Genomic DNA, 42298 nt, shown 5'->3' with positions numbered 1-42298 from the left:
AAACCCGCGCCGAGCCGCTGGGCATCGACGTGCAAGTCGCCGATCCCGATACGCTGGATGCAGGTTCCGTCTTTGGCGCGATCTTCCAGTACCCGGGCACCCACGGCCATGTGCGCGACTTCACGAACGAGATCGCGGCCCTGCATGAACATAAAGCCATCGCTATCGTGGCGGCCGACATCCTGTCGCTGGCGCTGCTGAAGTCACCGGGCGAGATGGGCGCGGATATCGCCATCGGCTCGACCCAGCGCTTTGGCGTTCCGATGGGCTATGGCGGCCCGCACGCCGCTTACATGGCGACCACCGACAAGCTGAAGCGATCCATGCCGGGCCGGATCATCGGCGTGTCCATCGACAGCCGTGGCAACAAGGCCTACCGCCTGTCGCTGCAGACGCGTGAGCAGCACATCCGCCGTGAGAAAGCCAACTCGAACGTCTGCACCGCGCAGGCGCTGCTGGCGGTGATTGCCTCGATGTATGCGGTCTATCACGGCCCCGACGGCATCAAGGCCATCGCGCAATCGGTGCACCGCAAGACCTCGCGCCTGGCCGCCGGTCTGGAAGAGGCGGGCTTTGCGGTTGAACCCGAAGTGTTCTTCGACACCATCACGGTCGAGGTCGGACACCTGCAGAACGTGGTGATGGAGGCCGCCGTGGCCCGCGGTGTGAACCTGCGCAAGGTCGGCGATACGAAAGTGGGCATCAGCCTGGACGAACAGACCCGGCCCGAGACCATCGAGGCGGTCTGGGGTGCCTTCGGCATCGACAAGAAGGATGACAGCAAGAAGAACCGCGCATATCGTCTGCCGGACTACGCGCTGCGCGAAAGCGCCTATCTGACCCACCCGATCTTCCACCAGAACCGGGCCGAGGCCGAGATCACGCGCTATATGCGCCGTCTGGCCGACCGCGACCTGGCGCTGGACCGGGCGATGATCCCGCTGGGCTCCTGCACCATGAAGCTGAACGCCACGATCGAGATGATCCCGGTCACCTGGCCCGAGTTCGGCAACCTGCACCCGTTTGTTCCGCAGGATCAGGCGCAGGGCTATCACGAGATGATCGCCGATCTGAACGACAAGCTGTGCCAGATCACCGGCTATGACGCGATCAGCCAGCAGCCCAACTCGGGCGCGCAGGGCGAATATGCGGGGCTTCTGACCATCCGCAATTATCACTTTGCGCGCGGCGAAGGGCACCGCAATGTCTGCCTGATCCCAACCTCGGCCCATGGCACCAACCCGGCCTCGGCCCAGATGGTGGGCTGGCAGGTTGTGCCAGTGCAGGCGGATGAGAAGGGCAACATTGATCTGAACGACTTCCGCGCCAAGGCGGAAAAGCACTCCGATCATCTGGCCGCCTGCATGATCACCTACCCGTCCACCCATGGCGTGTTCGAGACCACCGTGCAGGAGGTCTGCCAGATCACCCATGATCACGGCGGTCAGGTCTATATCGACGGCGCCAATATGAACGCCATGGTCGGTCTGTCGCGTCCGGGAGACATTGGCGGCGATGTCAGCCACCTGAACCTGCACAAGACCTTCTGCATCCCGCATGGCGGCGGCGGCCCCGGCATGGGTCCGATCGGCGTCAAGGCGCATCTGGCCGAGCACCTGCCGGGCCACCCGGAATACGGCACCGCCGTGGGGCCGGTCTCGGCGGCGCCGTTCGGGTCTCCGTCGATCCTTCCCGTCTCATGGGCCTATGTGCTGCTGATGGGCGGCGCGGGTCTGACGCAGGCGACCAAGGTGGCGATCCTGAACGCCAACTACATCGCAGCGCGGCTGAAGGATGCCTACCCGATCCTCTACACATCGGAAACGGGCCGGGTGGCGCATGAATGCATCCTCGACACAAGACCGCTGGACGCCGAGGCGCATGTCACCGTCGACGACATCGCCAAGCGCCTGGTCGATTCAGGCTTCCACGCCCCAACGATGAGCTGGCCGGTGGCCGGCACCCTGATGGTGGAACCCACGGAATCGGAACCCATGGCCGAGCTGGACCGCTTCTGCGACGCCATGCTCTCGATCCGGTCCGAGGCGCAGGACATCATCGACGGCAAGATCGATGCGGAGAACAACCCGCTGAAAAACGCCCCCCACACGGTGCGCGATCTGGTCGGCGACTGGGACCGCCCCTACACCCGCGAACAGGCCTGCTTCCCGCCGGGTTCCATGGGCGTCGACAAATACTGGTCCCCCGTCAACCGCGTCGACAACGCATATGGCGACAGAAACCTCGTCTGCACATGCCCCCCAATGGAGGCGTATGAGGAAGCCGCGGAATAGGTAACCGGGCGTAGCAATCCGCGTTTTGCCCTGGCGGATTGAAATCCGAAAAAGAGGGCAGCGTCCTGCGAGGCGCTGCCTCTCGTCAATTCGATGGAGGAACAATGAAACACTATGTCCTCGCAAATGATCGCGCCCACCTGGCAAAGACAGGGCCAGAGGTGCCCGAAAGATTAAAATACATCGATGTTATCCTCAGCGACACACGGGCGCTGGCATCGGCTGAAATCGTCGTCGAGTTCTATCACGCTCTGAACAGCCTGGTCGAAAACTGCTCTTACGTCGTCAATCTCCGGGTGTCCGGAAATGACTCGGTCGGCGGGCCTCTTTATTGGGCAGGTCGGACGGCAATTTTCTGGGGCGACCTGGAGAACAACTGGGACGTTTCCGGTCCGCGCAGAAGCTGGATTTCGCAAGTTCTCAACCTGTCTTCAAGGACCGTTCTGGTCGGCGGAGCTGTCCTGTTGCTGGTGCAACTGGGCAGAGCGGGCCGAAACATTGTTGCGGTTCATCCGAACTTTGCCGCAGCCGCGCTGGAAAGCGGATTGGAAAGCTGCGGCGCGGCAACCCATCTGGCCCCCGACGGGCACCCCCACAGCGCGAACAGCAGGCTGAGCGCGTTGCGGTTGTTGTCCGAGTTTGTGTCCATGGATCACGGAGAGCATATAGCGGACGCATTGCGCAGCTATATCGGTCTGACCGAACCCACGCAAAAACACGAAAGCAGGTTGGCCGCCCGGTTGGTGCACAGGGCAAAAGGCGATCTTCTGGTGGTGCGTACTTTGGATGCGATGCAGGAGAACATCGAAGATCCTCTGACGATCTCCGATCTTTCCCGTTTGCTCAAAACCTCGACGCGGCAGCTGCAACGGCGGTTCCTGAGCAAAACCGGTGCAAAGCTTCTTTCCACGTACAAAGAGCTTCGTCTGGAACGGGCGCAGAACCTGTTGCAGTTCACGAACATGTCGCAGATCGAAATCTCGGCGGCCACTGGTTTTTCATCGACCGTCGCTTTGAAACGTGCGTTTCAACGCTGCTACAAAACCAGCCCGGATGATGTGCGAGACCGTCGCTTCATGGGGTCGATGGCGCCGGAAAGATCCTAGCAATTTTTCGGCTTGCGCAACGGGCAATGACATCGCGTGGGCAATTTGCCCACGCAACTCTGGTTTGGTTCACGCCGCAGCAATCTGGCTTGCCTTTTCCACCAGCACTTCGGCCTGACGGATCGAGGCGTAATCAATCAGTCGACCGTCCAGCGAAACAGCGCCTTTTCCGTCTGCCTCGGCCTCTGCCATGGCAACAAGAATGCGCTGCGCCTTGTTGACCTCGGCGTCGGACGGCGACATCACCTCGTTGGCAAGTGCGATCTGGCTTGGATGAATGGCCCATTTGCCCTCGCAGCCCAGAACGGCGGCACGTTTTGCGGCAGCCTTGTAACCGTCCGGGTCCTGAAAATCGCCAAAAGGCCCATCAATCGGACGCAGCCCGTTGGCGCGCGCCGCAACCACCATGCGGGCCAGTGCATAATGCCACATGTCACCCCAATGGGTCTGGCGACCGCCCTCGAGGTCTGCATCGGTCAAAACGGAATAGTCCGGGTTCACACCACCGATGATCGTGGTGCGCGCACGGGTCGAGGCCGCATAGTCAGCCACACCGAAGTGCAAGCTTTCATTGCGCTTAGATGCTGCCGCAATCTCACTGACATTCTGCATGCCAAGCGCGGTTTCGATGATGTGTTCGAACCCGATCCGTTTTTTGTAACCCTTGGCGTCTTCGATCTGGGTCACCAGCATATCGATGGCATAGACATCCGCAGCAGTTCCGACCTTGGGGATCATGATCAGGTCCAGCCGCTGGCCCGCTTGTTCGACAACATCCACGACGTCCCGATACATGTAATGGGTGTCCAGACCATTGATCCGGACCGACATGGTCTTGTTGCCCCAGTCGATATCGTTCAGCGCCTGAATGATGTTCCTGCGGGCCTGTTCCTTTTCATCCGGTGCAACCGCGTCTTCCAGATCAAGGAAAATGACGTCCACATCGGATTTGGCTGCCTTTTCAAACATTCCGGGTTGGCTGCCGGGCACGGCCAATTCACTTCGGTTCAGGCGGGCTGGGGCTTGGTCAATGGAATGAAAGCTCATGGATTCGGGTCCTTCGTCTTACAGGTTCGGATAGATCGGGAATTTGGCGCAGAGGTCTGCGACTTCGGCCTTGACCTTGGCTTCCACCGCGCCGTTGCCGTCTTCGCCATTGGCGGCCAGGCCGTCGACGACCTCGATGATCCAGTCGGCGATCTGGCGGAATTCGACCTCGCCGAAGCCGCGGGTGGTGCCGGCGGGTGAGCCCAGACGGATGCCCGACGTGATGGTCGGCTTTTCGGGATCAAACGGCACGCCGTTCTTGTTGCAGGTGATATGCGCCCGGCCCAGGGCCTTCTCGGTGGCGTTGCCCTTGACACCCTTGGGGCGCAGGTCGACCAGCACCACATGCGTGTCGGTGCCGTGGGTCACCGTGTCCAGACCGCCCTTGATCAGCTGATCCGACAGCGCCTGCGCGTTGGTGATCACCTGCTTGACATAGTCCTTGAAGGCCGGTTGCAGCGCCTCGCCAAAGGCCACGGCCTTGGCGGCAATCACATGCATCAGCGGGCCGCCCTGAATGCCGGGGAAAATCGCCGAATTCACTTTCTTGGCGATATCTTCATCATTGGTCAGGATCATGCCGCCACGCGGACCGCGCAGGGTCTTGTGTGTGGTGGTGGTCGCCACATGCGCATGCGGGAACGGGCTGGGATGTTCGCCTGCTGCCACCAGACCGGCGAAATGCGCCATGTCCACATGCAGATAGGCACCGACCATGTCGGCGATCTGACGCATGCGGGCAAAGTCGATCTGACGCGGGATGGCCGAGCCACCGGCGATGATCAGCTTGGGCTGGTGCTCTTTCGCCAGCGCTTCGACCTGATCATAGTCCAGCATGTTGTCCTGCTGGCGCACGCCGTATTGCACCGCGTTGAACCACTTGCCCGACTGGTTCGGGCGGGCGCCGTGGGTCAGGTGGCCACCGGCATCCAGGCTCATGCCCAGAATGGTGTCGCCGGGTTTGATCAGCGCCTGAAACACGCCCTGGTTGGCCTGAGAGCCGGAATTGGGCTGCACATTGGCGAATTCACAGCCAAACAGCTGTTTGGCGCGGTCGATGGCCAGGTTTTCGGCGATGTCGACGAACTGGCAGCCGCCATAATAGCGACGGCCGGGATAGCCTTCGGCGTATTTGTTGGTCATCACCGAGCCCTGCGCCTCCATCACGGCGGCAGAGACGATGTTCTCGGACGCGATCAGCTCGATCTCGTCGCGCTGGCGGCCCAGTTCCGACGTGATCGAGCCAAAAAGCTCGGGATCACGATCAGAAAGGGACTGGGTGAAAAATCCGTCTGAACGGTGCGGGGCATTCACTGGTTATATCTCCTTATAGAGGAACGCAACGCAGCCACGGCTGCGTTGGTCGCCATTGCGTGATGTTTGAAGGTGGCCTCAGATCACGCGGTCCCGAGGTTCGCGGCCTTCGAAGAAATCGCTCAGATTGTCGAGAACCCGGAACCCCATCGCCTCGCGCGCTTCGCGGGTCGCGCTGCCCAGATGCGGCAACATGACGAGGTTGTCGCATTGCAACAGGTCCGGGCTGACACGCGGTTCACCATCGAATACATCCAATGCAGCGCCGCCGATCATGTCGAACATCAACGCCTGGATCAGCGCCCATTCGTCGATCACTTCGCCCCGTGCGGTGTTGATCAGGAAAGCGTCAGGCTTCATCAGGCCAAGCCTGCGCGAATTGATCAGATGGCGGTTGGCTGCGCCCCCCGGACAGTGCAGTGAAACGAAGTCACATTGCGGCAGCAGGTCATCGATGGTGTCCACCTGTCTTGCGTTGCATTCGGCGAGAACATAGGGCGATACCGCGCTACGGTTGCAAACCAGCACGTCCATGCCGAACCCGTGATGCGCACGGCGGGCCATCTCCTGTCCGATGCGGCCATATCCGATGATGCCCAGTGTCTTGCCGCTGACCTTGGTTCCGACCAGATGCGTGGGCCGCCATCCTGTCCACTGACCTGCACGCAGCTCGCGTTCGCCCTCACCTGCCCGACGCGCCACCATCAACAGCAACGTCATGGCGATATCGGCGGTGCACTCGGACAGAACGTCGGGCGTGTTGGTCACGGTCATACCCAATTCTCGAGCCGACGGCTCGCAGATATGGCTGTAGCCGACGCCATAATTGGCAAGGATTTTCGTCTGCACACCCGGCACATCCAGCGCCTCGGCGCTCAGCGTATCCGTTACCGTGGGCAGCACGGCGTCATAGGATTTCAACGCCTGCCGGATTTCAGCCGGGGACATGGGTTTGTCGCCGGTGTTCAATACGGTGTTGTAGTGCTCGGCCAGCTGCGCCTCGACGGCAGCGGGCCAGCGACGGGTAACCAGAACCGAAGGTTTGACCATCACGCAGCCTCCATCACGCGGGCGATCGTCTCACCGATCACGGCAGGGTTTTCGGCCACGGTGACACCTGCGGCGGACAGGATCTCGACCTTTTCGCTGGCACTTTCGCCGAAGGCCGAGATGATCGCGCCCGCGTGCCCCATGGTGCGGCCCTTCGGAGCGGTCAGACCCGCGACATAGGCAATCACCGGCTTGGTGATGTGGTCGCGGATGTATTCGGCAGCTTCAGCTTCCTGTGGGCCGCCGATCTCGCCGATCATGGCGATGACATGGGTGTCCTCGTCCCCTTCGAACCGCTGCAGGATGTCCTTGAAGGATGACCCGTTGATCGGGTCGCCACCAATCCCGACACTGGTCGAGACACCGATGCCGCGTTCTTTCAGCTGCGCCGCAGCCTCATAGCCCAGCGTGCCCGAGCGGCCGATGATGCCGACATGGCCGGGCAGATAGATGTGACCCGGCATGATGCCCAGCAACGCCTTTCCGGGCGAGATCGTACCGGCACAGTTCGGCCCGGTCAGCACCATGCGTTTCTCTTTCGGATAGCGGTACATGTACCGTTTCACCCGGATCATGTCCTGCGCCGGAATCCCGTCGGTGATGCAGACGCAGTAGCGGATACCGGCATCTGCTGCTTCCATGATTGAATCAGCCGCAAATGGCGGGGGCACAAAAACAAGGCTGGCATCCGCGCCGGTCGCCTCGACAGCCTGTTTGACGGTGTCAAAGACCGGAACACCTTCGACGGTTTCCCCGCCTTTGCCGGGTACGACGCCGCCCACGACATTGGTGCCATAGTTCAACATGTCCTTGGTATGGAACCGGGCCATGCGGCCGGTGATGCCCTGCACGATGACGCGCGAGTCACGGTCGAGAAGAATGCTCATTTCACAGCCCTCATCTTGGTGCCTTGAGTTAGGTCGTTTTTCCATGCGCCAACAGCGCGTTCTGCCGCCTCCATCAGCGTTGTGGCGCGAATGATCGGCAGGCCGGACTTGGCCAGAATCTTCTGACCCTCTTCGACGTTTGTTCCAGCCAGCCGCACGACGACGGGCAGATCGAGGTCAAGTTCCCGCAGCGCCTGAACGACGCCTTCGGCCACCCAGTCGCAGCGGTTGATACCGGCGAAGATGTTGACCAGAATGGCCTGAACATTGTCGTCCGACAGGACCAGACGAAACGCCTTGGCCACACGTTCGGGCGAGGCCCCACCGCCGATGTCGAGGAAGTTTGCAGGCTCGCCACCGGCCAGCTTGATCGTGTCCATCGTGGCCATCGCCAGACCGGCACCATTGACGATGCAGCCGATATTTCCGTCCAACCCGACATAAGACAGGCCGCGGTCGGCTGCGCGGCTTTCGCGCGGGTCTTCCTGGCTTTTGTCACGCAGTTCAGAGATTTGCGGATGGCGGAACAGGGCGTTGTCGTCAAAGCTCATCTTGGCGTCAAGCGCCAGAACCCGGTCGTCACCCGTGATGACCAGCGGATTGATTTCGACCATCGTTGCGTCAAGATTGCTGAAGGCGGCATAACAGCCCTGCAACGTCCGCACCATTTGCTGGATCAGTTTGGCTTCAACCCCAAGATTGAAGGCGATTTCACGGGCCTGAAACTCCTGAAGCCCGACGGCCGGTTCCACGATGGACCTGACAATGCTGTCGGGGCGGTCGGCCGAGATATCTTCGATCTCCATCCCGCCTTCGGACGAGGCGACGATCATCACCCGCTGGCTGGAGCGATCCAAAACAAAGCCAAGGTAGATTTCCCGGTCAATCGGCACTGCGGCTTCGACGTAGACACGATAGATGCCTTTGCCTTCAGGACCCGTCTGATGCGTCACCAGTTTGCGACCGAACAGATCATCGCAAGCCTTGTAGATTTCGTTTTCGCTGTTGCAGAGCTTGACCCCTCCGGCCTTGCCGCGCCCGCCTGCATGGACCTGCGCCTTGACAATCCATTTGTCGCCACCCAGTTCGCGCGCCCGGTAGGCCGCCTGTTCGGGGCTGTAGGCAAGCGCGCCCGCGGGCACCTCGACGCCGAATTTCGAAAGAACTTCTTTCGCCTGGTATTCGTGGATATCCATCTGATGCGCTCCTGTTTACGCAGCTATTGAAGTGCCGTAACGGCTTTCCAGCAGGTCTTCGATTGCGTCCTGATCGACCTCTCCACCCAGCTCACGAATGGCTTCGGCGAACAGGCGCACGATCCGGCTGACGGCCTCGCGATTCAATTGATTTAGGATGCCGATGCGCACCTGCACCGGTTCGCTTAAGGTGGGCCAGATGCCAAAACCGCGGGCGCGGCAGTTCTGCACCAGTTCCATCTCGCGGCCAGAAAGCTCGGAAGGCAGGTTGAGAACGATCAGGCTGGGCATGTCCGAGGTGACCTTGCACCCCATCTCGGTCACCGCGTCGCGAAGAACCTTTTCATGCGTCCGGTAAGACATCGACCGCTTGGCCAGACCTTCCTGCAAGGTCAGGCGCAATGACTCGTGGAACGCCGCAACCGCATATCCGGAATGGGTCCGGTGATAGGTGCCCTTTTCCACGTCCTGCCCATCGACGATGCCCCAGTGGCGGGCCTCGAAGATCGGATTGTGCACATAGGTATAGGCACCCGTGGATTTCAGCGCCTCGATATAGGCATCGGTAAAGCTGACAGGGGCATAGGTCAGCGGCAGGCAGCACAGGCCTTTCTGCGGACAGGATGCCCAACCCGCGACACCCGGAAAGTCATCGATCGAAAAGTCTTCGACACCCAGTGACGAGACCGCATCGATCAGCCCCATGGCACCATGACGTTCACATGCGTCCGAGAAACCGCGCAGATCGTTCACCCTGCCCGATCCGGTTTCCCAATGCGCCATAAAGGCCCATTTCGGCTTGTGTTCGGCCAGAGTGGCTTCCACCAGTTCAGTCGTCACCGGCTGGCCATGCGGAACCTCGACCACCGTGACACTCGCCGCCTGTGGGTCAAGCGGGCTGGCCGCGTGCTCGGCGGGCGTTGCCGCCTTGATCCGCAGCGTCAGCGCGTCGATCCCCGAGAATGTGCCGTTGGTGAAGGCAACAACCTTGTCACCGGGCATGACGGCCGAAAACATGGTGTCCAGAGCGCTCCAGCCGGTACCGGCGACAGCGAACGTATAAGCGTTCCGGGTGCCCCAGATTTCACGCAGCATGTGCTTGCATTCGATCATGCCCCTTAGGACATCGCCCTGCATGTGATCGGCGACACCTGCGCCGGCGAAGGCTTTCAGGACACGCACATCCGTATTGCCCGGCCCCGGCCCTGCGGCAAGGGTCTCGGGAATTTCGAGCGGAGGGAAAATCTGAAAGGTCATGGTCTGACATCCTCGGCTGTTGGCCGGGCATTGCGGCCTGATGGTTCAAGATACCGATCAGAAAACGCGAGCTTGCCGGATGGCGCAACGTAACTTACTACTGCTTTTGGATGGCTAATAGTGTGGGTAATTTCCTACCCGTTTTGGCAAAAATACGACGGTATACCAAAATCTTCCCCACCCTTTTGGGTAGTATTTTGTAAAATATGGGCAAAATCATATGGTTGAGACATCGGGCAAACCCATCGACATCATGCTTGCGGACAGCAACCCGCTGGTTCTGTCGGCCATGTCGGAAATTTTCGAACGTGATCCCCGATTCTCTCTGGTCGCCACGTCAGCCACGGCAGAAGGGTTTCTGGGAACGGTGATGCGGATACCCGTTCAGGTCGGTGTCGTGGACTGGACGCTTCCGGCCCTGGGCGCCGCCAAACTGATCGAGGTGCTGCGCGATCAGGCCGATGCGCCGCGCTTTGTCATCTATGGCGATGCCTCTGGGGATGTCCCGCGATTGGCGATGCAGGCGGGCGCCGCTGGATTTGCTGCCCGCTCGGGCGAGGTCGAAGGCCTTCTTGAGACCTGTGCCGAAGTGGCAGCAGGCAAGATGGTGTTTCCGTTCATCGACGTCAGGAAGATGAAACAGGATCCGATTCAAAGCCTGTCGCGCAAGGAACGCGCCATTTTGGAGGCTTTGGCGCAAGGCATGTCGAACCGGGAACTGTCCAAGGAACTTCAGATATCCACCAACACGGTCAAGTTCCACCTGTCAAATATCTATGAGAAGCTGAACGTCAAAAACAGAACTCAAGCCATTGCGTTTTTCTATTCGTCCCACCGTGGGGCGGACTAGATGACAAGAACAGAGAGCCCAGATGACTGAAATCACAATCAACGTTGTCGGTGCCGGGCGGGTCGGCAAAACGCTGATCCGCCTACTGGATGGCACTGATGGCTGCCGTATCCAGGATATTCTGAGCACATCCTTTCAGTCTGCAAGTGAAGCCGCCCAATTGTCCAAAACCGGGCGCGTTGCAGCAAGCTATGCAGATTTGCGGCCAGCTGATCTGTGGATCATATCAGTACCTGACACGCAAATTTCTGCGGTGGCCCACGAATTGAAACAGGCGCTCGAGAACCAAGAAGAAACCGGGAAGCCTTCAGTGGCGTTCCATTGCAGCGGCTATTTTCCTGCCGAGCAACTGGCGCCATTGCGAAGCCTCTCATGGTCTCTGGCCAGCGTTCATCCCGTCCTGTCCTTCGCCGATCCACAGGCCGCTGCCGCGCAATTCAAAGAAGCGCTGTGCGGGTTGGAAGGCGACGAAGACGCCACAGCATTCATTCAGCCGCTTCTGGAAGGGTTGGGAGCTACCTGTTTCCCCATCCGGTCTGAAAGCAAAAGCCTGTATCATGCAGCCGCTGTGATATCGAACAACTTCGCCGTTGTCTTGCAGGCCATCGCCCGCGAGGCGTGGGCCGAGGCGGGTGTGCCGGACGAAACTGCCCGCAAGCTCAACGCTGGATTGTTGAGCAGCACAGTCGAAAACGTCGACCTTCTCGGCCCGCAGGCTGCCCTGACCGGTCCGGCGGCAAGAGGGGACGCAGAGGTCGTTGCCCAGCAGGGCGCGGATGTAGCGGCGTGGCACCGCGATGCAGGTGAAATTTACAAGCAAATGAGCCTGCTGGCGCAGAAGCTGAAGGCAACCGGTTTCACGAAGTAATCACCAAATCCTTTGCTGCATGGCATTTTGGAACCTGCGTTCGAAACGCATCGCGCAAAAGCCGGGCCCGGGCGTTTCTTTTGCGAATCCCTGAAACATGTTACGTTGGGTCAACTTTCGAGATTTGATTTTTCCCGGCACTCAGTTTCTTGCAGCGCTTTCCTACGAGGTGACTTCATGTCCGACTCCAGCAGTGAGCCCCCGCGCATTACGCTGTCCCTTCCGACCTCTCGACCCAATCCCACGATCTCGGCGGAACTCTCAGGATCGGCCGGTTTTACGGCTGACAGCATTGACGATCTCAGGCGCGTCGAAGCCGAGAAGCTCAAGGCGCTGCGCCGTGGTGTCGGCATTGACCTGTCTGCCGAGGTGATCAACGATCTGGTCGATCAGCGCGTGCAGGCCACTGGTGCAGTCTTTCGTCAGCTCGAAACCATTCGCAAGGATCTGGCCGACGGGTTTCTGGGCGCTGTCGTCCCAACCCTTGCCCCGAAACTGCGCGGAGAACTGATCAATCCCGACGGCACCCCTGCCGAGCGGGTAATCGTTGAAGCGCTGCGCCCAACCTTTACCGCCAGTGAAGGCATCGACAACGCGGATTTTTCCTGGGCTGTAAAAGCCGCCGTTACCGATGCCCGGGGCCTGTTTTCGCTTGATCTGCCCAATCTGCGCTTGCCGCAAAATGGCCTCAGATTGCGGATCCGCGGACAGAACACCACTCTGACAGAGGCAGTGCCGCGCATTGATGCATTGGATGGCGAATTGGGCCTCGTGGTGCTGGATCGCACTGTCCTCCCTTTACAGCGCTCGATCCTGGGTGAGCTTGCCGATATTCTGCCGGTAGATCCCGAGGATGCGGAAGAAAACATATCCGACTTCGCCGGCACGCAGGCACCTATCGTGCTGGGCGAAGGTGATTGCGCTTCGGAATACCGAACCGAAGGAGGCACGGTTTCGCGGCGGCGTTATTCGGTTCTTTATCGGCTGATTGACCCGCTTGTCGGGCCGAAGAACATCGTTCGCACCCGTCCTGTTGGCGGCAATCGCTTTGTCACGACAATTCCGGGCGGCACCTTTGCACAGGCCAATCTTTCTGCCGAAACATTGTTGAGCGCATTCAACAATGACGGCGGAGACTGGGATTTCCGCGATCGGATACCGATTGACGAACCCATTGATATCGAGGATTTTTTCGAAGACTTGGAACAGCGCCCGCAGGATGTGCCAAAAGCTTCCAGCCTGGCGCTTGGCTATATCGCCAAGATGCGTTCAACCGCCGTTCACGCCGGGATGTCATTGGGGCGTCTGGTCTATTCCCTGCCGCTTGCCCCGGGCGAGGAACAACGGATCGTTGTGTCGGAACAGCGCGAAACCCTGACCGTGCGCGAACGCGAAAGCCTGACCTTCGAGGAACAACAGGAATTCGAAGAGGCGCGCGATACCTCTTTCGACAGCACATTCGAAACCGCATTGGACGAAGTGATCCGTGGAACATCCTCTTTCTCGACCAAGGCGTCCACAAAAAGCTTCGGGGGCGCCGGCGGCATTGGTGGCGGCCTGTTCGGCGGCATCGGGGCCATAGTGGGTGGGGTCGGTTTCAGCGGCGCCCGTTCCAGCTCCAACTCGTCAGGCAGTTCGTCCAACACGCAGAACACGTCACGCGATTTTCTGTCGGACACGCACGAGACATTCTCGGCCGCGTTGGAACGGGCCGCTTCGGTCAAGCGCAGTTCCGCTCGGACCAGTGTACGCACGGCGACGGCAAGTGACCGGCGTACGGCGACGACCAAGTTTGTGGCCAACCGTAACCATTGCCACGCGATGACCATGCAATGGTTCGAGGTGCTGCGCGATTTTTCCTTGGAAACGCGCATCGAAGGCGTTCAGTTAGTGGTCTTCGTACCGATGCAGCTCATCCGTTTCCGCCGCTTGGGTCAAGGCGACCAGTTGCCGGGCAATGTCACGCGGTCCGGATTGTTGAGCCGATACAAAGTGATCCTGCGCCACGCAGACGTTTTCCGCCGCGTGTTCCGAAACCGCCGCAGATTCCGCACGGCGCTGAAACTGCTCGAGGAGTTTTATGCGGACAAGGACGCGACACCTCAGAATGCTCCGGGTGTCGCGCAGGACATCGTCAGCTTCGAGGCTCAGGGCACTTTCATGCCCAATGATGACATATCCGCGGTGATCTTCACGCAGGATGGAGACCGTGTTGGGCCAGTGCCCCTGACCGGATCGCCGATCGACATCGACAACCTGCATGACTTGCCTGCCGAGACACGCGAAAACCTGCTGGTTCGGCTGGCTGACGCACGCCGTGATCCAACCAACCGGCGGACTTATACCGGATCCGTGGCTTTGCCCCGCTCGGTCGAACGTTCTGACATCGCCCGCGTCGAGTTGCGCAGGCGGACGGGCTCTTTTGCCTATTCATTCTATACCGGCCCGGACCCGATCAACATCTTCAACATTTGGGAGCATATCTCGAATCTGGAAGATGCGGATGATCTGGATCGCGCCACGCGCAACATCAACCGGAGCCTTCACACGACGATTTCAGGTTCGGATTTCGACGATCTGGTCGGCGCGCCGATGATCAGCGAGTTCGAAGCGCGCATGAATGAGGACGCACAGACCATCGTTGACGACAACACATTCCAGGCTTTGCCTGCGACCCTGCCCTATTCCGTACAGGAAGTGCCGGACGTTCTGTCACGCCGGGATCTGCGCCGCATCGAAGAAATGTACCAGCATGTTGTAGCCAACACCGTTCGCTATTCCCGCGTGATCTGGGCCAGCATGACGGACGAAGAACGTGCGATCCTGCTGGAGCGTTTCACCATCGGGGTACCGGAAGGCGGGCTGGACGATGCCTCAAGCGAGATATCGCTGCTCAGCACCGTTCAGAATAAGGTGCTTGGGTTCTATGGCAATGCCATGATCATGCCCTTCTCGATCCCGCCCGATCTGGCCGACCGGATGGAGATGCGGACCGGTGATATTCAGGACAGTCTTCTGGCCTTCCACCGCGAGGATTTCCGGCCACCGCGCCGCACGATCTCGCTGCCGACCAGGGGCCTGTTGGGCGAGGCTGTACTGGGTCGCTGCAATTCCTGCGAGATGATCGACCACCGCCGCTTCTGGAACTGGCAGGACAGCCCGACACCGCCGCCGGTTGGCGACGCGCCGGTCCTGCCTGCTGACAGTGACGCCATCTTTGGTACCCGTGCGCCGTCAGACCTGCCGAACAACCAGCCTTCGAACACGCTGACCATTGCAGGAGGCGACATTGGCACCGGCCAGGCTGTGCCCACGTCGCAACTGGCCGAAATCCTCAAGGCTGCGCCCGATCTTGCGCGGGCGGGAACTGATCTGACAGGCCTGAAGGAGTTGCAGGCGCAACTGGCGCTTGAAACGCAATCGGTCGCCGCCGGTCGGGACAAGGCCATCGACACGGCGACGGATCTGACCAAGGAGCTGGTTGGAAAGGCCACGGAACTTGCGGGTAAAGGTCAGGAAATCGCTGCCGCCCGCAAAGAGGAAGAAGCCAAGAAGGCCGCCGCTGACAAGAAGGCATTTGACGCCAGCAATGCCGCCAAGATCAAGGGGTTTGAGGATATTGCCAAGAACGCCTCGGGTGTTTCCACGCTGATCGGCGGGCAACCGGATGGCAACCAGGCCGGTTTCGTTCAAAACCTGTTCAAGGATTTCCCCGGCGGGGCTGCGGCTTTGGCCAACCCGTCCAACACGCTGCTTCTGGCCAAGCTTTTCGGGGCCTTCACCAAGGCAAATGCGGATGCTGATGACGGCAGCGCGACCAAGGCCGGCAGCCAGTCGGTGCTGGATTTCCTCAATGGCCTGAACGCTCCTGCGGAGGATGACAATGAGTGACACGAGCACAAATGTGACGGACAAACCGGGAATTGATGAAAGCCTTGCCGAGGCGATCATCAACATTCTTGAAACGACCAACTCTCCGGCGATCCAGCGCGCCCGTGAGGTGATTGCCCATAGGCTGGCCATTGCGGGCGATATTGCCCCTTCGCGCATCCCTGCGCCGCGCAACATCACCGAGATCGGCGGCTATATCAATCTGCTGAGCGAGTATGGTGAGGCCGAACAGCGCGCACGCATGATCGCGGCTGCTTTGGGTATTGCAGGACCGCAGATTTCGCTGCCGCAGCCGGGTGCCGTTCCGCCGATGTCTTTCATCACTCGCGACGGTGCAAGGCCCGTTGGTCCGCAGCAGGCCAGTTTCCCGCTGAGCTTCACGATCCGCAGTGATTTCGTTCCGGCCTTCGACAATGCGTTGCAGGAGATCGCGATACGTGGCGGCGCGGTGCCGATCCTGACACCTGTCAGGGTCCTGCCGACCGCCGGATCAGGCCTCGTGACCGACGGCATCTCGCAGCTGGCTTTGATCGGCCGGACACTCAGCCTGGCACCAACCGCGGTGCTGCATGCCGTGGCCACCGACCCCCTGTCGCTCAGCCGTCCGACGGCTGGTGGCGGGTTCGAGGTTATGGTTCGGGTCATCGACGCCGCCGCTCCGATCGCCGGAACCATCGCGGCGGCGGACTGGACAAGTTGGGAATGCGATGCCACTGCCTGTACCGAGGTCGACAGCAATGATGCGCGCTTTGCGCTCACGCCGCTGCTGAACGCCGCCGGGTGGCACCAGCCCGCTGATCCTGGCAATCCGACCAGTCTGTCGAACCCCGGAACCTGGGCAGAATGGCGCAATATCACCGGGCTTGTGCCGGGCGTCACACGGTTTGCGGATGAGCTGCATCTGCTTTATTCCGCCGAAATGCTCGTTACCTCGCCGGTCTTCAATCAACTGGACAATGTCTGGACAGGAAGCGAGTTCGCCACGCCATAGCACGGCTGTACGAAGCGCATGAAAGTGATTTGGCAATGCGCCCTTCATGGGGTTCAATGCATTCAGGAGGTCGGCCATGCGCAACCCCGAGCGTTTCGAAAAATTCTATTTCGCCAAAGTCGGCATGGGCGAAGCCTGTGGCTGTGCCGAGCGGATAATCGACGTGTTCGAATTCAACCGCAAAGGCGGTGCGCAATCCAAGCAACCTGTGAAACAGGTCAGACGCAGACGCGGATCCTTTCGGGCATGGGCGGTCAAATATGGGCTGATGAGCCGCAGGCGCACATAGCCAAGGCCTGACGACGCACTGGGCTTGCTGTCGGATTCATGGCCAGGCTCAGGCGGTGTGATTGCATTTCTGAAACCACCATGTCCGGTTGCCACGAGAACAGGTCAGACCGGCACCAGCTTCCCGTCGCGAAGATCCAGTTCATCGGGCGCCAGTTCCAAGCGGAACGCCGGCGAATGGCTGACAAGCAGAATCGCCTGTGGCAACGCGCGCAGGATTTCCAGCAGGCGCGCTTCGTTTTTCGTATCCAGCGCATTCGTCGGTTCGTCCAGCAACAGCACTTCGGGATCCATCGCCAGAACCGTCGCCAGTGTCACCAGCCGTTTTTCACCGCCTGACAACTTGTGTGTGATGCGGTTCTTCAGGTGTATCAGGTCCAGATCGCCCAGAACTTTGTCGACAATGCCAAGTGCTTCGTCACGGGTCCTGCCCAGATTGAGCGGCCCAAAGGCGATGTCTTCGGCGACGGTCGGGCAGAACAGCTGATCGTCCGCATCCTGAAATACAAGCCCCACCCGGCGGCGCACTTCGTGGAAATCGGCCTCTTCCACGCGTTTCTGACCAAAAACGGTGACGGTGCCAGAACTCGGGCGCTGCAACCCAAGCGTGATGCGCAGGAGCGTCGATTTTCCCGCACCGTTCGGACCCGTCAGAGACAGGCGCTGCCCGGCATTCAGGCTCAGGCTGGCCCCGTCCAGAACGGGTGGCTGGCCGGGGTAGGAAAAACAGATGTCTTCTAGCGCGATCAGTGTCATGCGAATTCCAGAATGATCAGACCCAGGCAGAGACCGCTGAAACCAGCCGCAAACACAATGTCCGCGCGGGTCAGGGCAAATTCCTGAAGCAACGGCATACGCCCGGAAAACCCCCGGCACTTCATCGCGGCCAGGATGCGTTCCGATCTTTCGATCGCGCGCACAAGCATCATGCCCACAAGGTAGCCAAAGCTGCGATATGTGTGCCAGTTTGTTGCTGGCCGAAAACCGCGCACCTTCATGGCCGCGCGCAAGCGCAGGTATTCTTCCCGCAACACCTCGATATACCGGATCGTGAACATCAGCAGGTAAACCAACTTTTCCGGGCACCGCAGACGATGCAAGGCGTGACCCAGAGTGACTGGCTCCATCGTGCCGACCAAAACCATCAGGGACAGGATCACGGCATTGGCGGTCAAAGCAATCTCGACCGCTTTCCAGAAACCCTGCCAGCTTGCGGGGAATCCCCAAAGCGTGAACATCGGGGCTCCGGGCATGGAAAAGGGCAGCAGGACCAGCATGAACAGGATGAACCCATCCATCATGGCCATTCGCTTCAACGTCTTTCGCCACGGCAGACGGGAAACTATCAGAAGCGAAAGCGACACTGTCAGCGCCACGCAAAGCGCGCCGAGGGATGACAGCGCCACGGTCACGACAGCAAAAGCAACCGCCATGACGATACGCATCCGGGGATCCAGCTGGCTGATCAGACCGTCCGGCCCGTCACCGGCTTCGGCCAGTGTTTTTTCTTGGTGCCCCAGAACGTGTGCCATCAGGACGCCAGCTTGCGGCGGGCCGCCATGTAAAAGCCCAGACCGAACAGACCAACGATGTAGCCGAGCCCGCCAAGGATGGTTTGCAGGTCATTCTGTTCGCGATAGGCCGCAATCTCGCGCCTGAGCGGGCGCAATTCATCACGCACGGCTTTAGCGATAACCTGCTGTTCTTCGACGCTGAGAGAAGCCGCCGAACCGCTGGCCGGTGTCAAAGCAGCCGAAGACGAGTTTCCGGTTTCTGCCACGGCAACACCCAGAACCCGCGCGACATCTTCGGCAGACATCGTGACTTCGGCCACATGCCCGGCGCCAAGGTCGGCAAAGAAGGTGTGCGCCACGGCCGAGGTCGGCGTGTAGACAAAGAAACCGTCCGCATCCGTGACCGATCGACCCAGCTCGGCCCCGTCCGGGCCGGTGACAATGACCTCGGTCCCGCTTGCCATATCACCGTTGGAAAAGCCGATCTCGCCCTCGATCACGTCTCCCGACTCGAAAACGCCGGCTATGACCTTGTGCGCCAGGGCAGGCACGGGCGCACAGCACACAGCCAGTATGACAACCAGATGCTTCATGTGGTTGCTCCTCTGAAAAACAACTCGGGCTTGACCTTGCGCGCCAACAAGACGGCGAACCCGGTCAAAATCGCCTCGATGGCCATGACTGGAATATGGGCGAAGAAAACAAGCTTGGCAGCGGGCAGGAACTCATCCCCCGACAGCGCCAGGGAAATCGCGACCATGCCGGTTGTCGCCGCAATTGCAAATGCGCCGCCGACACCACCCCAAATCGCACCATGCAAAGGTGTCCCGCGCGCGATCAGACGACCGAACAGCATTCCGGCCACCACCGCGGGCAGGGCGATATTGACGGTGTTGATCCCCAGCACCGTCAACCCGCCAAAGCCGAAAAAGACCGCCTGTAACAAAAGCCCGACGAACAAAGCCGGGAATGCGGCCCAACCAAGCAGCAGCCCGGCCATGCCGTTGAGGATCAAATGGACCGACGACGGACCAATGGGTACGTGGATCAACGATGCTACGAAGAAACTGGCTGACAGCACACCGGCAGTGGGGATGCGATCAAGATCCAGAGACCTGAGACCCATGGCGATCCCACCCGCGGCCGCTATGGCGCCGCCAACAACAACCGGGTTGGAAAGGGCTCCGTCGACGATGTGCATTCGGGGTTACTCCAGATCCCAGGCGCGAATCCAGATCACCGCATCCTGGCTGAGTTCTTTGCCCTCATGTTCGGTTGCGGGGCCGGAACCAAGTGCTGCGAAACCCCAGTAGCCGGCTTTTGGAACGCCGAACGAAAAATACCCGTTGTCGTCAGATATGGCGACCACCGCACCACCCGGCATAGGGGACACTTTCGGTGCAGAAGCGGCCGCGCTGTCCATGTCGGGTTCGGCGGCCATGTATTCGATCTCGATCTCGGCCCCCGCAACCGGCTGACCATCAGCCAGCACACGGCCCGTGAAGGTTGAACCCGCGATGATGTTGGTCGGCTTGTTCAGCGGGACAATCTCGGTCGGCAGACCCACGGGATTCATCCAGTCGGTCGGTAATTCGTTGCGGTTCAGGAAGGCTTTGGTGAGCTGTTGGATATAGATGTCTTCGGATTCTTCATAGTAAGGCTGAGGAACCGTCACCAGCACATAGTCACCCGACCGTTTGACCGGGACACTGCCTTTGAACGCCGCGCCCTCGTTTTGCCCGCCGGTGAACCGGATAGGTTCCAGCGTATCCAGCAAATCGGTCTTTTCACCGTTGTGGATCACATAGAATTCCTGCGGCTTTTCCAGATCCATGACATGGCCGTTTTCGAACGGATGCCAGAAAATCAGCTTGACCGGCACGTCACCCGGTTTCTCGATCATGGTGTCGGTGGTGTATTCCAAAAGGAAATGCGCATTTGCCATGGCAGGAAGTGCCATCACGGCAGCGGCTGCACTGAGCAGCGTTTTCATGAACAGTCGTCCTTGTCCCGTCGCGCCAATCCCGGCGCGAAATTCGTTTTGACCACAGGACATTCGACGCCAAATTACCCTTTCAGGCATCCTGGTCCGACGCACATCCCGTCGCCGATTAGGAGTGCCCGTTAGAGGGCACATGTCCGGCAGGTATCCTGACTTGCGGGTCAAAGCGTTGGACTGGCCTTCCCGGGCAAACCCCAGTGGCGTTTCAGCCCTGCTCGCCGCTTACAGTTGCGGGTGCAGTTGCGGAATTGGGCCTGAGCCCGCACCGCATTCCCTATTGATTCCAGAGCAAGCCCCGGAACCGGACATGCCGAGCGGCTTGCCAGACAACTCAGCCTTCGGTCAACGAAAATGTGCCGTGGCCGTCGAAAAAAAGCTGAATTCGGCAGTTCGGGCGGGTAAATCGACTTCGTGAAAAATCCAAGGCAGCAGGATGATTTCATGCCTAAGCTTCTGAAAGATACCTTTCCGACAACGGCAGGCTTGCCGCACCCAGTGAGCGTGCTTCCGGGCCCACGGTCCCTTCCAGCACCACGGGGCGCTCAAGACCGGTCAGGTTCAGCTTGGACAGTTTGTCTTCGACCATTTCAACCAAACTCGCCTTGATTTCCTGCGGCATCCAGCCGTCAATCTTCACGCATTCGAAATCTATCAGGCTACAGGATGAGACAATCGCATGGGCAATCCCGCTTGCCGTCCGTTTCAACCAGTTTTCCAGTTGAACTTTTGGCACATCCCAACGCCGGGTCGATTCCCAGATGGAATGCGACGTTACTCCTGCTGTGGTGATTGCACGCTCGAGAACATACAAGCTGGCCACGTCGATAAGCGGTCTGACACCGCCCGCACCATCCGGCACAGGCAGGGGGCCGATTGCCCCCGAGTTTCCACGCCCCGAAAAGATCGCACCATTGAGAACCACACCGCCGCCAATGAAAAACCCGATATAGAAGTACAAGAAATCCCTTGGCCCATCGGCCGGACCGAACACCAATTCCGCCCCACAAGCCGCCGTGGCGTCATTTTGCAGAAAAACCGGCATATCGAGGCGACGAGCCAGGTCGGCCTTCAGGTCTGATACGCGCCACGGGTCCATTTCTTCCTGAGGAACCTGAAGGGTCTGGGCCCAGTCCCACAGGTAGAACGGCATGGCAATTCCAAGACCCGCAATCCTGCCTTTGGCCTCGGACGACATGGATGACATCATTTTCCCCAGACTCTGTATGGAAAACTCCAGAGTGGCTTTCGGCGTTGGATAGTCATAGGTTCGCCGCTCGCGTTGCCGCACATTTCCGACAAAGTCAGTCAAAACCAGCTCGGTACTGCGGCGCCCAACCTTGAGCCCAAAGAAAAACGCACCACCCGGGTTGAGGCGCATGGGAACGGAAGGTTGCCCGACTTTCCCGCGGACCGGCTCGCCGCGCAAAAGCAATCCGTCCTTCTCAAGCAGCCGCATGATGACGGAAACGGTTTGTGCCGACAGTCCGGTCATGCGCGCAATCTCGGACTTAGCAAGGGCCTGATGACGCCGGACAAGCGACAACACCAGCCGTTCGTTCCGGGCCCGCATCCCGCTTTGATTGGTTCCGCGCACCTCTGACCCGTGCAGGCCAATCGAATTTTTCCGAGATGAATTTTCCGGCACGACCACCCCTTTCCAGCTGAAGAATGAGAAAGGCCGCCCGCCCTGTCAATAATAAATAAGAGTGAATTATTTATTGACTCAAATTTCGAATCTTGTGATTGTTTCTTATGGGATCAGGGTTTTTGCCTGATCGCCCTCGTGCCCTGTACGGCACAGGAAAAACTGGGAGGATAATCGATGAAACTTGCAAGACTTGCGGGTGCTGCTGCGCTCGGGGTTACTGCCATGGCTGGCAGTGCAATGGCGGAAGGCGAAACCGTTTGTCTGATCACCAAGACAGACACCAACCCGTTCTTTGTCAAAATGAAGGAAGGTGCGACAGCGAAGGCGGAAGAGCTGGGAATGACGCTCAAAGCCTTTGCGGGCAAAGTTGACGGTGACCATGAAACGCAGGTGCAAGCCATCGAGACCTGCATTCTGGACGGCGCCAAAGGCATTCTGCTGACGGCATCGGACACTTCATCCATCGTTCCGGCCGTAAAGCAGGCGCGGGATGCAGGTGTTCTGGTTATCGCCCTGGACACGCCGCTGGAACCCATTGACTCGGCCGACGCGACGTTTGCCACGGACAATTTCCTGGCCGGGCTGCTGATTGGACAATGGGCTAAAGCCACACTGGGCGACGCGGCCAACGACGCCAAAATCGCGACACTGGATCTTGCCGTCAGCCAGCCGACAGTGGATGTGCTGCGCAATCAGGGGTTCCTGCAAGGCTTTGGTGTCGATCTGGCGGACCCGAACGTGATCGGCGATGAAGATGACCCACGTCTTGTCGGAAGTGATGTAACCGCCGGCAACGAAGAAGGTGGTCGCCGCGCGATGGAAAACCTTCTGGCCAAGGATTCTACGATCAACGTTGTTCACACCATCAACGAACCTGCGGCAGCAGGCGCCTACGAGGCGCTGAAAGCCATCGGGCGCGAAAATGACGTGCTCATCGTTTCCGTGGACGGAGGCTGCCCGGGTGTCCAAAACGTTGCCGACGGTGTTATCGGCGCGACGTCGCAGCAATACCCGCTGTTGATGGCATCGCTGGGAGTTGAGGCCGTCAAGAAATGGGCGGACGAAGGCGTGAAGCCTGAAAACACGCCTGGCAAGGATTTCTTCGACACCGGCGTGGCGCTTGTAACGGACAAGCCTGCCGAAGGCGTCGAATCGATCTCGGTCAAGGAAGGCATGGACCTCTGCTGGGGTTAACCTGACCGCCCGGAGGGCCGCAGAGGGCGGCCTTCCGCTTTTCAAACCACCCATTCGCCCGAAAACTTGCTAAAGTCGTCAGTAACCTGACGCTTTGGGGGAACCTTTATGTCCGATACTTCACGACGATCAGACGACTTCGAAGCCGCTGCAAAAGGCAGCCCAGAACAGATTGCCGAATTTGACGATCACCACCGCGGGATTGTCGGAACGGTTCAGCACTTTCTGCATGTGAACCCCTCTTTGGTGCCGCTGATCGTTCTTGTGGCCGCCATCGTCATTTTCGGGGCTTTGCTGGGCTCCAAGTTCTTCTCGCCATTTGCGCTGACTCTGATCCTGCAACAGGTTCAGATCGTCGGGATCGTGGCGGCAGCGCAAAGCCTTGTCATCCTGACCGCCGGTATCGATCTAAGCGTCGGGGCAATCATGGTGATGTCGTCGGTTGTCATGGGTCAGTTCACCTTCCGGTATGGTCTGCCGCCAACGGTCGCGATTGTTTGCGGCCTTTTCGTCGGCACAGCAATCGGTGCGGTGAACGGGTATCTGGTCAGCCGCGTCAAACTGCCGCCGTTCATCGTGACGCTTGGCATGTGGCAAATCGTTCTTGCGGCGAACTTCCTCTATTCCCAAAACGAAACCATCCGGTCGCAGGAGATCGAAGAAAACGCCGCGATTCTGCAACTTTTCGGGGCCAAGTTCAACGTGGGCGGGGCGGTATTCACCGTCGGCGTGATCTTCATGCTGGTGCTGATCCTCGGGCTTTCCTACGCCCTTCGTCACACCGCCTGGGGAAGGCATGTTTATGCCGTCGGGGATGACCCCGAAGCGGCAGAGCTGTCCGGTGTCAATGTGCATCGCACGCTGATGTCGGTTTACATGCTGTCCGGGCTGATCTGCGCTTTCGCGGGCTGGGCTCTGATTGGTCGGATCGGGTCCGTGTCTCCGACCTCTGGTCAGTTGGCAAATATTGAAAGCATAACGGCGGTCGTGATCGGGGGCATATCCCTGTTCGGTGGCCGCGGGTCTATTCTGGGGTCGCTCTTCGGTGCTCTGATCGTGGGCGTCTTTACGCTTGGGCTTCGGTTGCTGGGCGCTGATGCGCAATGGACGTTCCTGTTGATCGGTATCCTTATCATCGCAGCGGTCGCGGTCGACCAGTGGATCAGAAAGGTGGCAGCCTGATGGAGCCTATTCTCAAAGGACGGAACCTTGTGAAGCGCTACGGCAAGGTAACGGCGCTGGATCAGTGCGATTTCGATTTGATGCCGGGCGAGATTCTGGCCGTGATCGGCGACAACGGCGCGGGCAAGTCAACACTGATCAAGGCGATTTCAGGCGCGGTGGCGCCGGATGAAGGTGATGTTTGGCTGGAAGGCCGGAAAGTGAATTTCCACTCGCCGATTGACGCGCGTGAAGCCGGTATTGAAACGGTTTACCAGACACTTGCGATGTCCCCAGCCTTGTCGATTGCGGACAACATGTTCATGGGGCGCGAGATTCGGCGCAAAGGGCCGTTGGGATCATGGCTCCGAATGCTCGACCGTCCGGCGATGGAGAAATTCGCCCGCGACAAGCTGAGCGAACTGGGCCTGATGACGATCCAGAACATCAATCAAGCCGTTGAAACACTGTCCGGGGGTCAGCGTCAGGGCGTTGCCGTGGCGCGGGCCGCGGCATTCGGATCAAAAGTCATCATCCTGGACGAACCAACGGCCGCATTGGGCGTGAAGGAAAGCCGCCGCGTTCTTGAACTGATCCAGGACGTGAAGTCACGCGGCATTCCGATCATCCTGATCAGCCACAATATGCCACATGTTTTCGAGGTCGCCGATCGAATCCACGTGCATCGGCTTGGCAAGCGCCTTTGCGTCGTTGATCCCAAAGATTACACGATGTCCGACGCAGTGGCGTTCATGACCGGCGCCAAGGAACCGCCCGCCGAGGACCAGGCCGCGTGACGCCTACGCTTGCCACCCCCGAGGCGCTTGCAAGCAGGATCGCGGATGCGGTCCAGGCCTTGCCGCCGCTGCAAGACCGGCACCTTGTGGCGATTGCCGGGCCGCCGGGATCGGGAAAAACGACTGCGGCCAGCCTTGCAAGCAAAGAGCTCAATCTGCGCGGCGTCGCAACCGGTCTGGTTTTCATGGACGGCTTTCACTATGACAACGTGATCTTGAAGGATCGCGGCCTGCTGAACCGCAAAGGATCTCCTGAAACCTTTGATCTTGCCGGCTTTCATGCGCTGCTTGATCGATTGCGCTCGGAAGAAGAAATCGCAATACCCGAGTTTAACCGAGAGCTGGATCTGGCCATTGCCGCGCGATCCATGATCACAGCGGATCAGCGCGTTGTTCTGGTTGAGGGCAATTACCTTCTATTGAATGAGCCGGGTTGGTCAGAACTTCACCAACTGTGGGCATTCAGGGTATTCTTGGACACCGATTTGAAAACACTCGAAACCCGCCTGACCAACAGATGGATCGGCCACGGTCTGGACGCCAATGCCGCCAGGGACCGTGCGCAGTCGAACGATCTGGCGAATGCAGAGCGCGTGATCCGAAATTCGATACCCGGTGATCTGACACTGGCTTGAGTTTTGCCTGCGGCCAACACAATCCGTCTTGATGAAAGGCCAGAGGTCAGTTCCGGTACACCGGCGGAACAAGACCGGTCTGAAACCAAGTCACGAAAGACACGATCGAAAACACAGGCAGCCCGGTCGCCTGCTGAATATCCGGCGCATAGGGGCACATATTCGTGCACTCCAGAACTATTGCCCCAAGATCGGGATGGTCCGAGGCCAGCGCAATTGCGGCCTCAACATTGTCCTCCCGGGCCTTCTGGACATTCAGACGCGATTCATTGCCCAGAATTGCGCGAGTGAATTCCCGCCCACCTTCGGTTGTGCCGATTGGTGTATCCAAGGGGACATTGGCAGCCTGAAGATGATCATTGGTCAAAGTGGAGGCCGAAATGGTCAGAATGCCCGCGCGCTTTCCCATAGGAAGGATACGATTTACCATTTCAACCTGCATCAAGGACGAGGTGACAACGGGAACCGGAACCGCCTCGGCCAGCTCCTTCTGGAACAGGGACAGGAACCCGCAATTGGTTGTTATTCCGTCCGCGCCGTCTTTGACCAGCTCTTTCGCGGCGTCGATGAAGACCTCGAGCATACCTTCGGCCCGATGCCGGACCACCCGATCAGGCGAGGCATCCCGGACGATGCGGTACAGCACCGGAAACGGCCATGTCCGTGCATTGCCCATGTCGCCGGGAATTCTTGGGAAATGCGCGTCCAGCATGAGGATCCCCACCGATGCGCCATATATGGATTTGCCGCCCTGCGCGATCATCCCTGCGCCTCCTCGATAATGCGGGTCGAGATGTCTTCGGCCCCTTCCATGTAGATGCTGGTAATCCCGTGACGCACTGCGTCCTGAACCTGATCCATTCGTTTTGTGATATGAGCCGCCAGAACCCGGGCCGCCTCGTCCGCGTCCCGATCCAGCAGGGCCTGCATGACGTGTTTATGTTCGTCCTTGGACTTCTGCACCCGATCCATGCTCATGGAAATCCAGCGGATATAGCGGATACGCTCGTTAATCCGTGTCAGAGTTTGCAACAACTCCATGTTCCCCGACAGCTTTGCGATCCCCAGATGGAACGCTTCGTCCCGGGCCACTGCCTCTTCGATCGTCAGGCCGGTGATGTCGATGCCCGTTTCGTAAAGCTCATCACGCAGCATTTGCAGGTCTTCATCCGTCGCCCTGGCGCAGGCTGATCGGGCCGCTGCGGATTCGATGATCTGGCGCAGCTCGAAAAGGTCGAACACACTCTGTGCATCCAAGGGACGGCAAAAGAACCCTTGCCCCGGGCGGAAATCGAACAGCCGTTCGGCAACCAGACGGTTCAACGCTTCTCGCAACGGCGTGCGGCTGACGCCCAGATCCCTGGACAGGGCGACCTCGTTCAGGCGGGCACCGGGGCGCAGGCGGAAAGATACCGCCATCGCTTTGACCTGATCATAGATATCATCGACGCGTGGACCCGCCATAAACAATGCCCTTCTTCCGTTGATTCACAGGTGCCACACTCAATTCTTGAAATCAATATGCAAGCCTGTATACAGTTCTGCGTACAGTTATAACTCAAAGGAATCGCGAACCATGACAGGGACGAATTACCTGACCGGAGCCGAGGCGATGGTGCGTATGCTCGAGGCGCATGGCGTGACGCATATGTTCGGCCTGTGCGGCGATACCACCTTGCTGTTCTATGACGCGCTCGCCCGAATGGATCACGGCATTCAGCACATTCTGACCCGCGACGAACGGCACGCCGCCTACATGGCGGATGGCTATGCCCGCGTGACCGGCAAGCCTGGCGTTTGCGAAGGCCCTTCTGGCGGTGGAGCAACCTATATTCTGCCGGGTGTGGTCGAGGCCAATGAAAGTTCGGTTCCAATCCTGGCGATCACGTCCGATGTGGCGACGACCAGCCGCGGGAAGTACCCTTTGACAGAACTGGATCAGCCAGCGTTGTTCCGTCCGCTGACGAAATGGAACGCGTCTCTGGATGATGCGGCCCGGCTTCCGGCCATGGTTCGTGCGGCGTTCCGGGCAATGACAACGGGTACACCCGGCGCGACCCATCTGGCACTGCCGTTTGATACGCAGAAGGCACAGGTGGACGAAGCGGAAATCTGGGCCGACGACCGGCATCGCAGCTATCCCGCCGAACGGGCTGCCCCCGATCCGGATGCCATCGAAGAGGCCGCAGCCATTCTTGCCCGGGCCAAATCCGCCGTCGCGGTATGTGGCGGCGGCCCGGTTCTGTCCGGCGCGACCGATGCGTTGCACCGTGTCGCCGGTCTGTTGGATATGCCCGTCGCCACAACCGTTTCAGGCCAAGGGTCCATCGCCGAAACCGATCCTCTGGCGCTGGGTGTCGTCGGATCGAACGGTGGCATCCCGGCAACCCGCGCCGTGGTGGATCTGGCTGATGTCGTCCTGTTCATCGGGTGCCGCGCCGGTTCAGTCACGACCGAACGGTGGAGAAGCCCCGGACGCAGCACCACGATCATCCATATCGACAGCGATCCGATGGTGATCGGTGCCAATTACCAGACCGAAGTGGCGATCTGTGCCGATGCCCGCCTCGCGCTGGAGGCATTGGCCCGTGCGCTGAAGGACCGGCAAGACCTGAACGGTCAAGGCGGCACAACCAAGGCCCGCGCCGCGTGGGAGGCCAAGGCGGCGGCGTTTACCCCCTTGGCTGCAAGTCGGGAAACGCCGATCCGTCCCGAGGCTGTCATGGCGTCCCTGATGGACATTCTGGACGACGATGCGATTGTGGTCGCTGATCCCGGCACCCCCTGCCCCTATTTCAGCGCGCATTACCGTTGGCGGCAACCCGGGCGGCATTTCATCACAAATCGCGCACATGGAGCACTGGGGTATTCTCTGGGGGCAGCCATGGGCGCACATGTCGGGCGGCCCTCGGTCAAGACCCTGGCCGTCATGGGCGATGGTTCGTTTGGTTTCACCTGCGGCGAATTTGAGACAATGGTTCGGCACAAGATGCCGATCACGTCGATCGTATTCTCGAACTCGGTTTTCGGATGGATCAAGGCGGGTCAGGATGCAGGGTTTGATCAACGCTATTACAATGTCGATTTCAACCGGACCGACCACGCCGCCGTCGCAGCCGCCTTTGGTGTAAAGTCATGGACAGTCAAGGACCCTGAGGACTTGCAAAAGGTGCTGAAACAGGCCGTCGAACATGATGGCCCCACATTGGTCGACATCCATTCGCAGCAGCTTCACGAGGCCGCTGCACCTGTGTCGGAATGGGTTGCATAAGAGGCAATCGACGGGGTCAGCTGGGCTAGAAATTCCTGCGCAATCGTGGACAGGGGGCGCCCCTTTGCGGTGATGATAGCAAGATCCAGCATGACGGATGGCCTGAACGGGCGGGTCTGATACCCGCTCTCACCGTCGAACGTCACGGTAAAGGGGTCGATCATCGCAACCCCCATGCCCTGTTTCACAAAACTCAGCAGGTTTTCGGACAGGTGCGTGTGAATCTTTGTACGCCACGTGCGCCCGGATGCCTGAAAGATGTCACGGGTTCGACGGTGGGTTTGGTGTTCCGGACCCATCACGATGAAGGGCTCGTTTTCCAGTATTTCCGGTGTCAGAACATCATAATCCGCCAAGGGGCTGTTTTCTGGAAAAGTCGCAAGCGTTTCGAATTGAAACATCTGATAATTCAGAGTGTCGTGCAGGATCGGCATCTCGACGATGCCGATTTCAAACAGGCCCGAAATCACCCATTCCTGAATCTTGGATGAATACTGCGACTGGAAACTGACGGACAGGTTGGGGCGGCTTTTGGCAAAGCGTGCGATCTCGCGCGGCATGAAACCAAATGACAGAAGATGCGGCGCCGCTACCTGCAATTGACCGGGATGTTTGTTCTGCAAATCCGTCACGGCCTGCGCCACGTGATCCAGCCCGCGCACGACCGTGTCGACTTCGCGGAACAGCAGTTCGGCTTCGGGGGTGGGCAGCAAACGGCCCTTGTTGCGCTCGAACAGAGGCAGTCGCGCTTCGCGTTCCAACTGAGCCAACAGATTGCTGATACCAGGCTGGGATATCCCAAGTACCGACGCTGCGCCGGTTACGGTTCCGGTTTCCATGATGGCGTGAAACGCTTGAAGCTGGCGAAAGCGCAGGGACATGGATAGCCACATCATTTTTTCTGATGAACTGTCGAAGATATAGTATTTGAAATGATATGCCCGTCAAGGCAGGCTTCCGCTCAACAACAGGGGGCGGAATGAACGATCTGGCACAAAACATCATCGGTTACGACCTTTGGCACCTGAAGCTTCCGGTCACGTCCCGCCGGGATCACGGTATAGGATCCGTCGAAGGTGCCTGCGAAGTCGTCATACTGCGACTGACATCCGAGGATGGCACACAGGGATTTGGCGAAGCGTCCCCCTGGTCGGTGTTCACCGGCACCCCGGAAGCGACATTCGCGGCATTGGATCGCTACTTGCGCCCCCTTGTTCTTGGCGCCAGCGTGGGCGACCGGTCCGCCATTATGGCGCGCGCGACCTGTGCCGTGGCGCATTGCACCGAGGCCAAGGCCGCGCTGGAAACCGCGCTGCTGGATCTGGCAGGCCGTATCAGCGGCATCCCTGTCTGGTCTTTGTTGGGTGGTCGCTGCCGCAGCGCCATTCCGCTCAGCTGTTCCATCGCCAACCCGGACTTTTCCCAGGACATAGACCTGTTGGCGCGGTTGCGAGAGGACGGCGTGCGGATTGTCAAACTCAAGACCGGGTTCAAGGATCACGCCTTTGACATCATGCGGTTGGAATATCTTGCGCAGAACTGTCCTGAATTCTCGGTCCGCGTGGATTATAATCAGGGGCTGAACATCGAGGACGCTCCGGCGCGGGTGCGGGACGTGGCCCAGTTCAATCCTGATTTCATCGAACAGCCGGTTCGCGCCCACCATTTCGGCATGATGGCAAAGCTGCGCCAAATGACCGATACTCCCCTTCTCGCCGATGAGAGCGTCTTTGGCCCCGAACATATGGAACGCGCCGCGCGGGAAAGCATTTGCGATGGTGTCTCGGTGAAAATAATGAAATCTGGCGGGCTGACCCGAGGGCAGACCGTTGCCCGCATCGCTGCTGCGCATGGTCTGACGGCATATGGCGGGGACATGTTCGAGGCCGGTCTGGCCCATCTTGCCGGCACCCATATGATTGCCGCAACACCCGAGATCACATTGGGCTGCGAATTCTATCAGGCGTCCTATTTCCTGAAAGAGGACATTCTGGAAGAACCCTTCCGGATCCAGAACGGGCAGGTCTGCGTGCCCGAAACCCCCGGGCTTGGCGGCAGGCCCGAGATGGCCAAGCTGAACCATTACGCAGTGGCCAGGGCGATTTCAAAATGAGTGACAGGAAAACCATAGCCATCATCGGCGCCGGTATCGTCGGCGTTTCGGCCGCGGTCTGGCTGCAACGGGATGGGCACGACGTGATCCTGTTCGACAAGGCCGGACCGGGCGAAGGCACGTCTCATGGCAATGGCGGTGTGCTGGCGTCCTGCTCCATCATACCTGTGACGGTTCCCGGATTGCTCAGCAAAGCGCCCAAAATGTTGCTGAGCTCGTCGCAGCCGCTGTTTTTGAAATGGGGGTATCTGCCGAAGCTGCTCCCATGGCTCCGGCAATATCTGAGCCACGCGAACGTGGCAGATGTTGAACGGATCGCGGCGGCGCTGACGCCGATCGTCGGCGACAGCCTGAATGATCACAAGGCTTTGGCAGCAGGCACGCGTGCTGAAAAGTGGATCGTGCCCAGCGACTATCTGTTTCTTTACGAGAACCGGGCTCATTTTGAACAAGATGCGTTGGGCTGGGGAATAAGGCGGAAGAACGGCTTTGATTGGGAAGAACTGGAGGGCAAGGCGTTTCACGACTATGACCCGGTGTTCAGCCCGGATATCGGTTTCGCTGCCAAGCTGTCAAACCACGGTCATATCACCGATCCCGGGCGTTACGTGAAAGACCTGGCCGCCCATGTCGAGGCCGGCGGAGGCCGGATCATCCGCGCCAATGTCGAGGACATCACCCGCGACAGCGGCCGCGTTACGGGTGTGCGCGCAGATGGTGAGACCATCGCTTGCGACACCGCCATTGTCACGGCTGGCGTCTGGTCCGGACCACTGGCAAAGCGACTGGGGGTTTCTGTTCCTCTTGAAAGTGAGCGCGGTTATCATCTTGAATTGGTGGCGCCTTCTGCCATGCCCCGCAGCCCGGTCATGGTGGCTTCGGGCAAGTTTGTTGCCACGCCCATGGATGGGCGCATACGCTTGGCGGGTATTGTGGAGTTCGGTGGGCTGGAAGCACCGCCCTCGCGCGCGCCGTTTGAATTGATGCGAAAGAATGCCCGGGCCGCGTTTCCGGGCATAACATGGAAGGAGGAAGTGGAATGGATGGGGCACAGGCCGGCCCCGGCTGACTCGATCCCGATCATAGGTGACGTGCCCGGAATCAAAGATGCCTATATGGGCTTTGGTCATCATCACATCGGCCTGACGGGTGGGCCAAAGACCGGACGGCTGCTGGCGCAGATGATCGCGGGCAGAACCCCGAACACCGACGTAAGCGTCTACGCGCCGTCGCGCTTTGCAACATAAAAACAGACCGATGAAAAACATCGGTATTTCAAAACTCGATAGGGAGAAAACGATGAAAAAACTGACAAACCTTCTGGCAGCAACCGCTTTGACTGCTGCCGCGGCAGCACCGGCCATGGCCGAAAAATGGGACATGCCGATGGCCTATTCGGCGTCGAACTTCCATTCGGCCACCGGTGCGGAATTCGCCAAATGTGTAACGACCGGAACCGGCGGTGAGATCGAAATCGTAACGCATCCATCCGGCTCGCTGTTCAAAGGTGCCGATATCAAACGCGCAATCCAGACCGGGCAAGCCCCGATCGGTGAACGCCTTCTGTCCGGCCACCAGAATGAGAACGCGTTGTTCGGTTTCGATTCGATCCCGTTCCTTGCGACCTCGTTCGACGACAGCGCCAAGCTTTGGGAAGCGGCAAAGCCCTCTATCGAAAAACTGCTGGCCGAACAGAACCTGACGCTGCTTTACGCTGTGCCGTGGCCTCCGCAAGGGTTGTATTTCAAGAATGAGGTGAACTCGGTCGCCGATATGAAGGGCATCAAGTTCCGTTCGTATAACAACGCGACTTCGCGACTGGCCGAACTGACGGGGATGTTGCCGGTAACGATCGAAGCGGCGGAAATCAGTCAGGCTTTTGCGACGGGTGTGGCGGATTCGATGGTGTCATCGGGATCGACCGGGTATGACCGCAAGGTCTGGGAAAGCCTGAACTATTTCTACGAAGTCGACGCCTGGTTGCCGCGCAACTACGTGATGGTGAATTCGGATGTCTGGTCGGGCGTGTCCGACGCCAACAAGAATGTCATCAAGGGCTGCGCAGAGCTGGCGGAATACGCGGGCAACTGGCGCGCCAAGGAATACACCGGTTTTACTCTGCAAGGTCTGCGTGATGGTGGAATGACCGTCGGTCCGGCATCCGAGCAGATGACGAATGAGCTGAAAGAGATCGGCGTGACCATGACCAATGAATGGCTGGAAGCCGCAGGTGACGAAGGCAAAGCCATCGTCGACGCGTTCAACGCCTCTCAGTAACCGTTCGGGGCGGGCGGCGTTGCATTGCGTCGCCTGTTTTCCATCCAATCATAACAAAGCGGGGACGCCATGGCGGTATTGCGGGGGCTTCGGTCCGTTCTGGATTTCATCTATCTGGCAGCAGGGGTATTGGCGGCGGTCAGCCTGATTGCCATTCTTTTGCTGATCGTCGTGCAGATGCTGGCCCGCTGGACCGGTGAGGTATTTCCCGGAGCGCCCGACTATGCCGGCTATGCAATGGCGGCGGCATCTTTTCTGGCCTTTGCCAATGCGTTGAACCGGGGCAGCCACATTCGGGTTTCGATCCTTCTGAACGCAGTGCCGGACAGCGTGCGGCGTGTCCTTGAAATCTGGTGTTTCACCATCGGCACAGCCGTCATGTGGTATTTCTGCTGGTATGCCTATCGCTTCGTCTATTGGAGCTGGAAGTTCAACGACATCAGCCAGGGTCAGGACAGAACCGCGCTGTGGATTCCGCAATCCGCGATGCTGATCGGTGCCGTGATCCTGGCCATCGCGCTGACGGATCACCTGATCCACGTCCTGTTCAAAGGTGACCATCGCATTGTCCGCGATCTGGCCGACCAGAGCCACGGAGAATAGACGCATGGAAAACCTGTCTGTCATCATCCTTTTCCTTTTTGTTCTGTTCACCCTGCTCGGGACCGGCGTCTGGGTCGGCCTGGCCCTGATGGGGGTTGCCTGGGTCGGGATGGAGCTGTTCACGACACGCCCGGTGGGCGACGTGATGATCACAACCATCTGGTCCGCTTCGTCTTCGTGGACCCTGACCGCCTTGCCCATGTTCATCTGGATGGGCGAAATCCTGTACCGCACGCGATTATCCGAAGACATGTTCAAGGGGCTGTCCCCCTGGATGGCCCCCCTGCCCGGCGGTTTGGTGCATACCAATATCGTGGGCTGTACCGTCTTTGCCGCCGTTTCAGGTTCGTCTGCTGCGACACTGACCACTGTCGGAAAAATGTCGATCCCCGAACTGCGCAAACGCAATTACCCCGAACGGATGATCATCGGCACGTTGACCGGCGCTGCCACACTGGGGCTGATGATCCCTCCGTCCCTGACCCTGATCGTCTACGGAGTGACGATCAATGAATCGATCACCAAGCTGTTCTTTGCCGGCATCTTGCCCGGCCTTGTTCTCGCCGCGATGTTCATGGGTTATGTCGCGATTTATTCCAAATTGGGCAAAGACTGGAACCCGAACGACGAAAGCAAGCTGAGCTTTTCTGAGAAAGTCAAAAACTCACGCTTTCTGCTGCCTGTGATCCTTCTGATCACCGTTGTCATCGGGTCAATGTATCTGGGCTATGCCACTGCGACCGAAGCTGCGGCTTTCGGGGTAATCGGCGGCCTGTTGCTGGCGGCAGGCCAGGGGTCGTTGAACTGGAAGACATTCACCGAAAGCCTGATGGGAGCCACGCGAACCAGCGCGATGATCGCCCTGATCCTTGCCGGCGCCGCGTTCCTGTCGCTGTCCATGGGCTTCACCGGCCTGCCGCGCGGGCTGGCCGATCTGATTGCAGGCTGGGAACTGACTCGTTTCGAACTGCTTATGGTCCTGCTGGTGTTCTACATCATTCTGGGCTGTTTTCTTGACGGGATTTCTTCCGTCGTGCTGACCATGGCCGTGGTGGAACCAATGATCCGCGACGCTGGCATTGATCTGATCTGGTTCGGCATCTTCATCGTGGTCGTTGTTGAAATGGCGCAGATCACACCCCCGATCGGGTTCAATCTGTTCGTGATGCAGGGCATGACCAACCATGAGATGAGCTATATTGCACGCGCTGCGATCCCGATGTTCCTGATCATGGTGCTGATGGTCTTCATCCTCATCTGGTTCCCCGACCTCGCCACCTGGCTGCCCGAGAATTTACGCCAGAGCCCGGGCGGGTAAAACGGCCTTGAACCTGCTTCATCTGGCGGCTCGTCACGGGCCCCGTGTTCTGATCGCCGGATTGGCGGCGGGTCTTCTTTTGCCGGGTTTGGCCGAGCCCATGCGAGACCTGCTGCCGCCCTTGGTCGTGTTGTTGCTGTTCGTCACCGTCCTGAGAATGGACCCCGAAACCATTCTTGGATCGTTGAGCGATCTGCACAAGGTCGCGTTCACCGTCATCGGGTTTCAATTCGTGATACCGCTGTTCATTCTGGCCATCGGATTTGCGGGTGGTTGGACCGGAACGCCGGTGCTGCTGTCCCTGCTCATCATGGCGGCTGCGCCCTCGATTTCCGGCAGTCCGAACATGTGATTGATGATGGGTTATCCGCCTGAACACGCGATGCGAATGATGGTGGTTGGGACCGCCCTGTTGCCATTGACAGCGTTTCCGGTGTTCCTGCTCATGCCTGAACTGGGCGACATTCACTCTGTTTTGCTGGCCGGGTTGCAACTGCTGTTGACGATACTCTGCACAACCGGCGCCGCCATTGTTTTCCGGCGCGTCTGGCTGCGTTCACCATCCCGCTCCACCTTGTTGAATCTGGAAGGGTTGGGCACGATCACCTTGGCCGTTTTTGTCATCAGCCTGATGCCTTCCGTCAGCACCACAGCGCTGAAAAGCCCCGCCGTCGCGTCCTTCTGGATCGCGCTCGCCTGTCTGGCAAATTTCGGAGCACAATTCCTTTCGTTCCGCATGACCAGAGGACGTCTGACGGCAGCTAGGGCAACCGCTGTCTCTTTGATCGCGGGAAACAGAAACATCGCAATTTTTTTCGTTGCTTTGCCCCCCGAAGTCACCGCACCCATCATGGCCTTCATCGGGGCGTATCAAATTCCGATGTACCTGACGCCAATGGTCATGCGTCATCTCTACATGAGGCAAGTCTTGCCCGAGTAGCTTTGGAAAGCCGCCTTAGGATATTTTTATCCCTTTTCTCCGATCCTTGCCGATGTTGGACCGGCACCTCGTCTTTGGTTCCATGCCATTAACACGCTCAGGGAAATTGGGCGAATGACTGTCACTATTGACAGTTAATCACGCCGCCCCTATTTACTTTCAGTTTTGGCAGTAAGAGATATATCATGCCGATTAGCAAACTGGTCGTCGCATCTGTAATGACTCTGGCTTCAACCCTCGGGGCATCTGCACAAACTCTCACTGCAACGGTGCAGGACGTGCGCAATGCAGAGGGTGATTTGATCATTGCCGTGTTCGATGACGCAAAATCTTTTAAGGCCATGGACGTGGCGAACGCGGCGGCTTTGGCTGTGGTTCCTGCTGTCAAAGGCCAGGCTTCGGTGACCTTTCACAATCTGCCGCTTGGCACCTATGCGATTGCCGGGATGCACGACGAGAACAGCAACAGCAACCTGGATACCGAAAAGGATGTCCCGACCGAAGGGTACGGCTTTGGCGGTATGGGGCAGAACGGTCTGCCGCCGGTATTCGCGGATGCCGCTGTCGCCGTCGGCACCGGCGCAACCGCCAACCTGAAGCTGAAATACTGGAAATAACATGACCGGGCGCCCCTCAAAATTCTGACGCACGTTATGAGCAGGTCGTGCAGGCTCTGATCAGATGTGTTGCGAGATCTGGCCTGGATGATGCATCGCTTTCACTGCGCTCATAGTCACGACGGTACTTGGCTGTCAGACGTTGTGGGGGATTCTTTTCATGTTCTGGACGATCCAGAATTTCTGTTCCGGTCACGCATTGCTTTTGACCGACGTGACCCGGGATGAGGACCCCATCCTTTTTTGGCTGATCCAACTTGCCTGGATCGCACATGGCCTGTCGATGATCGCCATCGACTTTCTCTCTCGGACGTTTTGAAAATTCCTTCGCAAGAGGTTCAAATGAAACCCATGCTGCACCTTTTGCCGGTCGAGGCTTACACGAGCCAGGATTGGTTCGACCGGGAAATGCGCGAAATCTTTTCCAAAACCTGGCTCTATGCCGGGTTTTGGAGGACGTCCGCGAACCCGCGCCAGTTCATCACCGTGCAGGCCGGAACCAACAACATATTCGTGATTATGGGGCGCTACCGTCGCCTGCGCGCCTTCCATAACATCTGCCGCAACCGCGGCACCCAATTGATCCGCGCGGTTGGCAAAACGCAAAAGCCATTGACCTGTCCTTATCACGATTGGACCTACGATCTTAAAGGCAATCTGATTTCGGTGCCGGATGAACACGAGGAATATGGCAAGGTCGACAAGTCCTGCCTTGGCCTGAAACCCGCCAAGGTCGATATCTGGAAATCGATGATTTTCGTCCATCAGACTCCGACGCGCCTTCCATCGCCGAATGGTTCGGCCCGGTCGAGCCCCTTGGCCCGGAATTGACGCGAGTTCACAACCCTGGGCGAGTGTCCAACAGCTCGGAATGGGAATTCACCAAACAGTCGATGAAGTCGCCCTCGTTCTGGGTCACGTTTGGAATAGGCGGAAAATACGAAGCCAATGACGCGATGGACGAAGATGACCCGATGGTGGCCGGCGTCTTTACCGTCGAAGATATCTACGCGTGCGAGCAACAGCGGAATTCCCTGCATTCTCCGTATTTTGAAGCAGGTTCAGCGGCAAACGGTGAAAGCCCCGTCATCGAGCACCAGAAAGTTGTTCTGCAATGGTTGGGGAAAGGGAAATGAACCCGCGTGACTTTTTCCCATTGCGCGTTTGCGGGACCAGAGTCGAGCTGGATGGCGTGGCAAACACCGTCATGTTCGAGGTCCCTGATCGCCTGACGGACATATTCGCCTGGAGGCCGGGCCAACACGTGTCCGTTCGTTTCAATATTGATGGCGAAGAGCACCGTCGAAGCTATTCGATCTCCAGTTCACCTTACTCTGGGGATCCTCTTCGCATCACCGTCAAGCGGGTCAAAGGTGGCCATGTCAGCAACTTCATCAACGACACTGTTCAGGAAGGACAAACCATTGACGTCATTCCGCCATTTGGCAGTTTCTGCCTGGACCCCGACGAAACGGCGCGGCGCACCCATTACTTTTTAGGCGCAGGCTCCGGCATTACTCCGATCTTTGCGATGCTGAACTCGGTTTTGACAGCCGAACCCCGTTCAGTCGCGCATCTGGTGTATGGCAACTCAAACGCCAAGAGCATCCTGTTGCAGCAAGAGCTGAACGTTCTTCAGCAAGCGCATCCCGAACGTTTTACAATCAACCATGTCTTTTCGAAACCCGGCTGGTGGTCCAGCGGCGGCCAGGTACAATCGACAAGGCCGCAATCGAAGTGTTGATGGCCGAGTATCCGCCTTACGCCCAGGACGCTCGGTACTATGTCTGTGGTCCGGGCGATATGAACCAGACCATCAAATAGGCATTGATGTCCATTGATGTGCCCGCGAACCGCATCCACATGGAAAGCTATGGTGCTGCGTCGGATCTGGACACGGGTATCGAAGGGGTGGACGCAACCGCTGAACTGACGCTGGAAGGTGTCCGGCACCTCATATCGATCTCCAAGGGACAGACCGTTCTTCACGCAGCGCAGTCAGCGGGGCTCAAGCCACCCTATTCCTGCCAATCCGGAGTTTGCGGCGCGTGCCGGGCCAAACTGACCGACGGCACAGTTCATATGCGGGCGCACATGGCGCTGGAAGACAAAGACATCGAAGCCGGAGAAATCCTGACCTGCCAGTCAATACCCACGGCGGAAAAACGGGCGATCAGCTTTGACCAGACCCGTCGCTGAAGAACCGATAACACGCCTGAGGCATGCCGGTTCACGCCGCCTCAGGTTCATTCACGGATCGGATCATGCGTCCGGCGCACAATCTCGGATCACGAAGTGCTTGGTCGTTTCTTCCACGACTTCCCAATAGCCGCGAAAGCCGTTGGGGATCAAAAAGCTGGCCCCGGTGCGAAAATCCTGACGGGTCCCGTCTTCGTGGATCACGGCGCAATGGCCTTTGACGATATAGCAATATTCGTCCTTGTCCGTGAACGCGTGCCATTTACCCGGCGTAGACGTCCAGGTCCCGGCTGACAGTTGTCCATCCGGACTGGTGAAGTGCATTCCAATCTTGTGATGCGGATCACCTTCGACAACGCGATCGGGAAGATCGGCCAAACGCCTTTCGCTGCGCGTTTCGGGCTCATCGAAAAGATTAAGTACCTGTGTCGTCATGAGGTCATACCCTCCTGCTGGTCATGTAGTGCGAGATGACGTGACCGGCCAATGGTCGGTCACGTGCTGGACTTGGATTTCCACCATCCTCTAATGAAACAGGTAGACACCCGCCAGAACCAGAGCAGCGATGAAGATCGTCTCGGCCACGATCAGGACGATGGCCTGCCCGCCTACATCCAGAATCCGCTTGAGCGACGTTTTCATGCCCACTGCGGCAATCGACACCAGCAGCGCCCACCGGCTGAGATCGGCCATGGCCAACGAGACCACATCCGGGATCAGACCTATTGAATTCAGGACGGCAAAGATCAGAAAGCCAACGACAAACATCGGCAAAATGGGCGGGCGCTTGCCGTCTTCCTCGCTGAACTCCGCGTGGCGTCGGACAAGAAACGAGATGACCAGCACCACCGGGGCCAGCATGGCGACACGGATCAGTTTGACCAAAGTCGCGACCTCACCGGTTTGGTCCGAAACCGAGAACCCGGCCCCAACAACCTGTGCGACATCATGGATCGTGCCGCCCAGGAAGACCCCTGAAACCTCGTCGTTGAACTCAAAAGCCTCGGTGAGGATCGGGTAGGCGATCATCGCGATAGTCGACAATACCGTAACCGACAAAACCGTGAAAACCAGGTTCCGCTCCGAATGCTCGTTTTTGGGCAGAATGGCCGACAAGGCCATCGCGGCCGATGCACCGCAGATCGCAACCGATCCCCCTGTCAGCACCCCAAAGCGCCAACCACGGCCCAGAAGACGCGCGCCAAGAAGCCCGAACAGGATCGTGAGGATCACACCGGCAATCACAACGGCAATCAGATCAGCGCCAAGACTCATCATCAATTCAACGGAAATACGAGCCCCAAGCAGCGCAACACCAAAACGAAGAACCGTTCGTGCGGTAAATTCGATTCCGGCCTTGCAGTCGCCCGCATCGTCTTCGGCCAGGAAATGGAACGCGATGCCCAGCAACAAGGCCATCAGCATGGCCGGGGCACCATAATGATCGGACAAGAACTTCGCTGCGACAGCGACAACCACGGAAACAAGGAAACCGTGCCCGTTCAAACGAACGAAAGACCGTGCCCGAAGCCACGGCGAGTTGGATGCACTCAACGCCTGCATCTTACTTCCTTTGCAATATTTAAGCTGCCTTTCGGGCAAAGCCTGCCCCCACCCGAACCGTATTCGGCCCGGGTGGAGGCATGATCAGATCACGCTTCCTGAGCTTTCATGTCGTCGGCCGAGATTCCGGCGACTGCGACGGGTTTTTTCATTGCGTCGCGGCGGAAAGGCTCGCCAAGCTCCTGGTTGATCAGGGCCTCGATCAGCGTGGTGATGCCGTTCTTCTGGTCCTCGATCGCCTGGTTCAGCGCCGCGGTCAGCTCGTCCTGGGTGCGGGCGACAACGCCTTTCAGGCCACAGGCCTGCGCGATACCGGCATAAGACACCTTGGTGTCCAGCTCGGTGCCCACGAAGTTGTCGTCGAACCACAGGGTCGAGTTGCGCTTTTCCGCGCCCCACTGGTAGTTGCGGAACACGATCTGGGTCACGGCGGGCCATTCCTCGCGGCCAATCGCGGTCAGTTCGTTCACCGCGATGCCAAAGGCGCCGTCACCGGCAAAGCCCACAACCGGAACATCCGGGCAGCCGATCTTGGCACCAACGACGGCCGGCAAGCCATAGCCGCAGGGGCCGAACAGGCCCGGCGCCAGGTATTTGCGGCCCTCTTCAAACGACGGATAGGCGTTGCCGATGGCGCAGTTGTTGCCGATGTCCGAGCTGATGATCGCCTCTTTCGGCAGCGCCGCCTGAATGGCGCGCCACGCCATGCGCGGGCTCATCCAGTCGGGCTTGGCCGCGCGGGCACGCTGGTTCCAGGTGGTGCCCGGATCGTCATCCTCGTGGGTCATCGAGGTCAGTTCCTGCGCCCACGCCGATTTCTTCTGCGCGATGCGCTCTTTGCGCTCCTTGCGGCCTTCGTCACCGGCGGTGTCGCTCAGCTGGGCCAGAATGCCCTTTGCCACCTTGGCGGCGTCGCCGATGATGCCGACGCTGACCGCTTTGGTCAGGCCGATACGGTCAGGGTTGATGTCGACCTGGATGATCTTCGCATCCGCGGGCCAGTAGTTGATGCCATAGCCCGGCAGGGTCGAGAACGGGTTCAGACGGGTGCCGAGGCACAGCACCACGTCGGCCTCGCTGATCAGCTCCATCCCGGCTTTCGAACCGTTATAGCCCAGCGGACCGGCAAACAGCGGGTGGCTGCCGGGGAAGGCGTCATTGTGCTGGTAGCCGACGCAGACCGGCGCATCCAGACGTTCGGCCAGAGCCTTCGAGGCCTCGATGCCACCTTCGGCCAGAACCACACCGGCGCCGTTCAGGATCACCGGGTTCCTGGCGTTCGACAGCAGCTCGGCCGCCTGCGCCACGGCGGTTTCGCCGCCCGAGGGGCGCTCGAAATCGACGATGGCGGGCAGGTCGATATCGATCACCTGGGTCCACATGTCACGCGGGATGTTCAGCTGCGCC

General features: G+C 59.0%; 43 protein-coding genes and 1 riboswitch. Of the genes, 25 read left to right on the top strand and 18 right to left on the bottom strand.

Annotated elements, in window-relative coordinates:
• Nucleotides 1-2294: aminomethyl-transferring glycine dehydrogenase (gene gcvP, locus AC2FNN_RS12465; protein ID WP_496758895.1), on the top strand; the 2294-nt coding region annotated here is incomplete at its 5' end.
• 104 nt (nucleotides 2295-2398) lie between these two features.
• Nucleotides 2399-3400 (top strand): helix-turn-helix domain-containing protein, encoded by a 1002-nt coding sequence (locus AC2FNN_RS12460; protein ID WP_496758894.1) that lies wholly within the window; start codon nucleotides 2399-2401, stop codon nucleotides 3398-3400.
• Between the two features lie 69 nt (nucleotides 3401-3469).
• Here the strand turns inward: AC2FNN_RS12460 and AC2FNN_RS12455 are convergent, their stop codons facing one another.
• The 6 genes from AC2FNN_RS12455 to AC2FNN_RS12430 all read right to left on the bottom strand — a co-directional run bounded on the left by AC2FNN_RS12455 (nucleotide 3470) and on the right by AC2FNN_RS12430 (nucleotide 10151).
• Nucleotides 3470-4447 (bottom strand): HpcH/HpaI aldolase/citrate lyase family protein, encoded by a 978-nt coding sequence (locus tag AC2FNN_RS12455; RefSeq protein ID WP_496758893.1) that lies wholly within the window; start codon nucleotides 4445-4447, stop codon nucleotides 3470-3472.
• Nucleotides 4448-4465: 18 nt separating this feature from the next.
• Nucleotides 4466-5761 (bottom strand): serine hydroxymethyltransferase, encoded by a 1296-nt coding sequence (gene glyA / locus AC2FNN_RS12450; RefSeq protein ID WP_496758892.1) that lies wholly within the window; start codon nucleotides 5759-5761, stop codon nucleotides 4466-4468.
• Nucleotides 5762-5839: 78 nt separating this feature from the next.
• Nucleotides 5840-6811, bottom strand: coding sequence for a 2-hydroxyacid dehydrogenase (locus AC2FNN_RS12445; protein ID WP_496758891.1), 972 nt, complete (start codon nucleotides 6809-6811; stop codon nucleotides 5840-5842).
• On the bottom strand, nucleotides 6811-7698 hold the full coding sequence (sucD, locus tag AC2FNN_RS12440; protein WP_496758890.1) for a succinate--CoA ligase subunit alpha: 888 nt from the start codon (nucleotides 7696-7698) through the stop codon (nucleotides 6811-6813). The genes AC2FNN_RS12445 and sucD overlap by 1 nt, the downstream gene beginning before the upstream one ends.
• Nucleotides 7695-8894 (bottom strand): malate--CoA ligase subunit beta, encoded by a 1200-nt coding sequence (locus AC2FNN_RS12435; RefSeq protein ID WP_496758889.1) that lies wholly within the window; start codon nucleotides 8892-8894, stop codon nucleotides 7695-7697. The genes sucD and AC2FNN_RS12435 overlap by 4 nt, the downstream gene beginning before the upstream one ends.
• 15 nt (nucleotides 8895-8909) lie before the next feature.
• Nucleotides 8910-10151 carry a pyridoxal-phosphate-dependent aminotransferase family protein gene (locus tag AC2FNN_RS12430; RefSeq protein ID WP_496758888.1) on the bottom strand — a complete coding sequence of 414 codons (1242 nt, stop codon included), beginning with the start codon at nucleotides 10149-10151 and terminating at the stop codon, nucleotides 8910-8912.
• A gap of 220 nt (nucleotides 10152-10371) precedes the next feature.
• Between AC2FNN_RS12430 and AC2FNN_RS12425 the strand changes: the two genes are divergently transcribed.
• From AC2FNN_RS12425 to AC2FNN_RS12405, 5 genes are all read left to right on the top strand, one after another.
• Entirely contained in the window at nucleotides 10372-11001 is a 630-nt protein-coding gene (locus tag AC2FNN_RS12425) for a response regulator transcription factor (protein WP_496758887.1), read from the top strand.
• Nucleotides 11002-11023: 22 nt separating this feature from the next.
• Nucleotides 11024-11869, top strand: coding sequence for a Rossmann-like and DUF2520 domain-containing protein (locus AC2FNN_RS12420; RefSeq protein WP_496758886.1), 846 nt, complete (start codon nucleotides 11024-11026; stop codon nucleotides 11867-11869).
• A 177-nt stretch (nucleotides 11870-12046) separates the two neighbouring features.
• A complete protein-coding gene (locus AC2FNN_RS12415) occupies nucleotides 12047-15760 on the top strand; it encodes a hypothetical protein (protein WP_496758885.1) in 3714 nt (1237 codons plus the stop codon).
• Nucleotides 15753-16751 carry a hypothetical protein gene (locus AC2FNN_RS12410; protein WP_496758884.1) on the top strand — a complete coding sequence of 333 codons (999 nt, stop codon included), beginning with the start codon at nucleotides 15753-15755 and terminating at the stop codon, nucleotides 16749-16751. Before AC2FNN_RS12415 ends, AC2FNN_RS12410 begins: the two co-directional genes overlap by 8 nt.
• A gap of 76 nt (nucleotides 16752-16827) precedes the next feature.
• The gene (locus AC2FNN_RS12405) at nucleotides 16828-17040 is read left to right on the top strand and encodes a hypothetical protein (protein ID WP_496758883.1); all 213 of its coding nucleotides are present in this window, start codon (nucleotides 16828-16830) and stop codon (nucleotides 17038-17040) included.
• A 104-nt stretch (nucleotides 17041-17144) separates the two neighbouring features.
• Here the strand turns inward: AC2FNN_RS12405 and AC2FNN_RS12400 are convergent, their stop codons facing one another.
• From AC2FNN_RS12400 to AC2FNN_RS12375, 6 genes are all read right to left on the bottom strand, one after another.
• Nucleotides 17145-17795, bottom strand: a complete 651-nt coding sequence (locus AC2FNN_RS12400; RefSeq protein ID WP_496758882.1) for an energy-coupling factor ABC transporter ATP-binding protein — start codon at nucleotides 17793-17795, stop codon at nucleotides 17145-17147.
• Nucleotides 17792-18571 carry a cobalt ECF transporter T component CbiQ gene (cbiQ, locus tag AC2FNN_RS12395; protein ID WP_257601327.1) on the bottom strand — a complete coding sequence of 260 codons (780 nt, stop codon included), beginning with the start codon at nucleotides 18569-18571 and terminating at the stop codon, nucleotides 17792-17794. Before cbiQ ends, AC2FNN_RS12400 begins: the two co-directional genes overlap by 4 nt.
• Nucleotides 18571-19146: a NikL family nickel/cobalt ECF transporter subunit gene (locus tag AC2FNN_RS12390; RefSeq protein ID WP_496758881.1), complete on the bottom strand. Its 576-nt coding sequence runs from the start codon at nucleotides 19144-19146 to the stop codon at nucleotides 18571-18573. Before AC2FNN_RS12390 ends, cbiQ begins: the two co-directional genes overlap by 1 nt.
• A complete protein-coding gene (cbiM, locus tag AC2FNN_RS12385) occupies nucleotides 19143-19754 on the bottom strand; it encodes a cobalt transporter CbiM (RefSeq protein ID WP_170347453.1) in 612 nt (203 codons plus the stop codon). Before cbiM ends, AC2FNN_RS12390 begins: the two co-directional genes overlap by 4 nt.
• A 6-nt stretch (nucleotides 19755-19760) precedes the next feature.
• Nucleotides 19761-20546: a DUF4198 domain-containing protein gene (locus tag AC2FNN_RS12380; protein ID WP_496758880.1), complete on the bottom strand. Its 786-nt coding sequence runs from the start codon at nucleotides 20544-20546 to the stop codon at nucleotides 19761-19763.
• A 131-nt stretch (nucleotides 20547-20677) separates the two neighbouring features.
• A riboswitch (cobalamin riboswitch) is annotated at nucleotides 20678-20876 on the bottom strand.
• A 124-nt stretch (nucleotides 20877-21000) separates the two neighbouring features.
• A complete protein-coding gene (locus AC2FNN_RS12375; RefSeq protein ID WP_496758896.1) occupies nucleotides 21001-22125 on the bottom strand; it encodes an ROK family transcriptional regulator in 1125 nt (374 codons plus the stop codon).
• A gap of 252 nt (nucleotides 22126-22377) precedes the next feature.
• On the opposite strand from AC2FNN_RS12375, the gene AC2FNN_RS12370 reads away from it, so the two are divergent.
• The 4 genes from AC2FNN_RS12370 to AC2FNN_RS12355 all read left to right on the top strand — a co-directional run bounded on the left by AC2FNN_RS12370 (nucleotide 22378) and on the right by AC2FNN_RS12355 (nucleotide 25990).
• The gene (locus tag AC2FNN_RS12370; protein WP_496758879.1) at nucleotides 22378-23397 is read left to right on the top strand and encodes a sugar ABC transporter substrate-binding protein; all 1020 of its coding nucleotides are present in this window, start codon (nucleotides 22378-22380) and stop codon (nucleotides 23395-23397) included.
• A gap of 108 nt (nucleotides 23398-23505) precedes the next feature.
• Nucleotides 23506-24579 (top strand): ABC transporter permease, encoded by a 1074-nt coding sequence (locus AC2FNN_RS12365; RefSeq protein WP_496758878.1) that lies wholly within the window; start codon nucleotides 23506-23508, stop codon nucleotides 24577-24579.
• The gene (locus tag AC2FNN_RS12360) at nucleotides 24579-25355 is read left to right on the top strand and encodes an ATP-binding cassette domain-containing protein (protein WP_496758877.1); all 777 of its coding nucleotides are present in this window, start codon (nucleotides 24579-24581) and stop codon (nucleotides 25353-25355) included. Before AC2FNN_RS12365 ends, AC2FNN_RS12360 begins: the two co-directional genes overlap by 1 nt.
• The gene (locus AC2FNN_RS12355; RefSeq protein WP_496758876.1) at nucleotides 25352-25990 is read left to right on the top strand and encodes a nucleoside/nucleotide kinase family protein; all 639 of its coding nucleotides are present in this window, start codon (nucleotides 25352-25354) and stop codon (nucleotides 25988-25990) included. The genes AC2FNN_RS12360 and AC2FNN_RS12355 overlap by 4 nt, the downstream gene beginning before the upstream one ends.
• Before the next feature lie 46 nt (nucleotides 25991-26036).
• Here AC2FNN_RS12355 and AC2FNN_RS12350 read toward each other — a convergent pair whose 3' ends face one another.
• Complete coding sequence (locus tag AC2FNN_RS12350; protein ID WP_496758875.1) at nucleotides 26037-26753, bottom strand: aspartate/glutamate racemase family protein; 717 nt, start codon at nucleotides 26751-26753, stop codon at nucleotides 26037-26039.
• Nucleotides 26750-27454: a GntR family transcriptional regulator gene (locus tag AC2FNN_RS12345; protein WP_496758874.1), complete on the bottom strand. Its 705-nt coding sequence runs from the start codon at nucleotides 27452-27454 to the stop codon at nucleotides 26750-26752. Before AC2FNN_RS12345 ends, AC2FNN_RS12350 begins: the two co-directional genes overlap by 4 nt.
• A gap of 112 nt (nucleotides 27455-27566) precedes the next feature.
• Between AC2FNN_RS12345 and AC2FNN_RS12340 the strand changes: the two genes are divergently transcribed.
• Complete coding sequence (locus AC2FNN_RS12340) at nucleotides 27567-29261, top strand: thiamine pyrophosphate-binding protein (RefSeq protein ID WP_496758873.1); 1695 nt, start codon at nucleotides 27567-27569, stop codon at nucleotides 29259-29261.
• Here AC2FNN_RS12340 and AC2FNN_RS12335 read toward each other — a convergent pair.
• Nucleotides 29222-30142, bottom strand: a complete 921-nt coding sequence (locus AC2FNN_RS12335) for a LysR family transcriptional regulator (protein ID WP_496758872.1) — start codon at nucleotides 30140-30142, stop codon at nucleotides 29222-29224. The genes AC2FNN_RS12340 and AC2FNN_RS12335 overlap by 40 nt on opposite strands.
• A gap of 98 nt (nucleotides 30143-30240) precedes the next feature.
• Between AC2FNN_RS12335 and AC2FNN_RS12330 the strand changes: the two genes are divergently transcribed.
• From AC2FNN_RS12330 to AC2FNN_RS12270, 13 genes are all read left to right on the top strand, one after another.
• The gene (locus AC2FNN_RS12330) at nucleotides 30241-31374 is read left to right on the top strand and encodes an enolase C-terminal domain-like protein (RefSeq protein ID WP_496758871.1); all 1134 of its coding nucleotides are present in this window, start codon (nucleotides 30241-30243) and stop codon (nucleotides 31372-31374) included.
• Nucleotides 31371-32621 carry an NAD(P)/FAD-dependent oxidoreductase gene (locus tag AC2FNN_RS12325; protein WP_496758870.1) on the top strand — a complete coding sequence of 417 codons (1251 nt, stop codon included), beginning with the start codon at nucleotides 31371-31373 and terminating at the stop codon, nucleotides 32619-32621. The genes AC2FNN_RS12330 and AC2FNN_RS12325 overlap by 4 nt, the downstream gene beginning before the upstream one ends.
• A 52-nt stretch (nucleotides 32622-32673) precedes the next feature.
• Nucleotides 32674-33651, top strand: coding sequence for a TRAP transporter substrate-binding protein (locus AC2FNN_RS12320; RefSeq protein WP_496758869.1), 978 nt, complete (start codon nucleotides 32674-32676; stop codon nucleotides 33649-33651).
• Nucleotides 33652-33720: 69 nt separating this feature from the next.
• Entirely contained in the window at nucleotides 33721-34254 is a 534-nt protein-coding gene (locus AC2FNN_RS12315) for a TRAP transporter small permease (RefSeq protein ID WP_171172704.1), read from the top strand.
• A 4-nt stretch (nucleotides 34255-34258) separates the two neighbouring features.
• Entirely contained in the window at nucleotides 34259-35572 is a 1314-nt protein-coding gene (locus tag AC2FNN_RS12310) for a TRAP transporter large permease (protein ID WP_496758868.1), read from the top strand.
• A gap of 7 nt (nucleotides 35573-35579) precedes the next feature.
• On the top strand, nucleotides 35580-35924 hold the full coding sequence (locus AC2FNN_RS12305) for a hypothetical protein (protein ID WP_496758867.1): 345 nt from the start codon (nucleotides 35580-35582) through the stop codon (nucleotides 35922-35924).
• Nucleotides 35925-35930: 6 nt separating this feature from the next.
• Nucleotides 35931-36512: a hypothetical protein gene (locus tag AC2FNN_RS12300; protein ID WP_496758866.1), complete on the top strand. Its 582-nt coding sequence runs from the start codon at nucleotides 35931-35933 to the stop codon at nucleotides 36510-36512.
• A 185-nt stretch (nucleotides 36513-36697) separates the two neighbouring features.
• The gene (locus AC2FNN_RS12295; RefSeq protein ID WP_496758865.1) at nucleotides 36698-37129 is read left to right on the top strand and encodes a DUF2141 domain-containing protein; all 432 of its coding nucleotides are present in this window, start codon (nucleotides 36698-36700) and stop codon (nucleotides 37127-37129) included.
• Between the two features lie 160 nt (nucleotides 37130-37289).
• Nucleotides 37290-37448 (top strand): hypothetical protein, encoded by a 159-nt coding sequence (locus AC2FNN_RS12290; protein WP_496758864.1) that lies wholly within the window; start codon nucleotides 37290-37292, stop codon nucleotides 37446-37448.
• Between the two features lie 23 nt (nucleotides 37449-37471).
• On the top strand, nucleotides 37472-37960 hold the full coding sequence (locus tag AC2FNN_RS12285; RefSeq protein WP_496758863.1) for an aromatic ring-hydroxylating oxygenase subunit alpha: 489 nt from the start codon (nucleotides 37472-37474) through the stop codon (nucleotides 37958-37960).
• 23 nt (nucleotides 37961-37983) lie between these two features.
• Nucleotides 37984-38265: a hypothetical protein gene (locus AC2FNN_RS12280; protein WP_496758862.1), complete on the top strand. Its 282-nt coding sequence runs from the start codon at nucleotides 37984-37986 to the stop codon at nucleotides 38263-38265.
• On the top strand, nucleotides 38262-38873 hold the full coding sequence (locus tag AC2FNN_RS12275; protein ID WP_496758861.1) for an FAD-binding oxidoreductase: 612 nt from the start codon (nucleotides 38262-38264) through the stop codon (nucleotides 38871-38873). Before AC2FNN_RS12280 ends, AC2FNN_RS12275 begins: the two co-directional genes overlap by 4 nt.
• 86 nt (nucleotides 38874-38959) lie before the next feature.
• Nucleotides 38960-39328 carry a 2Fe-2S iron-sulfur cluster-binding protein gene (locus AC2FNN_RS12270; protein ID WP_496758860.1) on the top strand — a complete coding sequence of 123 codons (369 nt, stop codon included), beginning with the start codon at nucleotides 38960-38962 and terminating at the stop codon, nucleotides 39326-39328.
• A gap of 63 nt (nucleotides 39329-39391) precedes the next feature.
• On the opposite strand, the gene AC2FNN_RS12265 is transcribed toward AC2FNN_RS12270, so the two are convergent.
• The 3 genes from AC2FNN_RS12265 to AC2FNN_RS12255 form a co-directional block, all read right to left on the bottom strand.
• Nucleotides 39392-39763 carry a cupin domain-containing protein gene (locus AC2FNN_RS12265; RefSeq protein ID WP_496758859.1) on the bottom strand — a complete coding sequence of 124 codons (372 nt, stop codon included), beginning with the start codon at nucleotides 39761-39763 and terminating at the stop codon, nucleotides 39392-39394.
• Nucleotides 39764-39853: 90 nt separating this feature from the next.
• A complete protein-coding gene (locus tag AC2FNN_RS12260; RefSeq protein ID WP_496758858.1) occupies nucleotides 39854-40891 on the bottom strand; it encodes a YeiH family protein in 1038 nt (345 codons plus the stop codon).
• An 89-nt stretch (nucleotides 40892-40980) separates the two neighbouring features.
• Nucleotides 40981-42298, bottom strand: a 1318-nt coding sequence (locus AC2FNN_RS12255; RefSeq protein ID WP_496758857.1) for a sulfoacetaldehyde acetyltransferase, incomplete at its 5' end; no start/stop codon positions are given.

The sequence above is a fragment of the Ruegeria sp. BHSA118 genome, assembly GCF_059613405.1.
This window is presented reverse-complemented; position numbering and strand designations above follow the sequence as displayed.

Excerpts from the sequence above, each read along its gene's own strand:
- AC2FNN_RS12460 (WP_496758894.1), top strand. The coding sequence starts at position 2,399 with ATGAAACACTATGTCCTCGCAAATGATCGCGCCCACCTGGCAAAGACA.
- AC2FNN_RS12455 (WP_496758893.1), bottom strand. The coding sequence starts at position 4,447 with ATGAGCTTTCATTCCATTGACCAAGCCCCAGCCCGCCTGAACCGAAGT.
- AC2FNN_RS12445 (WP_496758891.1), bottom strand. The coding sequence starts at position 6,811 with ATGGTCAAACCTTCGGTTCTGGTTACCCGTCGCTGGCCCGCTGCCGTC.
- sucD (WP_496758890.1), bottom strand. The coding sequence starts at position 7,698 with ATGAGCATTCTTCTCGACCGTGACTCGCGCGTCATCGTGCAGGGCATC.
- AC2FNN_RS12435 (WP_496758889.1), bottom strand. The coding sequence starts at position 8,894 with ATGGATATCCACGAATACCAGGCGAAAGAAGTTCTTTCGAAATTCGGC.
- AC2FNN_RS12430 (WP_496758888.1), bottom strand. The coding sequence starts at position 10,151 with ATGACCTTTCAGATTTTCCCTCCGCTCGAAATTCCCGAGACCCTTGCC.
- AC2FNN_RS12425 (WP_496758887.1), top strand. The coding sequence starts at position 10,372 with ATGGTTGAGACATCGGGCAAACCCATCGACATCATGCTTGCGGACAGC.
- AC2FNN_RS12420 (WP_496758886.1), top strand. The coding sequence starts at position 11,024 with ATGACTGAAATCACAATCAACGTTGTCGGTGCCGGGCGGGTCGGCAAA.
- AC2FNN_RS12415 (WP_496758885.1), top strand. The coding sequence starts at position 12,047 with ATGTCCGACTCCAGCAGTGAGCCCCCGCGCATTACGCTGTCCCTTCCG.
- AC2FNN_RS12410 (WP_496758884.1), top strand. The coding sequence starts at position 15,753 with ATGAGTGACACGAGCACAAATGTGACGGACAAACCGGGAATTGATGAA.
- AC2FNN_RS12405 (WP_496758883.1), top strand. The coding sequence starts at position 16,828 with ATGCGCAACCCCGAGCGTTTCGAAAAATTCTATTTCGCCAAAGTCGGC.
- AC2FNN_RS12400 (WP_496758882.1), bottom strand. The coding sequence starts at position 17,795 with ATGACACTGATCGCGCTAGAAGACATCTGTTTTTCCTACCCCGGCCAG.
- cbiQ (WP_257601327.1), bottom strand. The coding sequence starts at position 18,571 with ATGGCACACGTTCTGGGGCACCAAGAAAAAACACTGGCCGAAGCCGGT.
- AC2FNN_RS12390 (WP_496758881.1), bottom strand. The coding sequence starts at position 19,146 with ATGAAGCATCTGGTTGTCATACTGGCTGTGTGCTGTGCGCCCGTGCCT.
- cbiM (WP_170347453.1), bottom strand. The coding sequence starts at position 19,754 with ATGCACATCGTCGACGGAGCCCTTTCCAACCCGGTTGTTGTTGGCGGC.
- AC2FNN_RS12380 (WP_496758880.1), bottom strand. The coding sequence starts at position 20,546 with ATGAAAACGCTGCTCAGTGCAGCCGCTGCCGTGATGGCACTTCCTGCC.
- AC2FNN_RS12375 (WP_496758896.1), bottom strand. The coding sequence starts at position 22,125 with ATGCGGGCCCGGAACGAACGGCTGGTGTTGTCGCTTGTCCGGCGTCAT.
- AC2FNN_RS12370 (WP_496758879.1), top strand. The coding sequence starts at position 22,378 with ATGAAACTTGCAAGACTTGCGGGTGCTGCTGCGCTCGGGGTTACTGCC.
- AC2FNN_RS12365 (WP_496758878.1), top strand. The coding sequence starts at position 23,506 with ATGTCCGATACTTCACGACGATCAGACGACTTCGAAGCCGCTGCAAAA.
- AC2FNN_RS12360 (WP_496758877.1), top strand. The coding sequence starts at position 24,579 with ATGGAGCCTATTCTCAAAGGACGGAACCTTGTGAAGCGCTACGGCAAG.
- AC2FNN_RS12350 (WP_496758875.1), bottom strand. The coding sequence starts at position 26,753 with ATGATCGCGCAGGGCGGCAAATCCATATATGGCGCATCGGTGGGGATC.
- AC2FNN_RS12345 (WP_496758874.1), bottom strand. The coding sequence starts at position 27,454 with ATGGCGGGTCCACGCGTCGATGATATCTATGATCAGGTCAAAGCGATG.
- AC2FNN_RS12340 (WP_496758873.1), top strand. The coding sequence starts at position 27,567 with ATGACAGGGACGAATTACCTGACCGGAGCCGAGGCGATGGTGCGTATG.
- AC2FNN_RS12335 (WP_496758872.1), bottom strand. The coding sequence starts at position 30,142 with ATGTCCCTGCGCTTTCGCCAGCTTCAAGCGTTTCACGCCATCATGGAA.
- AC2FNN_RS12330 (WP_496758871.1), top strand. The coding sequence starts at position 30,241 with ATGAACGATCTGGCACAAAACATCATCGGTTACGACCTTTGGCACCTG.
- AC2FNN_RS12325 (WP_496758870.1), top strand. The coding sequence starts at position 31,371 with ATGAGTGACAGGAAAACCATAGCCATCATCGGCGCCGGTATCGTCGGC.
- AC2FNN_RS12320 (WP_496758869.1), top strand. The coding sequence starts at position 32,674 with ATGAAAAAACTGACAAACCTTCTGGCAGCAACCGCTTTGACTGCTGCC.
- AC2FNN_RS12315 (WP_171172704.1), top strand. The coding sequence starts at position 33,721 with ATGGCGGTATTGCGGGGGCTTCGGTCCGTTCTGGATTTCATCTATCTG.
- AC2FNN_RS12310 (WP_496758868.1), top strand. The coding sequence starts at position 34,259 with ATGGAAAACCTGTCTGTCATCATCCTTTTCCTTTTTGTTCTGTTCACC.
- AC2FNN_RS12300 (WP_496758866.1), top strand. The coding sequence starts at position 35,931 with ATGGGTTATCCGCCTGAACACGCGATGCGAATGATGGTGGTTGGGACC.
- AC2FNN_RS12295 (WP_496758865.1), top strand. The coding sequence starts at position 36,698 with ATGCCGATTAGCAAACTGGTCGTCGCATCTGTAATGACTCTGGCTTCA.
- AC2FNN_RS12290 (WP_496758864.1), top strand. The coding sequence starts at position 37,290 with ATGTTCTGGACGATCCAGAATTTCTGTTCCGGTCACGCATTGCTTTTG.
- AC2FNN_RS12285 (WP_496758863.1), top strand. The coding sequence starts at position 37,472 with ATGAAACCCATGCTGCACCTTTTGCCGGTCGAGGCTTACACGAGCCAG.
- AC2FNN_RS12275 (WP_496758861.1), top strand. The coding sequence starts at position 38,262 with ATGAACCCGCGTGACTTTTTCCCATTGCGCGTTTGCGGGACCAGAGTC.
- AC2FNN_RS12270 (WP_496758860.1), top strand. The coding sequence starts at position 38,960 with ATGTCCATTGATGTGCCCGCGAACCGCATCCACATGGAAAGCTATGGT.
- AC2FNN_RS12265 (WP_496758859.1), bottom strand. The coding sequence starts at position 39,763 with ATGACGACACAGGTACTTAATCTTTTCGATGAGCCCGAAACGCGCAGC.
- AC2FNN_RS12260 (WP_496758858.1), bottom strand. The coding sequence starts at position 40,891 with ATGCAGGCGTTGAGTGCATCCAACTCGCCGTGGCTTCGGGCACGGTCT.